The sequence below is a fragment of the Pseudomonas sp. PWP3-1b2 genome (assembly GCF_049896045.1).
Lineage (GTDB): Bacteria > Pseudomonadota > Gammaproteobacteria > Pseudomonadales > Pseudomonadaceae > Aquipseudomonas > Aquipseudomonas antarctica_B.
This window is the reverse complement of record NZ_JAFCTN010000003.1, coordinates 97546-154669: the sequence shown is the minus strand read 5'-3', so window position 1 is coordinate 154669 and position 57124 is coordinate 97546. Positions and strand designations below refer to the sequence as shown.

Annotated in this window: 49 protein-coding genes and 1 pseudogene (1 of these 50 cut by a window edge); 20 read left to right on the top strand and 30 right to left on the bottom strand. The window is 61.9% G+C overall.

Annotation, left to right across the window (positions count from 1 at the left end):
- Together ACP7A2_RS03155 and ACP7A2_RS03150 are read left to right on the top strand one after the other, a co-directional pair.
- Positions 1-198 carry the 3' portion of a type II toxin-antitoxin system RelE/ParE family toxin gene (locus tag ACP7A2_RS03155; protein ID WP_426133036.1) on the top strand. 126 nt of this gene lie to the left of the window's left edge, so 198 of the gene's 324 nt are visible here — the last part of the coding sequence; its start codon lies beyond the left edge, outside the window; it ends in the stop codon at positions 196-198.
- 4 nt (positions 199-202) lie between these two features.
- Positions 203-502 (top strand): helix-turn-helix domain-containing protein, encoded by a 300-nt coding sequence (locus tag ACP7A2_RS03150; RefSeq protein WP_426133035.1) that lies wholly within the window; start codon positions 203-205, stop codon positions 500-502.
- Between the two features lie 46 nt (positions 503-548).
- Here ACP7A2_RS03150 and ACP7A2_RS03145 read toward each other — a convergent pair whose 3' ends face one another.
- The 3 genes from ACP7A2_RS03145 to phoB all read right to left on the bottom strand — a co-directional run bounded on the left by ACP7A2_RS03145 (position 549) and on the right by phoB (position 4216).
- Entirely contained in the window at positions 549-1889 is a 1341-nt protein-coding gene (locus ACP7A2_RS03145; RefSeq protein WP_426133034.1) for a hemolysin family protein, read from the bottom strand.
- A 269-nt stretch (positions 1890-2158) separates the two neighbouring features.
- Positions 2159-3445 (bottom strand): phosphate regulon sensor histidine kinase PhoR, encoded by a 1287-nt coding sequence (gene phoR / locus ACP7A2_RS03140; protein WP_426133099.1) that lies wholly within the window; start codon positions 3443-3445, stop codon positions 2159-2161.
- Positions 3446-3526: 81 nt separating this feature from the next.
- On the bottom strand, positions 3527-4216 hold the full coding sequence (gene phoB, locus ACP7A2_RS03135) for a phosphate regulon transcriptional regulator PhoB (protein WP_003231714.1): 690 nt from the start codon (positions 4214-4216) through the stop codon (positions 3527-3529).
- 153 nt (positions 4217-4369) lie between these two features.
- Here phoB and ACP7A2_RS03130 point away from each other — a divergent pair, with 153 nt between their 5' ends.
- Positions 4370-4747 carry a COG4315 family predicted lipoprotein gene (locus ACP7A2_RS03130; RefSeq protein ID WP_426133033.1) on the top strand — a complete coding sequence of 126 codons (378 nt, stop codon included), beginning with the start codon at positions 4370-4372 and terminating at the stop codon, positions 4745-4747.
- 280 nt (positions 4748-5027) lie between these two features.
- On the opposite strand, the gene ubiA is transcribed toward ACP7A2_RS03130, so the two are convergent.
- Both ubiA and ACP7A2_RS03120 read right to left on the bottom strand, forming a co-directional pair.
- Positions 5028-5918: a 4-hydroxybenzoate octaprenyltransferase gene (gene ubiA / locus ACP7A2_RS03125; RefSeq protein WP_348055408.1), complete on the bottom strand. Its 891-nt coding sequence runs from the start codon at positions 5916-5918 to the stop codon at positions 5028-5030.
- Entirely contained in the window at positions 5918-6481 is a 564-nt protein-coding gene (locus ACP7A2_RS03120) for a chorismate--pyruvate lyase family protein (protein WP_426133032.1), read from the bottom strand. The genes ubiA and ACP7A2_RS03120 overlap by 1 nt, the downstream gene beginning before the upstream one ends.
- Before the next feature lie 195 nt (positions 6482-6676).
- Here ACP7A2_RS03120 and ACP7A2_RS03115 point away from each other — a divergent pair, with 195 nt between their 5' ends.
- The 3 genes from ACP7A2_RS03115 (at position 6677) to ACP7A2_RS03105 (ending at position 8495) form a co-directional block, all read left to right on the top strand.
- On the top strand, positions 6677-6844 hold the full coding sequence (locus ACP7A2_RS03115; RefSeq protein ID WP_003213373.1) for a rubredoxin: 168 nt from the start codon (positions 6677-6679) through the stop codon (positions 6842-6844).
- A 35-nt stretch (positions 6845-6879) separates the two neighbouring features.
- Positions 6880-8028 (top strand): NAD(P)/FAD-dependent oxidoreductase, encoded by a 1149-nt coding sequence (locus ACP7A2_RS03110; RefSeq protein WP_426133031.1) that lies wholly within the window; start codon positions 6880-6882, stop codon positions 8026-8028.
- Positions 8029-8219: 191 nt separating this feature from the next.
- Complete coding sequence (locus ACP7A2_RS03105) at positions 8220-8495, top strand: HU family DNA-binding protein (RefSeq protein WP_003213368.1); 276 nt, start codon at positions 8220-8222, stop codon at positions 8493-8495.
- Between the two features lie 121 nt (positions 8496-8616).
- On the opposite strand, the gene ACP7A2_RS03100 is transcribed toward ACP7A2_RS03105, so the two are convergent.
- From ACP7A2_RS03100 to tssA, 12 genes are all read right to left on the bottom strand, one after another.
- Positions 8617-9093, bottom strand: a complete 477-nt coding sequence (locus ACP7A2_RS03100) for a hypothetical protein (protein WP_375065619.1) — start codon at positions 9091-9093, stop codon at positions 8617-8619.
- The gene (locus tag ACP7A2_RS03095) at positions 9080-13414 is read right to left on the bottom strand and encodes an RHS repeat-associated core domain-containing protein (protein WP_426133030.1); all 4335 of its coding nucleotides are present in this window, start codon (positions 13412-13414) and stop codon (positions 9080-9082) included. The genes ACP7A2_RS03100 and ACP7A2_RS03095 overlap by 14 nt, the downstream gene beginning before the upstream one ends.
- Positions 13415-13426: 12 nt before the next feature.
- Complete coding sequence (locus tag ACP7A2_RS03090; RefSeq protein ID WP_348055419.1) at positions 13427-13861, bottom strand: DcrB-related protein; 435 nt, start codon at positions 13859-13861, stop codon at positions 13427-13429.
- A gap of 15 nt (positions 13862-13876) precedes the next feature.
- Positions 13877-15817, bottom strand: coding sequence for a type VI secretion system Vgr family protein (locus ACP7A2_RS03085; RefSeq protein ID WP_426133029.1), 1941 nt, complete (start codon positions 15815-15817; stop codon positions 13877-13879).
- A gap of 187 nt (positions 15818-16004) precedes the next feature.
- Positions 16005-18668, bottom strand: coding sequence for a type VI secretion system ATPase TssH (gene tssH, locus ACP7A2_RS03080; RefSeq protein ID WP_426133028.1), 2664 nt, complete (start codon positions 18666-18668; stop codon positions 16005-16007).
- The gene (gene tssG, locus ACP7A2_RS03075; RefSeq protein WP_426133027.1) at positions 18661-19704 is read right to left on the bottom strand and encodes a type VI secretion system baseplate subunit TssG; all 1044 of its coding nucleotides are present in this window, start codon (positions 19702-19704) and stop codon (positions 18661-18663) included. Before tssG ends, tssH begins: the two co-directional genes overlap by 8 nt.
- Complete coding sequence (gene tssF / locus ACP7A2_RS03070; protein WP_426133026.1) at positions 19668-21524, bottom strand: type VI secretion system baseplate subunit TssF; 1857 nt, start codon at positions 21522-21524, stop codon at positions 19668-19670. Before tssF ends, tssG begins: the two co-directional genes overlap by 37 nt.
- The gene (tssE, locus tag ACP7A2_RS03065; RefSeq protein ID WP_426133025.1) at positions 21521-22036 is read right to left on the bottom strand and encodes a type VI secretion system baseplate subunit TssE; all 516 of its coding nucleotides are present in this window, start codon (positions 22034-22036) and stop codon (positions 21521-21523) included. Before tssE ends, tssF begins: the two co-directional genes overlap by 4 nt.
- A gap of 78 nt (positions 22037-22114) precedes the next feature.
- A complete protein-coding gene (locus ACP7A2_RS03060; protein WP_048723567.1) occupies positions 22115-22603 on the bottom strand; it encodes an Hcp family type VI secretion system effector in 489 nt (162 codons plus the stop codon).
- A 171-nt stretch (positions 22604-22774) separates the two neighbouring features.
- Entirely contained in the window at positions 22775-24271 is a 1497-nt protein-coding gene (gene tssC, locus ACP7A2_RS03055) for a type VI secretion system contractile sheath large subunit (RefSeq protein WP_426133024.1), read from the bottom strand.
- Positions 24272-24273: 2 nt separating this feature from the next.
- Positions 24274-24780, bottom strand: a complete 507-nt coding sequence (gene tssB / locus ACP7A2_RS03050; protein WP_078739797.1) for a type VI secretion system contractile sheath small subunit — start codon at positions 24778-24780, stop codon at positions 24274-24276.
- 54 nt (positions 24781-24834) lie between these two features.
- Entirely contained in the window at positions 24835-25854 is a 1020-nt protein-coding gene (gene tssA, locus ACP7A2_RS03045) for a type VI secretion system protein TssA (protein ID WP_426133023.1), read from the bottom strand.
- A 403-nt stretch (positions 25855-26257) separates the two neighbouring features.
- On the opposite strand from tssA, the gene tagH reads away from it, so the two are divergent.
- The 13 genes from tagH (at position 26258) to ACP7A2_RS02980 (ending at position 43749) form a co-directional block, all read left to right on the top strand.
- The gene (gene tagH / locus ACP7A2_RS03040) at positions 26258-27577 is read left to right on the top strand and encodes a type VI secretion system-associated FHA domain protein TagH (protein ID WP_426133022.1); all 1320 of its coding nucleotides are present in this window, start codon (positions 26258-26260) and stop codon (positions 27575-27577) included.
- A 56-nt stretch (positions 27578-27633) separates the two neighbouring features.
- On the top strand, positions 27634-28143 hold the full coding sequence (tssJ, locus tag ACP7A2_RS03035) for a type VI secretion system lipoprotein TssJ (RefSeq protein ID WP_426133021.1): 510 nt from the start codon (positions 27634-27636) through the stop codon (positions 28141-28143).
- Between the two features lie 18 nt (positions 28144-28161).
- On the top strand, positions 28162-29496 hold the full coding sequence (gene tssK / locus ACP7A2_RS03030; RefSeq protein ID WP_426133020.1) for a type VI secretion system baseplate subunit TssK: 1335 nt from the start codon (positions 28162-28164) through the stop codon (positions 29494-29496).
- Between the two features lie 6 nt (positions 29497-29502).
- Entirely contained in the window at positions 29503-30792 is a 1290-nt protein-coding gene (locus ACP7A2_RS03025; RefSeq protein WP_348055447.1) for a DotU family type VI secretion system protein, read from the top strand.
- Positions 30789-34289, top strand: coding sequence for a type VI secretion system membrane subunit TssM (tssM, locus tag ACP7A2_RS03020; protein ID WP_426133019.1), 3501 nt, complete (start codon positions 30789-30791; stop codon positions 34287-34289). The genes ACP7A2_RS03025 and tssM overlap by 4 nt, the downstream gene beginning before the upstream one ends.
- Positions 34286-34939 (top strand): type VI secretion system-associated protein TagF, encoded by a 654-nt coding sequence (gene tagF / locus ACP7A2_RS03015; protein ID WP_426133018.1) that lies wholly within the window; start codon positions 34286-34288, stop codon positions 34937-34939. Before tssM ends, tagF begins: the two co-directional genes overlap by 4 nt.
- Positions 34940-35659, top strand: coding sequence for a PP2C family protein-serine/threonine phosphatase (locus ACP7A2_RS03010; protein ID WP_426133017.1), 720 nt, complete (start codon positions 34940-34942; stop codon positions 35657-35659).
- The gene (locus ACP7A2_RS03005; RefSeq protein WP_426133016.1) at positions 35656-38649 is read left to right on the top strand and encodes a serine/threonine-protein kinase; all 2994 of its coding nucleotides are present in this window, start codon (positions 35656-35658) and stop codon (positions 38647-38649) included. Before ACP7A2_RS03010 ends, ACP7A2_RS03005 begins: the two co-directional genes overlap by 4 nt.
- The gene (locus tag ACP7A2_RS03000) at positions 38649-39353 is read left to right on the top strand and encodes an ABC transporter ATP-binding protein (protein WP_426133015.1); all 705 of its coding nucleotides are present in this window, start codon (positions 38649-38651) and stop codon (positions 39351-39353) included. The genes ACP7A2_RS03005 and ACP7A2_RS03000 overlap by 1 nt, the downstream gene beginning before the upstream one ends.
- Positions 39353-40537: an ABC transporter permease gene (locus ACP7A2_RS02995; RefSeq protein ID WP_426133014.1), complete on the top strand. Its 1185-nt coding sequence runs from the start codon at positions 39353-39355 to the stop codon at positions 40535-40537. Before ACP7A2_RS03000 ends, ACP7A2_RS02995 begins: the two co-directional genes overlap by 1 nt.
- Entirely contained in the window at positions 40530-42242 is a 1713-nt protein-coding gene (locus ACP7A2_RS02990) for a formylglycine-generating enzyme family protein (protein WP_348055461.1), read from the top strand. The genes ACP7A2_RS02995 and ACP7A2_RS02990 overlap by 8 nt, the downstream gene beginning before the upstream one ends.
- Before the next feature lie 84 nt (positions 42243-42326).
- The gene (gene tagQ / locus ACP7A2_RS02985) at positions 42327-43250 is read left to right on the top strand and encodes a type VI secretion system-associated lipoprotein TagQ (RefSeq protein WP_348055463.1); all 924 of its coding nucleotides are present in this window, start codon (positions 42327-42329) and stop codon (positions 43248-43250) included.
- A 124-nt stretch (positions 43251-43374) separates the two neighbouring features.
- Positions 43375-43749, top strand: a complete 375-nt coding sequence (locus ACP7A2_RS02980; protein ID WP_003195530.1) for a hypothetical protein — start codon at positions 43375-43377, stop codon at positions 43747-43749.
- A 121-nt stretch (positions 43750-43870) separates the two neighbouring features.
- Here the strand turns inward: ACP7A2_RS02980 and ACP7A2_RS02975 are convergent, their stop codons facing one another.
- From ACP7A2_RS02975 to exbB, 9 genes are all read right to left on the bottom strand, one after another.
- Positions 43871-45271 carry an HDOD domain-containing protein gene (locus ACP7A2_RS02975; protein ID WP_426133013.1) on the bottom strand — a complete coding sequence of 467 codons (1401 nt, stop codon included), beginning with the start codon at positions 45269-45271 and terminating at the stop codon, positions 43871-43873.
- 77 nt (positions 45272-45348) lie between these two features.
- Positions 45349-47424: an ATP-dependent DNA helicase RecG gene (gene recG / locus ACP7A2_RS02970; protein WP_375065577.1), complete on the bottom strand. Its 2076-nt coding sequence runs from the start codon at positions 47422-47424 to the stop codon at positions 45349-45351.
- An 8-nt stretch (positions 47425-47432) separates the two neighbouring features.
- Positions 47433-48353 carry a LysR substrate-binding domain-containing protein gene (locus ACP7A2_RS02965; protein ID WP_426133012.1) on the bottom strand — a complete coding sequence of 307 codons (921 nt, stop codon included), beginning with the start codon at positions 48351-48353 and terminating at the stop codon, positions 47433-47435.
- Between the two features lie 118 nt (positions 48354-48471).
- A complete protein-coding gene (locus ACP7A2_RS02960) occupies positions 48472-49002 on the bottom strand; it encodes an iron transporter (protein WP_348055473.1) in 531 nt (176 codons plus the stop codon).
- A complete protein-coding gene (locus tag ACP7A2_RS02955; RefSeq protein ID WP_426133011.1) occupies positions 48999-49841 on the bottom strand; it encodes an FTR1 family iron permease in 843 nt (280 codons plus the stop codon). The genes ACP7A2_RS02960 and ACP7A2_RS02955 overlap by 4 nt, the downstream gene beginning before the upstream one ends.
- A 3-nt stretch (positions 49842-49844) precedes the next feature.
- On the bottom strand, positions 49845-50189 hold the full coding sequence (locus tag ACP7A2_RS02950; protein ID WP_348055476.1) for a cupredoxin domain-containing protein: 345 nt from the start codon (positions 50187-50189) through the stop codon (positions 49845-49847).
- Between the two features lie 169 nt (positions 50190-50358).
- Complete coding sequence (locus ACP7A2_RS02945) at positions 50359-51108, bottom strand: energy transducer TonB family protein (RefSeq protein WP_426133010.1); 750 nt, start codon at positions 51106-51108, stop codon at positions 50359-50361.
- Positions 51105-51530, bottom strand: coding sequence for a TonB system transport protein ExbD (gene exbD / locus ACP7A2_RS02940; RefSeq protein WP_017526806.1), 426 nt, complete (start codon positions 51528-51530; stop codon positions 51105-51107). The genes ACP7A2_RS02945 and exbD overlap by 4 nt, the downstream gene beginning before the upstream one ends.
- A gap of 6 nt (positions 51531-51536) precedes the next feature.
- Positions 51537-52517: a tonB-system energizer ExbB gene (gene exbB, locus ACP7A2_RS02935; RefSeq protein WP_426133009.1), complete on the bottom strand. Its 981-nt coding sequence runs from the start codon at positions 52515-52517 to the stop codon at positions 51537-51539.
- Between the two features lie 188 nt (positions 52518-52705).
- Here exbB and ACP7A2_RS02930 point away from each other — a divergent pair, with 188 nt between their 5' ends.
- A complete protein-coding gene (locus ACP7A2_RS02930) occupies positions 52706-53557 on the top strand; it encodes an SDR family oxidoreductase (protein ID WP_426133008.1) in 852 nt (283 codons plus the stop codon).
- Positions 53558-53681: 124 nt separating this feature from the next.
- On the opposite strand, the gene ACP7A2_RS02925 is transcribed toward ACP7A2_RS02930, so the two are convergent.
- The 4 genes and pseudogenes from ACP7A2_RS02925 to ACP7A2_RS02910 form a co-directional block, all read right to left on the bottom strand.
- On the bottom strand, positions 53682-54425 hold the full coding sequence (locus tag ACP7A2_RS02925) for a hypothetical protein (RefSeq protein ID WP_426133007.1): 744 nt from the start codon (positions 54423-54425) through the stop codon (positions 53682-53684).
- A gap of 56 nt (positions 54426-54481) precedes the next feature.
- Complete coding sequence (locus tag ACP7A2_RS02920; protein WP_339471072.1) at positions 54482-54862, bottom strand: RidA family protein; 381 nt, start codon at positions 54860-54862, stop codon at positions 54482-54484.
- A 24-nt stretch (positions 54863-54886) separates the two neighbouring features.
- Positions 54887-56992 (bottom strand): bifunctional GTP diphosphokinase/guanosine-3',5'-bis pyrophosphate 3'-pyrophosphohydrolase, encoded by a 2106-nt coding sequence (gene spoT, locus ACP7A2_RS02915; protein WP_375065564.1) that lies wholly within the window; start codon positions 56990-56992, stop codon positions 54887-54889.
- Between the two features lie 60 nt (positions 56993-57052).
- A pseudogene (locus tag ACP7A2_RS02910) lies at positions 57053-57124 on the bottom strand (DNA-directed RNA polymerase subunit omega); the annotation flags it as partial.

Genomic DNA, 57124 nt, shown 5'->3' with positions numbered 1-57124 from the left:
GATTGCAAGCCGATGAAAACTATCGGGCGGGGAGTCAGTGAGATTCGGATCACTGAGGAGTCGGGAGCGTTTCGAGTGTTCTATGTGGTCAACCGGCCGGAAGCGGTGTATGTACTGCACGCGCTGCGCAAGACCACCCGCAAAACCGAAAGCCGGGATATTGAATTGGCTCGTGCCAGATTGCAGGAGATAGGTTAAGCCCATGACAGACTCAACAATCCACACCGAACGTTTCAGCTGCGTCTGGGATGCTCTTGAGGATACTCCTGAGCAAGCCGCCAATATGCGCCTGCGTTCAAAGCTGCTGCTGGAACTGTGCAACACCATCCGCAGTTGGGAGTTGTCGCAGAAAGCGGCTGCCGAGCGGCTTAACATCAGTCAGCCTCGGCTCAATGACGCCTTGAATGGCAAGATCGGCAAATTCTCACTGGATGCATTGGTCAATTTGTCTGCTGCAGCGCATTTGAGGGTCGATATCTGCTTCTCGCCGTTGCCGGCGTAATCGACAGCGCGCAGGAGCGAGTCGCTTGCTCCTGCGCCCTTTCTGATCAATCCAGCAACAGCACCTTGGCCAGCACGATCTTCGGGCCTTTCATCTTCTTGATGATGATCCGCAAGCCATCGACTTCCAGCACTTCTTCCTCTTCCGGCACGCGTTTGAGCGTGTCGTAGATCAGGCCAGCCAGGGTTTCGGCTTCGATGTGGTCCAGGTCGACACCCAGCAGGCGTTCCACTTTGAACAACGGCGTGTCGCCGCGCACCAGCAGTTTGCCCGGCTGGTAGGCCAGGATGCCGCGCTCGGCCTTGCGGTGTTCGTCCTGGATGTCGCCGACCAGCACTTCGAGCACGTCTTCCATGGTCAGGTAGCCGATGATCTTGCCGTCGGCTTCCTCCACCAGGGCAAAGTGTGCGCCGCCTTTGCGGAACTGCTCCAGTAGCTGCGACAACGGCATGTGCCGTGAGACGCGCTCCAGCGGGCGGGTCAGCTCGGCCAGGTTGAACGACTCGGGGAGGTGGTCCAGGGCCGCCAGCTCCAGCAGCAAATCCTTGATGTGCAGCAGGCCGACGAACTCGTTGCGCACCGCGTCATACACCGGGTAACGGCTGAATTTGTGGCGGCGGAACAGCGCAAGGATTTCCTTGAGCGGGGCGTTGAAGTCCAGGGTCACCAGGTCTTCCCGGGAGTTGGCCCAGTCGACCACTTCCAGCTCGCCCATTTCCACGGCGGACGCTAGGACGCGCATGCCTTGGTCGCTCGGGTCCTGGCCACGGCTGGAGTGCAGGATCAGCTTGAGTTCTTCACGGCTGTAATGATGTTCGTGGTGCGGGCCAGGCTCGCCTTGGCCGGCGATGCGCAGGATGGCGTTGGCGCTGGCGTTAAGCAGGTAGATCGCCGGGTACATGGCCCAGTAGAACAGGTACAGCGGCACTGCCGTCCACAGCGACAGCAGCTCGGGTTTGCGAATGGCCCAGGACTTGGGCGCCAATTCACCGACCACGATGTGCAGGTAGGAGATCACGAAGAAGGCGGCAAAGAACGACACGCCCTTGATCACTTCAGGCGATTGCACGCCGACGGCGCCGAGCAGCGGCTCGAGGATGTGCGCAAACGCTGGCTCACCGACCCAGCCCAAACCCAGGGAGGCGAGGGTGATACCCAGCTGGCAGGCCGACAGGTAGGCGTCGAGCTGACTGTGCACGGTGCGCAGGATCTGCCCGCGCCAGCCGTTGGTGTGGGCGATGGCCTCGACCCGGGTCGAGCGCAGTTTGACCATGGCGAATTCCGCCGCAACGAAGAAACCGTTGAGCAGTACCAGGATCAGTGCAAAAAGAATCATGCCGAAGTCGGCGAAGAGTGTCGCGAGGGTGATGCCAGGGGAAGGGTCCATGATGGGGTTTTGCAGGTTCCGTGTGTTCAATAAGGGGTGACAGAAGGGCCTGAAAGGCAGGCGCAAGTCGGCCAATGTAGCGGCTGACGGGGCGCTTGCCTAGTGCCTGCTGCCGGGCGGGGCCTGGAAAGCATTCTTCCAAACAACACGAATCCAATGTGGGAGCTGGCTTGCCTGCGATAGCGGACTGTCAGTTGACCTATTTTCAGCTGACTCACCGCCATCGCAGGCAAGCCAGCTCCCACACTTAACTCAGCGCTGTGTTCAGGTTACTCATCATTCCCCAGCTCCTGCGAACGGGTCACCTGCGCCGGCTGGAAATGGCAGGTAAAGGTGCTGCCATGCCCCAACACACTGCTGATTTCCAGGCGGGCACGATGGCGCAGCAACACGTGTTTGACGATGGCCAAACCCAGCCCGGTGCCGCCGGTGTTGGAGTTGCGGCTGGAATCAACGCGGTAGAAGCGCTCGGTCAGGCGTGGCAAGTGCTTGGCGTCGATGCCGATACCGGAGTCTTGCACGCTCAGGTGCGCACCGTGTTCGTCGGCCCACCAGCGGATGCGGATATTGCCCTTGTCCTGGGTGTACTTCACGGCGTTGAACACCAGGTTGGAGAATGCGCTGCGCAATTCGCCTTCGCTGCCCTTGAGCAGGATCGACGGGTCGGCGTCCAGGCTGATGTGCTGCCCGCGTTCGCCGGAGAGCGCCAGGGCGTCGTTCTTGATGGTCTGCAACAAGCTTTGCACCGCCACCGGCTGGTTGTCCGACGGATAGTCCGTAGCTTCCAGCTTGGCCAGCAGCAGCAGGTCGTTGAGCAAGGTCTGCATGCGTGAGCCTTGCTGCTGCATCTGTTGCAGGGCACGGCTCCAGCGCGGGTTGATCTCGTCGACGTTGTCCAGCAGCGTCTCCAGGTAGCCGCAGATCACCGTCAGCGGCGTGCGCAGTTCGTGAGATACGTTAGCGACGAAGTCTTTGCGCATCTGTTCCAGCTGGTGAATGCGTGTGACATCGCGCACCAGCATCAAATGTTCGTTGTTGCCGTAGCGCGTCAGGTAGAGCTGGATACGCACGCGGTCATTGGTGGGCGAAGGGATTTCCAGGGCTTCTTCGTAGTTCTCCTGTTCGAAGTACTCCTTGAAGCGCGGGTGGCGCACCAGGTTGGTCACCGGCTGGCCGCTGTCCTGAGGCGTCTTCAGGCCCAGCAGGGTCTCGGCGGCGCGGTTCCACCATTCCAGGTTGCCGTCGCTGTCGAGCATGATCACCGCGTCTTTGAGCGCGGCGGTGGATTCCTGCACCCGGTCGATCACCGCTTGCAGGCGCCCGCGTACGCGCTGGTCGCGACGTTGCAGGTGGTAGATGCTGTCAAACACCTCGCCCCACAAACCATAGCCGTCGGGCGGTGCTTCGTCGGGTTTTTGCTGGCGCAGCCATTCATGCAGACGCAGCAGTTGTTTGAGCGTCCAGCCCAGGTACAGGCCGATGCCCACGGCCAACGCCCAGCCATATTGGCCAGTGACCAGGCCCACCACCAGGCAGCCGGTGATCAACAGAAGCATGTGGCGGATCAGGGTGCCATGCCAGTTTTGATTCACTTGAACACGCGTCCTTGTCAGCAGTTAAGTCAGGCAGCGACCGGTTCAGCCCTTGGTCGAAAATCGGTAGCCGGTGCCGCGCACGGTTTGTACCAGATTCTCGTAGGCATCGCCCAAGGCTTTACGCAGGCGGCGGATATGCACGTCCACGGTGCGCTCTTCCACGTACACGTTGCCGCCCCAGACCTGGTCGAGCAATTGGCCACGGGTGTAGGCACGTTCCTGGTGAGTCATGAAGAATTGCAGCAGGCGGTATTCGGTGGGGCCCATTTCAGCCGGCGTGCCGTCGATGGTCACGCGATGGCTGATCGGGTCAAGGATCAGGCCGCCCACTTCAATTGGTGCTTCGCCGTCGGTGGGGCCGGCGCGGCGCAGAACAGCTTTCAGACGGGCGACCAGTTCCCGAGGGGAAAACGGCTTGGTGATGTAGTCATCGGCGCCGACCTCAAGCCCCTGGATTTTGTTGTCCTCTTCGCCCTTGGCGGTGAGCATGATGATCGGGATATCCCCGGTCAGCTCGTCACGCTTGAGGCGGCGCGCCAACTCGATGCCGGAGGTGCCAGGCAGCATCCAGTCAAGCAGGATCAGGTCCGGCTTGCGGTCAACGATAATGGCATGGGCCTGCTGGGAGTTCTCCGCCTCCAGGCAGTCATAGCCGGCCATTTCCAACGCAACGGCGATCATCTCGCGAATGGGCGCTTCGTCGTCAACGATCAGAATGCTCCTGCCAACCATGCCTAAATCCTCTTGTCATTTAACTGTCTTGCGCCGCATTAGATAACGGAATTATTGCAGTCGTGTGACAGTAATTTAGTCGCTCGGGCAATTAACGGCACTCTGGACTACCCTTTGGGTCCGAATCCTGACAACCAAAAAAGGAAGGTTCCGATGACTTACCGCACTATTTCCTGGAAAGCCCTGCTGGTCACGGCCGCGTTGACACTGCCAACCCTGGCGTTCGCCGCAGAGCCGGCAATGACCAAAGACGGTATGTTGGTAGATCACAAGGGCCTGACCCTCTACACCTTCGATAAGGACGCCGACGGCAAATCAGTGTGCAAAGACCAGTGCGCGACCAACTGGCCGCCGCTGAAGGCTGAGTCTACCGACAAGCCTGCGGGCAAGTGGACGGTGATCACCCGTGATGACCAGACCAGTCAGTGGGCTTACAACGGCAAGCCGGTGTACACCTACAAGGACGACAAGAAGGCCGGTGACAAGACCGGTGATGGCAAGGGCGGGGCGTGGCACATCATCAAGCCCTGAGGTGATTCCTGCGATGAGCGGGTCTGCTGTGGCGAGCAGGCCCGTTGTGGCAAGCAGACCTGCTGTGGCAAACGGGCTTGTTGTGGCGAGCGGGCTTGCCCCGCGTTGGGCTGCGAAGCGGCCCTGAGGCCAGGCAACCCGGTTAATCTGAAACAGCGCGGTGGTCCTGAGAGGGGCCGCTTCGCGCCCCAACGCGGGGCAAGCCCGCTCGCCACAACAAGCCCGCTCGCCACAACAGGCCGACTAGCCAAAACAGGCCCTATTGCCACGAGAGCCTGGCTCAGCGAAACCCGTAATCCGCCACAATCCCCACAAAAATCGCCAGCCCTGCCCAGTGGTTGTGCAAAAACGCCTTGAAGCACTTCATCCGGTCCTTGTCCCGGGTGTACCAGAACTCCCAGGCAAAACACCCAGCCGCGGCCAGCAACCCCAAGTGAAACCAACCGCCCAGCTCAAACCGCAGGCCCGCCAGCCACAGGCAGACCAGCGACAAACCCTGCAGGCTCAAAATAATGATGCGGTCGGCATCGCCAAACAAAATCGCCGTAGATTTCACCCCGATCCGCAGGTCGTCATCACGGTCGGTCATCGCGTAATAGGTGTCATAACCCACTGTCCACAGCAGGTTGGCGATGTAGAGCAGCCAAGCTGCGGCAGGCAGATGCCCGGTTTCGGCGGTGAACGCCATCGGCATGCCCCACGAAAACGCCGCACCCAATACCACCTGCGGGTAATAGGTGTAGCGCTTCATGAACGGATAGCTCGCCGCCAGCGCCAAACCGCCCAGGGATAGCAGAATGGTCGTGGCATTGGTCAACAGCACCAGCAGGAAACTGATGCCCATCAGCAGCGCAAAAAACACCAGCGCCTCTTTCGAACTGATCTTGCCGCTGACCAGCGGGCGCTGCTCGGTGCGCTTCACGTGGCCGTCGACCTTGCGGTCGGCCCAGTCATTGATCACGCAGCCGCCAGCCCGGGTCAGCACCACGCCCAGCACGAAAATCACGATATTGATAAACGACGGTGAGCCCTTGCCGGCAATCCACAGCGCCCACAGCGTCGGCCACAGCAGCAGGTAAATGCCGATTGGCTTGTCCATGCGGGTCAACTGAATGAAATCCCAGGCCCGTGGGTTCAGGCGATTCAGGGATTTGAGCAAGCGTTGATACATCAGCGGTTCTCCGGATGGTCGTGCAACGCGTGCCAGAAGCTCGGCAGGAAAATTTCCGCCACGAGCACGCTCAACGCCCCGCGATCAAAGCGCGAGCGGCGCGCCCACAGTCCATCGACCTGATCTGCCGTGGGCAGCCATTGCCGAGGGTAATGGCACACCTCGATCGCCTGGCGGGTGAACGCCCGGTCGCAGAACAGCAATTCACCCAGGGAGCGGCTGCCCAACGCATCCATGTGCAAGCCGTCGCCCTGCAAGGCACTGCGCGATGCCACGCTGCGGGCAAACACCCACGGCTGACCATGCCCGCGCAAATACACCTCACGCACCCAACCGACCGTGGCCGGCGCCAGGTTCAGGGCGGCGCATTCATCATCACGCAGCGGCTGCCAGCCTTCGAACAACGGCGTCACGCTGAAACCGTCGTCTGACAGCCACGTCAGCCGCCGCGTCAGCGAACCTTCATCGAACAGCCAGTTGAAAGTCAAGGGCGCAGGCAGGGGGCTCAGAAGGCTCTGGGTCAGCCATTGGCAAGCATCGGTAGGGGCGATTGAGTGCGGCACGGTGAGTCAGTATCGGCAGCAAAAGAGGCGGCGAGCTTACCATGCTGCCCTGGAGTTTTGCCGAGCCGAACCGGCCCCATGCGTCGATCACGCTTGCATCTGGCGGCCCCGATCAGTACAAAACGCGCTGAGCCGCGCGGCAACGTGGGTCTATCGACCGCCGGCCAAGATGCCTGGACCCTGAGGAAGCAAGAAATGAAGAAGTGGCAATGTGTAGTCTGCGGCCTGATCTATGACGAAAAAGACGGCTGGCCGGATGACGGAATCGCGCCGGGCACCCTGTGGCAGGACGTCCCGGAAGACTGGCTGTGCCCGGATTGCGGCGTGGGCAAAATGGATTTCGAAATGATCGAAATCGGCTGATCTGACTTTAAGAAATGGTTTACAAGGAGAAAGGAATGAACGCACCTGTCGTGATCATCGGCACAGGATTGGCCGGCTACAACGTGGCCCGAGAGTTTCGCAAGCTCGACAGCGAGACCCCGTTGCTGCTGATCACCGCGGACGACGGGCGCTCCTACTCCAAGCCCATGCTCTCCACCGGCTTTGGCAAGAACAAGGAAGCCGATGGCCTGAGCATGGCTGAACCGGGTGCCATGGCCGAGCAGCTCAAGGCCGAAGTGCGCACCCACACGCGCATCAGCGGCATCGACCCGGGCCACAAACGCCTGTGGATCGGCGAGGAAGCGGTGGCTTACCGCGACCTTGTTCTGGCGTGGGGCGCCGAAACCGTGCGCGTGCCGGTTGAAGGCGACGCGGCGGAGCTGGTTTTTCCGATCAATGACCTTGAAGACTACGCCCGCTTTCGCGCTGCTGCTGCCGGCAAACGCCGCGTGCTGTTGCTCGGCGCTGGCCTGATCGGCTGTGAATTTGCCAACGACCTTATCCTTGGCGGCTATGAAATTGACGTGGTGGCGCCGTGCGAGCAAGTCATGCCGACCCTGCTGCACCCGGCGGCCGCCGCTGCCGTGCAAACCGGGCTGGAAGGCCTGGGCGCGCGTTTCCACCTCGGCCCGGTGCTCAACCGCCTGCAGCGCACGGCTGAAGGCCTTGAAGCGCACTTGTCGGACGGTGAAGTGATCCACTGCGACCTGGTGGTCTCGGCCATCGGCCTGCGCCCGCGCGTCGACCTCGCCGCTGCCGCCGGCCTGCAAATCAACCGTGGGATCATGGTGGACCGCCACCTCAAAACCTCCCACGCCAACATCTACGCCCTGGGCGACTGCGCCGAGGTCGACGGCCTGAACCTGCTGTACGTGATGCCGCTGATGAGCTGCGCACGCGCCCTGGCCCAAACCCTCGCCGGCAATGCCACCGCCGTCAGCTACGGGCCGATGCCGATCACCGTCAAAACGCCGATCTGCCCGCTGGTGGTTTCGCCACCGCCACGCGGCACCGAAGGCGTTTGGACCGTTGAAGGGCAGGGCGCTGACATCAAGGCCTTATGCCGCGACGCCAGCGGCCGACTGCTGGGGTATGCACTGACTGGCAGCGCCGTGATGGAAAAAATGGCCCTGAACAAAGAGCTTCCGCCGCTGCTGGCGTAAATACCGGTCGTTCTGTCGGAATCAGCGCCTTCCTACCCTCAGAAAGGTCGCCGCGAGGCTGGCGGAGCGTGCGAGGGCATGCCATCCTCACTCGCGTCTGCCGCAGAGTAGAGCCTGCGGCGCCTTGGGCGCTGCTCCGTTAGAGAGCAGCACGGACATAACAACAAAAAACCGTCAAAGAGGCTTCACTTATGCGTAAACCAGAACTCGCAGCCGCCATCGCTGAAAAAGCGGACCTCACCAAAGAACAGGCCAATCGCGTACTCAACGCCGTTCTCGAAGAAATCACCGGCGCCCTGCACCGCAAGGACAGCGTCACCCTGGTTGGCTTCGGCACCTTCCTGCAACGCCATCGCGGCGCCCGCACCGGCAAAAACCCGCAAACCGGTGAGCCGGTGAAGATCAAGGCGAGCAACACCGTTGCGTTCAAGCCGGGCAAGTCGCTCAAAGACAGCGTCAACCCGTAATAGCGATACCGTCTCGAAGGGAGGCGGGGCGGTAAAAGAAATGGGCACGCCGACTGGGTCGGGTGCCCATTTTTATTGGAAGGTGTAATTACAGCGTTAAACGCATTTTTACGCCTCAGCTTTATCCTCTAACCAACTCATCATGCTCGTCTGCCGGTTCTTTCGCCACGAGCTCTTCGTAATCCTTAGGTTCTGAATTTAAATCACTTGGAATCCATTCGCCGTTCAGCTTCTTGTAGCTCCCGGCTCTGTACGGAAATGAGCTGATGATGGCTGTAATTTCTTTTTGCAGATTTTTTTCTTCGTACCAAACACTGCCGCATTCACCACATCCCCAGAAGGGCGGGGATTGCTCATCAGTCAGATCAACCCAGCCAGCGCATTGGCTAATCGGACAACGGTAATTGGCAGCCCGCAGTGCTGTTACTAAGGGTTGCTCAGCTTTCACATATTGGGTTGAAGAGCCGCAGGAAGGGCACTCGATCATGATAAAGCGCTGGCCCTTTGCAACGAGTGGCGCAATGAATTGTTTCTGCTTCGCGTCCAGCTCAAATGTTTCTTTGCAGAGCTGGCAGCGGGCGTTATTAATTGAGTCCATACGGATTTTCCCCTTCAGGATACCAATGCAGGGCCTTGCTATTTGCTTTGTGGTAGGACTTGTCCATGAGTTCAAGGTTACTTTGGCGATTATTGCCGCCCCTGAATATTGGCTTTTTATGATGCACGTCAAATCCCTCTGGAACTTGGCCTTTTTTCATTCTATCTACCCCGGCCGGACCATATTTCAGAAGTGATTTGGGGTCTTTGGCCAATTTCTTCATGTATTTCTCTTTGGCGCCGCCTTTCTTATCGAAGTTGGCGCGAATTTTTTTGATCTCACTCTTCGTTCTCTTGTGATAACAGGTCTTCAGGCCCCATGGATCGATCCATGTTAAGGGGTTAGGCGAGTACTGGTAGAGGTTGAAACCGCCATCCAACCCAATCGGATCCGGCGTCGTAAACCGCCCCACATCCGGATCATAAAACCTGAACGTATTGAAATGCAGCCCCGTCTCCCGGTCCAGATACTGTCCCTGAAACCGCAAATTCTGCTCTTCAATGTAGTAAGGCTCACGCACCTCCTCCAGCGTGTTGCCCCACACCCGATAAGTTGCCTGCCAGACGTTGTGTCCATCGGCCTCGGTCAGCTGTTCTGGCAGCCCATTCAGATCGTTGTGGTAGTAACGAATTTTTTGCAGCGGGCCGCTGCCGTCGACACGGGCCAGAGGCTCGTAGCCGCTGTCGTCTTCATAAACATAAAGGCTGGTCTGGCTGTGTTTATGTTCTTGCAACAACCGCAGTCCGTCCCAGGTGAATCGAGCTTTTCCCAGCGGATAACCATCGTTGCCGCGCTCAGTTTTCTCGATGCGTCGACCCAGCGGGTCATAGGTCATCCTGACCACGCTGCCGTTTTCATTACGCACTTCGATCAGTCGACTTTCGGCATCGTAGGCAAAACGTTGCAACCCACGCTTGGCGCTGCGCTTTTCAATCATCCGTCCAAACGCATCGTAGCGATAACGCTTGTCCTGATAGGTCACCAGCTTGTTATGTACCACCAACCCGGCACCCGCCTGCGGGCCATCCAGCAGGTTGGCAGCGGCGTCGTAGGCGAAGGTTTCACGCTGGCCGTGCAGGCTGTCCTGGCTGGCGATGATGCGGCCGGTGGCGTCGTAATGCAGCAGTTGGCGGTGTTGCGCTGCGGGTTGCTGGTCGAGTTTGCCGATCAGGTTGTCGGCGGGGTCGTATTCGAACTGTTTTTGCGCCGCTGCGGGCATCAGCGAGGGCTGACTGTTAAGTCGGCGCTGGCGTGAGCGCAGACGGCCGCTGCGGTCGTATTCGCTGCGGGTGCTGAGCTGGCCTTGAGTGCGCAGCACTTCGCGGTGCAGGCGGTCGCGTTCGAAGTCGCTGATGACCTGGCCGTCGAGGTTGATCTGGTGCAGGTGGCCGCTGCCGTAGTACAGACGGTTGAGCCAGCGGCCGTCCGGCAGTTGGGTCTGGATCAGGTTGCCGAGTTCGTCGTAGTGGTGCTGCAGGTTGCCGGTGGCGCTTTGTTCAACGAGCAACTGGCCGAGGGCGTCGTAGGCGAAGCCCAGGGCCTGCGCATTGCCTTGCAGGTCGGTAAAGGTGACGGCGGTGAGTTGGTCCACCGCGTCGTAGCTGTACTCGGTTCGACCATCGTCGGTGGTTTTTGCAACCAGTCGGCCAACGGCATCGCGCTCCAGCCGATGAACGATGGGCGCGGGTGGCGTCTCGGGCACCACCGCCAAACCTTTGCCATAAGGCGCCGCAAGCGCAGTCACCGCCGTGATGTTGTCGAGCAAGTCGTAGTCGTAGCGCTTGGCACTGCCGTCGAGGTCTTGCTGCTCGATCAGCCGATCCCCGGCGTCCCATGCGAACCGATAGCTTTCACCGTTCTCGTTGATCAGCGCTTGCAGTCGCCCGTAGCTGTCGTAGCCAAACTGCACCTGCCGACCGTGGGCATCGGTGCGCTGGCGTACCTGGCCTCGCCGGTTGTGTTGGTAGAGCGTGGTGTGCCCGGCGGGGTCGGTGTAGCCCACCAACTGCCCGCTGGCGTCGCGCTGATACTGCTCGGTGCGCCCATCCGGTAATTGGCTGCTGAGCAAGCGGCCCTGGGCGTCGTAGCTGAATTGCGTGCGTTCACCCAGCGCATCGGTAATGGTCTGCAGATAACCGCGCTCGTCGTAGCTGAAACGCGTCGGGTAGCCCGAGCAATCGATATGCTCGACCAACTGCCCAAACGGGTTCCAGCGCAGTTGTTTGCTTTTGCCAGTGGCATCGATGATTTCTACTGGCTGGCCGTGGGCGTCATAGCGATAGCGGGTGATATAGCCCAGCGGATCGGTCTCGGCGATGCAATTACCGCGTGGGTCGTAGCGGTACTGCCAACTGTTGTCGGCAGCGTCGGTTTCCACCAGCGGCAATGCCCAATGTTCCAGCCACAAGGTCGAATCACTGCGGCCCAGCGGGTCGGTTTCGCCGATCAGGTTGCCGGCCTCGTCGTAGCTGTATTCAAAGCGCCCGCCCAGCGGGTCGATGGCGCTGAGCAACTGGCGCTCGTCGTTCCATTCGAACAGCCAGGTGTGGTCAAGGTTGTCGCTGTACCGAATGATCTGGTGTTGGGTGTTCCAATGCCGGGTACTAACGCGTTGCAAGCCGTCTGCAATACGGGTGATACCGGCCTGCAAGTCATAGTCGAACTGGTAAGCGTCGCCCTCATCGGTCCAGTGCCGGACCACGCGCCATTCCAAACCTTCAACCAAAGACCATTCGTAGAAGCAACAAAGCCCGGTCGGCAGTTGATGCTCCACCATCCTGTGACCGCTGTCGTAGGCAAAACGACGCTGAACCTGGCCCGTCGCATCGCGCACTTCAGCCAGGTTGCCCTGTGCGTCGAAGCCATAGCTGACCAGCACCTCTCGGTGCTGATCAGGGTACAGACGTTCGATGCGCGCCAACTGACCCTGATCACGGACCAACTCAACCTGCACCAAGTCGAATGTGTCGCGTAGCCGCACCATGTGCCCGGCTTCGTCATAATCGATATAGATGCGGTTGTCGTTTCGGTCGCCCAATTGAGTAAGGCGCAGCAGCGACGGGTTGGCGGAGGGTTCAAGCAAGCGATACAGGCCGTCATCGCTCTCAATCAGCAACTGCCCATTGAGGTGCCGCCGCACGGCGAGCCCTTCACCGGCGCTGAATACCGCGCCGCCCAAGGGAATCGAGCCCATGTCGATAGGGCGCCCTTGCTCGTCGGTGTAGACCAGCGTATCGCCGCCGTCGGGATGGGGCCGGACTTCGACGCAGACCTCATACGGCACGCTCCAGCCCGCGCCAAACAGACTGCCGGTGCGTTCGTCACGGCTGTTATAGAAACGTTGCCAGTCAATCGGCAAGATGCCGGGGAGCACGAAATCCAGCTCATCGATATCGCCCAAAACCTTTGCGCCCGTCGCTGCATGCACCGGATTCGACGAGCCCATGGCAGCATTCGCCATCGCCCCCATCGCACTGCTGACGGCCATCGAAGTGGCGCCGCCGATGAGCATGCACGGCAACTTGCTGAAGAACTTGCCCTTGCCGCCCTTGAGCATCAACAACGCCGTCACTGCCAGCCCGACGCCCGGCGTCTTGCCGCTGCGAATCTCGCGCACCACCACCGAGCCGCCGCCGATGGTCACGTTGGACGAAATCAAGCCGGACGACACCACGGTCGCATCACAGGTGCTGCGATCACCACTGCGCACCGCCGGCTGGCCGTTGATGGTGACCTTGTCCGAGCCCTCGGCCAGAAACTGCGGCGGCATCGGCGGGTGCTTCATGCACACCACTAGGTCCAGTGGTTTGGGCACGGCGCCGGGCGCCGGTGTCGCGACGGTCGGACGCCACATCTGCGAGAAGAAACTCTCGGCCATGTCCAAATAGCTGGCTTCGGGCGCCGGTGCAGGCTCTTCCAGCTCGGTACCGGCCGGCGCGACGTGGGAACTGATCGCCCCGGCGGCGCGGGCGGCGGGGATGTTGTTGGTGAGGGTGTCGGTGGAGCCCGTGAGAATGTTCGCCTGTACCGTGGGCGGAAAAAGGGCGTTGCTGAAGGCATCGCATAACTTCGTCAGTCCCTTGTCCGCCCCGGTCTTGCTCATGGCCAGGCCGACAATCGTGCCCACCACTGCGCCCAGCAGGAAACAGCCCAGCCCGCCGGTTGCGACGGTAATCCCGGTAGCGGCGACGACAGCGGCGGTCGCCACGGCCGTGATCGCGATATTGGCTGCCACTTCCAGCACACCGCCGAGGATGTCCGCCATCATCGAGGTGTGGGAGAGCGCATCGCCCATGCGGGCGGCCCATAAAGCGTCAGACATGCAGGCGGCTCATCAGGAAATGGCGTCGAACGACAGCGAGTTTTTGATCAAGGCCCAGTGCGCAGCCTCGGCATCCCCGAGTTTTTCCGCCTTCACGTAACTCAGCGCTAGCATCTTGCGCGTACCCGGTATCACCAGGGCCATCTGATACTGGAACACCTTGTCATTGCCCTTGTTGAACTGGCTGCGCAGTTCAATGCCTTCCACTTCCTGAGCCGCGCCTAAACGCACGCTCACGCTCGGTTGGCAGCGCAAATCCTGCACCTGTTTTTCCAGGCGCTGGAGCTGATCGTTGAAGTTGCTGTGCAAGGTTTCGCCCTCCGCGAGCAGGCTGCGGCTGACGATCAAGGAAGTACCCAATTCAGGAAACTTGAGGATATTGATCGTCGCGTCCTGCAACTCACTGGCGGGCAGTTGAAACTGGAATTCATTGATTCGGTACGTCATGGCAAACAGGTCTCGTCAGGAGCTTTTAGGCGCGGGGAACGCGGCGTTGATATTCGCATCGATACTGGCTTTCACGCCTTGGCCATCGGGTGTCGCACCGGGGCCGCCGCCGTTGTTCAGGTGCAACACGCCGCCGGTGTTGAACTCGGCATCTCCACTGGCATAGAAGCTGATTTGCACGCCGGTGAGGTTGATCTGCCCGCTGGCATTCAACTCCAGGATGCTTTCACCGCAGACCAGGCGCAGGTTCTCACCCACTTCGATGACGTAGCTCTGGCTGATGCTGTCGGTCTTCCTCTGGCCCACCGAGAGGATGTCTTCCTGTTTAACGATGCGCAGGCGGTTATTACCGATGGTCACCGTCTCGTTGTGCCCAATGCTCTTGTTACGGTCATGCCCGACGGAGTGGCTTTCATCCACCTCCACCACAATGTCCTGATTGCGCTCAGCGTGGATATACAACTGCTCCAGCCCCTTCTTGTCCTCCATGCGGATTTCATTGAAGTTGGCCGGCGTACCGCCCTTGCTTGATCGGCTTTTCATGCCGCTCTGGGTAGCGTTTTCCGGCAGGTCGTAGGGCACGGTCTGCTCGGCGTTGTACACGCGCCCGGTGATGATCGGCCGGTCGGGGTCGCCTTCCAGAAAGCTCACAATCACTTCCTGGCCGATGCGTGGAATCTGCATCGAGCCCCAGTTTTTCCCGGCCCAGGCTTGCGACACGCGAATCCAGCACGAGCTGTTTTCGTTGGATTGATCGTGACGGTCCCAATGAAAGTGCACCTTCACGCGGCCGTATTGGTCGGTCCAGATTTCCTCGCCTTTGGGGCCGACCACCAGCGCGGTTTGCGGGCCTTTGACAATGGGTCGATGGGTGTTGGCCAAGGGGCGGAAACTTTGCTGGGCATCGATGCAGGTGAGGCTGCTTTCGAACTGCGCCGAACCCGAGCCGCCGCCGCTTTCCAGGCTTTCCTGGACGATGTAGTAGCGGGTGCCGACGATCAGGTATTCGCGGTTCTGGTCCTGGCGGCTGAAACCGGTGAGGCTGAACAAATGCCCGGAGCCCAAGCCGCGTGCATTGCCGCTGAACTCGATCTGCTCATGCAGGGTTTGCAGGGCTTCGATGCGCGTGCGCGCGTAGTGTTCGCCGTCGGCACTTTGCACGTAGGTGCCGGGGTAGTCGTACAGCGGGTAGTCGCCCGCGGTGTGCGGGCGCGGCATCGCCGAGCGCACATCGATGCTGGCGCTGGGGCGCTGGAAGTCGTAGTCGTTGAGCTCCAGCGAGCCCGGCTGCACTTCCTGCGCCAGGTGCCAGTTATGCATGTGGTCGCGTTCGCGTTGTTGCTCGTCCTTGGGGTAATACGGGACCGACGCGTAGCCCGGCACCGTGGTGTGCGCGCCGTAGGCGTCGGCCAGCACCAACACATGGCGGTCCTGCTCGTGACGGAAGAAGTAGTAAATGCCTTCCTGCTCCATCAAGCGGCTGACGAATTCGAAGCTGGTCTCGCGGTACTGCACGCAGTATTCCCACTCGCGATACGGCCGGCTCAGGGCGTCTTCGAAATCGGAGAAACCGAGGTCACGAAACACCTGCTTGATGATCTGCGGGATGCTGAGGTTCTGGAAAATCCGGCAGTCGGAGGTGCGGCTCAGCAGCCATAACCACGGGCGCAACGTAACCTGGTAACTGGCGAACTGGCCCTGATCAATGTTCTGGCTACAGCGTGCGACGAGGCCGTGGAAATACCGTTCACCGCCGTCCGCCAACTGCACGGCCACGCTCATCGGTTTGCCGAGCAATTGATTGAGGTCAATGTTGGCGTCGAGCGAGGTCAGTTGCAGCTCATAGTTGAACGGCCTACCCAGCTCTTCGCCGCCGCCCATTTCATTGAGCAACAGCACATCCGGCCCGAGGGGGCTGGTGATTTTGGCCAGGCGTGAGGCTTGGTTGAATAGCATCGGTTAACCCGTAAATTGCGTAATAACTGTAGGAACCGGCTCCAAATGTGGGAGCGGGCTTGTGTGGGAGCCGGGCTTGCCCGCGATGCAGGCACCTCGGTGTGTCAGTCACACTGAGGTGATGCTATCGCAGGCAAGCCAGCTCCCACACAAGCCGGCTTCCACACTGACCGCATTCCAACAATAGTTATTCGGCGTCGCTGAAGTCGTAGTGCAATTCATTATCCCGACTGCTGATCCGCACCCCCGCCAGCGCCTTGCCTTCAAGCATGCGCGTGAGGAATTCACGGCTCATGTCCGGCAGCAGGCTGTTGGTGAGGATGGTGTCGATCATGCGCCCGCCACTTTCGGTTTCGGTGCAGCGCGAGACAATCAGATCGACCACCGCGTCGTCGTAGTCGAACTCCACTTTGTGCGTAGTCTCCACGCGCTTCTTGATGCGGCCCAGTTGCAGGCGAGTGATCGCCTTGAGCATCTCATCGCTCAGCGGGTAGTACGGAATGGTCACCAGGCGCCCCAGCAAGGCTGGCGGGAAAATCTCCAGCAGCGGCTGGCGCAGGGCCTTGGCAATTTCTTCCGGCTCGGGCACGTTCGCCGGGTCTTTGCACACGCGCGAAATCAGCTCGGTGCCGGCGTTGGTGGTCAGCAGGATCAGGGTATTTTTGAAGTCGATCACCCGGCCTTCGCCGTCTTCCATCACGCCCTTGTCGAACACCTGGAAGAAGATTTCATGCACGTCCGGGTGGGCTTTTTCCACCTCGTCCAGCAGCACCACGCTGTAGGGTTTGCGCCGCACCGCTTCGGTCAGTACGCCACCTTCGCCGTAGCCGATATAGCCCGGTGGCGCGCCCTTGAGTGTGGACACCGTGTGGGCTTCCTGGAACTCGCTCATGTTGATCGTGATGACGTTCTGCTCGCCGCCGTACATGGCTTCGGCCAGGGCCAGGGCGGTTTCGGTCTTGCCCACGCCGGAGGTGCCGGCCAGCATGAACACGCCAATTGGCTTGCTCGGGTTGTCAAGGCCAGCGCGAGAAGTCTGGATGCGCTTGGCGATCATCTGCAAGGCGTGGTCCTGGCCGATGATGCGTTTTTTCAGGTGCTGATCGAGGTTGAGCACCGTCTCCAGCTCGTTGCGCGCCATGCGGCCCACCGGAATGCCGGTCCAGTCGGCGACCACCGAGGCCACCGCCTGGTAGTCCACGGTCGGCAGGATCAGCGGGGTTTCGCCTTGCAGGGTGGTGAGGCGCTGTTGCAGGTCGACCAACTGGGCACGCAACTCATCGTTGCCGCTGTCCACCACGCCGGCTTTTTCACGCAAGGTGGCACGGGTGGCAAGCAGTTCATCCACCAGTGTTTTTTCTTCGGCCCACCGGCTTTCCAGGGTAGCCAGGCGCTCGCGCTCGGCACTCAGCAAGGCTTCGCTGTTGGTTTGGCGCGCACCAATCGCAATGCCGATGGCATGCTCGCGGGCAATAATTTGCAGCTCGGTTTCCAGGGCTTCGATGCGACGGCGGCTGTCGTCCACTTCGGCGGGCACGGCGTGCAGGCTGATGGCGACGCGGGCGCACGCGGTGTCGAGCAGGCTCACGGATTTGTCCGGCAGCTGACGCGCCGGGATGTAACGGTGCGACAGCTTCACCGAGGCTTCGAGGGCTTCGTCGAGGATCTGCACCTGATGGTGTTTTTCCATGGTAGAGGCCACGCCGCGCATCATCAGCAGCGCCTTGTCTTCGGACGGCTCGGCCACCTGTACCACCTGGAAACGACGGGTCAGGGCCGGGTCTTTCTCGATGTGCTTTTTGTACTCGGCCCAGGTGGTCGCGGCCACGGTGCGCAAAGTGCCGCGCGCCAGCGCAGGTTTGAGCAAGTTGGCGGCATCGCCAGTCCCGGCGGCGCCACCGGCACCTACCAACGTGTGGGCTTCGTCGATAAACAAAATGATCGGCTTGGGCGAGGCCTGGACGTCTTCGATCACCTGGCGCAGGCGCTGTTCGAACTCGCCTTTCATGCTCGCGCCGGCTTGCAGCAGGCCCACGTCGAGGCTGCGCAGTTCCACGTCTTTCAGCGCGGGCGGCACGTCGCCAGCAACGATGCGCAGGGCGAAACCTTCGACCACAGCGGTTTTACCCACGCCCGCTTCGCCGGTAAGGATCGGGTTGTTCTGGCGACGGCGCATGAGGATGTCCACCAGTTGGCGGATTTCTTCATCGCGGCCAACAATCGTGTCGAGCTTGCCGCTGCGTGCCTGTTCGGTGAGGTCCACGGTGAAGCGCTTGAGGGCTTCCTGCTTGCCCATCGCACTCGGCGCCATAGCGCCGCTGGCTTCACCCGGCACGGCGCCGGCATTAAAACCGTCGCTGGCGCTGAGCGCATTTTCCGGCGAATCGCCGACGTACTCGTCAAACCGTTCGCTCAAGGCTTCGGCCTTGATTTTGTCGAATTCCGACGACAGATTCAGCAGCGCGTGGCGCAGGCTTGGCGTCTTCAAAATACCCAGCACCAGGTAGCCGGTGCGCACCTGGCTTTCGCCGAACATCAGGCTGCCATACACCCAACCGCGTTCCACGGCTTCTTCCACATGGGACGACAGGTCAGTAATCGACGTCGAGCCGCGCGGCAGGCGGTCCAGCGCTTCGGTCAGGTCGCGGGCCAGGCGCGCCGGTTCCACGTTGAACTGACGGATGATGCGGTGCAGGTCCGAATCCTGCAGTTGCAGCAACTGGTGAAACCAGTGGGCCAGTTCCACGTATGGGTTGCCCCGCAGTTTGCAGAACACGGTGGCGGCTTCGATGGCTTTGTAGGCCACGCTGTTGAGTTTGCCGAACAGTGCGGCGCGACTGATTTCACCCATGCTCTGGATTCCTTGAGGTGGTGGCGTGGTCGGCGTAATGCCGGGCCAGGATTAGGTCGTTGGCGTCTCGCTCGGGCTTGCCGAGCCAGGTGTTGAAGCCCAGGCGGAAGCTGCCGTTGAGTTGCAGCGCCGGTACTTCGGGTTGTTGCAGAATCAGGTTCAGGTCCCAGTCCAGTTCATGGCCCAGGTACTCGGCTACCCACGCCACCAGCTCATTGAACGGCTGATGGCCGGGGAGCATGCCCATGTAGTCATCCAGCTTGAGCGGGCCCAGGCGGATGCGGAATTTATGCTGGCGGTCCCACACATGGCTGCCCAGGCAAAAGTCCACGCCCAGCTGGTTCGCGCTGACACTCACGCGGCTGCGCTCGGGCAGTTCCAGCCATTGGCCGACGTATTCCTCGATCTCCACCGGCAGGCCGAAGTACTCGCCGAGAATTGCTTTTAAACCGTCCGGGTAGCGGGTTTGCGCCGACAGGTGGCCGCTGTAATGCAGCTTTGCCGTGTCGGGAATCAGCCCCTGATTAAGCAAGCTCGGCATGCCCCGGCCACTCAGCGCGGCGAGGCGGGCGGACCAGTAATCATCGTCTGGTCGGTCGTGGCTGACCGTCGGCCGCGCTTCGGCCCACGCCCGGTAAAACAGGCTCAGCAGGCGGTGGTGGAACACGTCGAGGAACTGCTTGCTGGTGCTGTCGGCGTTGTTGCGCTGACGCTCGCGCACGTACTCGGTGATGTGCAGCGGCAGCGGGCCGTTGGGGCCGCCGAGGCCGAAGAAAAACTGCTCCAGGCGCGCGGGTTTGCCGTCACTGCCAGGGTCGACCGACGCCAGTGTGGCCGGGGCGAATGTGCAATCGGCCTGTTGGCCGAGGCGCAGCGGGTCGTCTGCCAGGCGCAAGGAATGGCCCAGTCGCGGCAGCGCTGGCGATTCGCACTCGATACGCCGCAGCGCCTGGAAGAAATCGTATTCCCAGGGCTCCTGGTGCATCGCATCCAGGGTACTCACAGGGTCGGACGACGTCCGGGCTTGGCTTTCCATCGCATGATCTCGCCGCGTTCGGTGGTACGGATCACCGTCTCGGTAAAACTGTTGATCGACACGTAGCGTGCCAGGAAGCGCTCCAGCACCGCACCGAGCAGGAACACGCCGGTGCCGCGAAACGCGTTTTCATCAAATTCCAGGGTGATTTCCAGGCCACGGCCAAACACAATCGGGCCGGGCATCGGCAGGCGCCGCGTCACCGCTTTGCTGCTGACGTCACGCAGGCCTTCTATTTGCAATTGCAGGGCGGCGTCGTTGGTGTCGCCGTAAAGGCGCAGCAGTTCCCGCAAGGCGGCGCCCTGGCCTTGCTCGCTCAGCGACAGGTAGTTGAGCGACAACTGGCTGATCAGGCGCCACGCCTTGGCGTCGTGGGCATGGCTGGCGCGGGGGCGGCTCGGGCCGGCGACGCAGCGCACAGACAACACCGGGGCGCTGTCGGCCAGGGTGAAATCAGTCTTGCCGTTGCCCACGCTCATGAACAGCGGCAAATCACGGTTGGTGCACAGCGCGGTGACGCCAAGTTGGCGCAAGTCATGGCCGTACGGCGCCTGCCGACTGTCCACCAGGCTGACGAAGGTTTCGCTGCCCACATAGGTGGAGCGCGGGCCGTTACGGCGCTGGTCGCTGGACAGCACGCGGGGTTCGCGGCGCACGGTGTAATACGCCTGATCGCGGCCATAGCGCGACGGGTCGCGCACGGCATAGAACGGCACGAAAGGCTGCTCCGGCCCGGTGCCGTGGCCGGTGATGCCGCTCAGCGAGTGGATCTCGAAATCCATCGGTCGGGTGCGGTCGGCGATCACGTGGTGTTCGTTGACCCGATCGGACAGGTGAATACGGTCCACCCGCTTGGGGAACAGGTTGATCGCCGGCGTGCAGAACGGCATGAACTGCGCGGCGCCGACGCTGCCTTCCAGGCTTGGCTCGTGACGGTCGAACAGCACGATCAACTCCAGCTCCTGGCCGTCGCAGCGCTTGACCGCTCGGCTCAGTTCGGCGAACTCCACGAACAAAAAGCGATGGGGCAGGGCGAAGTATTCCTGCAACAAGCGATAGCCCTGGAAGGCGCGGGCCACCACCGGCATGGCGGCGTCGACATCGTCAAAACCGCGCGAGCGCAGCGCGTCTGGCGGCAGGCGCTCAACCCAGTCGCCACCTGGCTTGCGTGCAAACACCGCGCAGGCGTTGCCGAGCAGTTGTTCGTAAAGGCGAAACGGTTGTTCATCGGCGCCGCTGAGGTACAGCGGCAGGCTGTCCAGATCGAGGCTGCTGAACGGCAATTCGGCGCCGGTGCGCAAGGTCAGGCGCAGGCCGGCCTTGGCTTTGGGTTCACTGGCGGCAAGACGGCCCAGCACGGCGGCGGGGTTGCCGAAGTACTCGGCATTGCTGACCTGCAACGGCCACAACGTCACCGGGTGCGCGGTGCGGTACTCGCAGCAGGTCTGGGTTTCGCGGCCCAGGGCGGCGCGCAACACGGTGTCGCGGGGCAGGGGGAAACCGCTGGCCAGCGAGCCTTCATCCGGGTCGGTTTGCAACTGCACCACGGTCATCGACGGCGTCGGCGCGAGGTAGTGCGGGTAGGCGATTTCCAGCAGGTTATGGGTGAAGGTCGGGTACTCGGCGTCGAGCTTGAGTTGCACGCGGGCCGTCAGGTAAGCAAAACCTTCGAGCAAACGTTCGACGTAGGGGTCGGCGCAGTCCATTCCGGACAGGGTCAGCCGACTGGCGATCTTCGGGTATTCCTTGGCGAACTCGGCGGCGCTTTCGCGCACGTGGTGCAGTTCCTGGTTATACAGCTCCAGCAGGCGCGGGTTCATGGGCGTCTCCGCTGGTCGGCGCTGACCACGCGCACATGGCCGGATTCCAGATCAAGGTCGGTTTGCAGCAGCAGGCGCAACGGTACCGGCTGCGCCCACAGGTCGCCTTCGATCTCAAAACTCAGGGCGTTGTGGTTCATTTCACCATGGCCGACGCGGGCTTTGACGCGCAGTGTGTGGCGCAGAATACGCGGCTCGAAGGTGGCGATTGCCTGGTAGATCAGGGCTTCCAGCGCCTTGATATCCACGCTGGAGATGCTGTTGCCCGCCAGCGCCGGCAGGCCGTAATTGACCACCGAGGTACCAGCCGGGGTATGCAGCGTGGCATCGGCATCCAGTAACGACGTGGTGTTGAGCAACCACGCCAGTTCGCGCAGCACCGAGGCTTTTAATTGGGTCAGGGACAGCACGCGTTTATCGGCGCTTTCCTTGGGGTTGGTTGGGTCGTCATCGGTCAACCGGTCCAGGAGGGACGGTTGCAGACGGTCGCGGGAAGCGATTTCAGTTACCACCAAAGCAGCTCCACGGACGGGTTGCGAGAAGAACAAAGTGCCTGTGGCCGTGGCGCAAAGCCACGGCCACCAGGGCTATCAGCGTTTGGTGTTGGAGCGGATGTTCCAGCCGAACTTGATCGGGCCGCCGTCTTTGGTGCCGTCGGCTTTCTGTGGCTGGTAGTCGACCATCACCTGAGCGAAGTTCAGGGTGACGTTTTCGGTCAGACGATCATCGCTGCCCGAACCGCCAGTGCTCAGCGACGTGACCAGCACTTCTTCCAGGTTGATCACCATGTATTCAACCTGGCTTTCACCACCGGCCTTGCGCACGGTCAGTTTGACCTTGTCGATGTGCTTGCCGCTGGCGCAGTGCATCATCAGGTTCGGCGAGGCCTTGTCGACGTACTTGGTCAGCGACAGGTCCTGGATATTCACCTTGCCCGCGCCGCCGCCACCGCCCACGTGCATGTTGCCGGACTGGGCCATGCCCCAGCTCCAGTTCAATACGTCGATTTCGTCCTTGTGGGCCTTGTCCATGGACTCGCCCTTGATGTCGCCGATCTTGATGAAAATATCAACAGCCATGTTTTCTCCCTGTGTGGACTCAGCCACGATATTTGTTTAAGCCCAATGGGCAGTGCTTTTCTGTGGGAGCTGGCTTGCCTGCGATTGCATCCCCGCAGTCTGACTGGCAGACCGCGTTGCCTGCATCGCGGGCAAGCCCGGCTCCCACAGAAGAGCCGGTTCAAGCGTTATTCAGGCGCTTTTCGCCGAAGGCAGCTTCGATACCAGGCGCAGCGACACGGTCAGCCCTTCGAGCTGGTAGTGCGGGCGCAGGTAGAACTTGGAGTTGTAGTAACCCGGGTTGCCTTCGACTTCTTCCACGATCACTTCGGCTGCGGCCAACGGGTGCTGGGCCTTGGTGGTTTCGGTGGAGTGGGCCGGGTCGCCGTCGACGTAGTTGAGGATCCAGTCCTGCAACCAGCGTTGCATCTCGTCCTTCTCTTTGAAGGAACCGATCTTGTCGCGCACGATGCACTTCAAGTAGTGGGCGAAACGGCAGGTGGCGAACAGGTACGGCAAGCGCGCGGCCAGGTTGGCGTTGGCGGTGGCGTCCGGGTCATCGTACTCGGCCGGTTTTTGCAGCGACTGAGCGCCGATGAACGCGGCGAAGTCGGTGTTTTTCTTGTGCAGCAGCGGCATGAAGCCGTTCTTCGCCAGTTCCGCTTCACGGCGGTCGCTGATGGCGATTTCAGTCGGGCACTTCATGTCCACGCCACCGTCATCGGTCGGGAACGTATGGGCCGGCAGGTTTTCCACTTCGCCGCCGGACTCAATGCCACGGATGCGCGAGCACCAGCCGTAGTGCTTGAACGAACGGTTGATGTTCACCGCCATCGCGTACGCGGCGTTGGCCCAGGTGTACTTGGAGCTGTCGGCGCCGTCGGTGTTTTCTTCGAAGGCGAAGGCTTCCACCGGGTCGGTCTTGGCGCCATACGGCAGGCGCGCCAGGAAGCGCGGCATGGTCAGGCCGATGTAGCGCGAGTCTTCCGATTCACGCAGCGAGCGCCAGCCGGCGTATTCCGGGGTAGTGAAGATTTTGGTCAGGTCGCGCGGGTTCGACAGTTCCTGCCACGAGCCCATGCCCATCACGGTCGGCGAGGCCGCAGCGATGAAGGGGGAGTGCATGGCGGCGCAGACTTTCGACAGCTCGCCCAGCAGTTCCACGTCGGGAGGCGACTGGTCGAAGTAGTAGTCGCCTACCAGGCAGCCGTACGGTTCGCCGCCGAACTGGCCGTATTCTTCTTCGTACATCTTCTTGAAGATCGGGCTCTGGTCCCACGCCGTGCCCTTGAATTTCTTCAGGGTCTTGTGCAGTTCCGGCTTGGAGATGTTGAGCACGCGAATCTTCAGCTGCTCATCGCTCTCGGTGTTGTTGACCAGGTAATGCAAGCCACGCCAGGCGCTTTCCAGCTGCTGGAAATCCTGATGGTGGATGATCTGGTTGACCTGAGCGGTCAGCTTGGCGTCGATGGCGGCGATGATCGATTCGATCGACTTGATCGCGTCATTCGAGACCAGGTCGGTTTGCGCCAGGGCTTGTTCGGCCAGGGTGCGCACGGCGGTCTCGACGGCTTCGCGGGCACGCTCGGTCTTGGGTTTGAACTCTTGCAGCAGCAGGTTGGCAAACTCGCTGGCTTCTTCGGTAGCGCCCAGGATCTGGGAGCCTTCGCGGGCGGTAGTGTCGGTCATGATTACTGGTTCCCTGCCGGCTTCGGCGCGCTCGCAAGGGCCTGCAGCAATGCCGGGTCCTTGATCGCTTTCATGATGATTTCTTCAGCGCCGGTCTTGCCGTCCATGTAGGTCAGCAGGTTGGCCAGTTGGGTGCGGGCTTCGAGCAGCTGGTTCAGCGAGTCGACCTTGCGGGCCACGGCGGCCGGGCTGAAGTCGTCCATGCTTTCGAAGGTGATGTCCAGGCTCAGGTTGCCTTCGCCGGTCAGTTCATTCGGCACGTGGAACGCGACGCGTGGCTGCATGGCCTTGAGGCGCGAGTCGAAATTGTCGACGTCCACTTCAAGAAACTTGCGGTCGGCCACGGCTGCGAGCGGCTCGGCAGGCTTGCCGGCGAGGTCGGCCATCACGCCCATCACGAAGGGCAGCTGGACCTTTTTTTCGGCGCCGTAAAGCTCGACGTCGTACTCGATCTGCACTCGAGGCGCGCGGTTGCGCGCAATGAATTTCTGAGAACTTTGCTTCGCCACGATGCTGCTCCTGGTCGCTTGAGCGACGGTGTTGTTACTGCACAGTCCGGCGGCTTACTCGCTGTCCGGGCCGCGCAGGTTTTCAAATTGGGACATGCCGTCGGGAATCAGATTGCGCACGATGGCCGCAAAGTCGGCGTGCACCAGATGCTTCGCCCGGTTCAACAGCACCGGCAGCGGGCTCGAAGGCTCGTGCCGGGTGTAGTACGCGAGAATCTTGTCGAGGCTGCGCAGCACGTCGTCACGGTTGGCGATGTCGCCAGCGGGGCGCGGTGCGGCGGGCGCAGCGGCGTAATCGGCCGAGGGGGCACTGTCGTCACTGACGGCCTCGGGTTCGCCACTGCTGTCGGTGCCTGGCACCGCTTGATTGAGTATGTGCAGCGCCTGCTTGAGCGGTTGCTTGAGCAGGCTGAGGTCCACGCCCTGGGCGGAACCGACTTGTTCGTTGACTTGCTGCTCGATGGCTTCGCACGCGGCACGCGCCGCGCTCAAGGCGTCGCGGGTGGCTTGCAGTTGCTCGGGGTCGCTGTCGAGGAGCGCGGCGTTGAGCTGCTGGGCGCCGAGTTGTTCGTCGGCGAAAATCTGCAGGCCGCTGGCGTTGAGCGCCGCGCGCAGGCTCACGGGCCCGAAGGTGCGCGAGCGCGTGAGGATGCTTTCGCGCAGCAAACGAATGGTGGTATCGCTTGTGAGGCCGGACAGTGCATTGACGCGCACGGTGGGGTCGTTGTCGTCGTCGGCATCCAGGCGTGGGTGCAGGTCTGCCCAGTATTCGCGCAGCAACGCGTTGATCAGAGTGAGGACTTCAGCCAGCCCGGCCGGACCCTGGAGGGCGAGGGCGCTTTGCAGCAGGAAATGGGTGATACGCAGGTCTTTGCTGCGTTGCAGCAAGTCGAGGCTTTGCTGCTGAATGCTGCGCCATTCCGGCGGTTCGGCAGGCAGGATCGAGTCGCCCATGCTGCGCTCGGGTTGGCCCTTGGCAGCACGCTCCAGGTGGAGAAAGTCCGCGTCATATTCCATGTCTTCGCCACACGGCGAGGTCGCGGAAACGGCGGTGAGCAGCAACGGCACATCCACTGAATTCGATCTCCTTATCAGCCCGATAGATGGCGGGCAATGCATGCACTGGTTGCGCGATGAACCAGGCATGTTTTCTTGGTCATGATGGAACGTTGAATTCAGGTTGATTTCAAAGCGCCATCATTGGTGTTCAAGAAGTTGTGCATTTTTGGTGTAGTAGTTGGGCCTTGTCAAGGTAAGCTATTCGCCCTCTGTGACAGATGTGCGGTGTTTAACAACCTGCACGACCGGTGAGTCTGATAGCACACCGCAATAGGATATTTGTCATGGAGCCCCGTTAAGATCAGCGATCATGCTTGCAAAAGCAGGTTGTGAGGGTCGCTTGCACGACCTGGTGGGGTTTCTCGGGAAACGTTGCTCCGGGGATCGACTGCGCGCGAAGTATCAGCAAGGAGGCAAGATGTCGCTGTGTTTGACTATCACTAGTTATCACAAGATTACCCCTGGGCAGTGCCCCGAAAAGTCCTTGAATCAGGGCTCGATGGCGATCGGCCGCAGTTCGGATAATGACTGGGTATTGCCTGACCCCGAGCGCCTGGTCTCCTCGCAACACTGTGTTATTCAATACAAAGATGGCCGTTATTATTTAACCGACACCAGCACCAACGGTGTGGAGTTGGTTAACGCCGGTATCCGGTTGCGGCGGGGTAACAGCGAGCCGTTGCAGGATGGCGAGCTGATCCGCATCGGTGATTACGAAATCCAGGCGCGCATCGACTCCAGTGTGCAAGCCATGGGCAGCCAACCGTTTGCCGGTGAGTCGCCGAACAGCTTTGAAGCGCTGATGGGCGCCGTGGTGAATTCGCCCGCGCCTGTGCCGGTGATCGCGCCGCAGTTCCAGGGCGCCTCGTCAATGGATACCCTGCCGGACCTGTTCGATTTCCTCAGCCCGACCGCCGTGCCACCGCCGACCGTGCCGGACCACGTGCCGTCCGAGCAACACGACTTCCGCCCGCCGACGCCCGTCGCGGTGCCTGTTGTCGAACAACCGGTGGTCAGCGGCTCGGTGATTCCTGATGATTGGGACCTGTTTGCCGACACGCCGCCAGCGGCCGTTGCGCCCCCGGCCGCACCGGTCATCCTTGCGCCACCGGTGGTCGAGCCTGCGCTCCCCGTGGCGGACGCCAGCCAACAACCCGATCTGCTGCAAGCGTTTCTGCGTGGCGCGGGCCTCGACCAACTGCGTCTGGACAAGGCTCAGGCTCAAGCCCAGATGGAAAGCATCGGCCGCAGCTACCGGCTGATGGTAGAAGGCCTGATCGACGTGTTGCGTGCCCGCGCCAGCCTCAAAGGCGAGTTCCGCATGCAGCAAACCATGATCCGCCCCGCCGAAAATAACCCGTTGAAATTCGCCCCGAATGCCGACGAAGCCTTGTTGCTGCTGCTTCGCCACGGCAACGCAGCGTTTATGGCGCCGGACATCGCCGTGCGCGATAGTTTCGACGACCTGCGCGCCCACCAACTGGCCGTGATGGCCGGCGTCGAAGCGGCGATCAAACACCTGCTGGCGCGCTTCGAGCCGGGCCAGTTGGAAGAGCGCATGGGCAAGCCCGGCGGGCTGTCGAGCCTTTTCAGTGGTTCGCGCCAGGCCCAGTACTGGCAGCAATTCACCGAGCTTTACAGCAACATTTCCCGCGAGGCCCAGGAAGATTTCCAGGACCTGTTCGGCCGCGAATTCAGCCGGGCCTACGAAGAACACAGCGCACGACAGCGACGCTAAAAGGCGCCGCAACCATGGATAAAACGGATAGCTAAGTACGTCATTGAGGACGCAGGATGATTCCCAGGTTTTTACTTGCAGTTGCCACCGCGTTGCTGTTGACGGCGTGTGCCAAGGAGGCTGCCAAACCCGAGGCGGCCGCCGAGGCAGAAGCGGACACCGCCGCCGTCGAGTTGCACTTCCACGCCATTGCCGGGCTTAACCCCGGCGCCAGCGGCCAGGCCGCCCCGGTGCGGGTGCGCATTTTCGAACTGAAAAACGCCGCCATCTTCGGCCGTTCCGACTACTTCGCGCTGGCTGATCGCGCGCAATCCACCCTTGGCCTGGACCTGCTCGATCAGGACGAAGTGATGGTGCAACCCGGCCAGCAACTGAGCATCAAGCGCGACCTCGACCCTTCCACACGCCAGATCGGCCTGCTGGTGGGTTACCGCGAGCTCGACCGCGCGCAATGGCGCGCGGTGATCGACGTACCGGCACGCCAATACACCGAATACCAGATCAGCCTCGATGTGCGCGCCGTGCGCGCAGCCGTCGTGGTTCCCCCTTCCAGCCCTGCCCAATAACAAGAGATCGGAGCCCCCATGTCCTGGAACAATCGCGTGGTCTGGTCGGAAGGCATGTTCATCGGAACGCAGCACTTCCAGCAGCATGACCGTTACCTGGAAAACCTGATCGACGCGCGCAGCCGCCCGCTGTCCGCCGGTGCCTGGGGCTTCTCCGAGTTGCTGATCGATCAGGGTCTGCTGGCCCAGGGCAAGTTGGCAATCGTGTCGGCGCGCGGCCTGTTGCCCGACGGCACGCCGTTCAATATCCCTCAGGACGACCTGGCGCCGAGCCCGTTGAACATTGACGATAACCTGCGCGATGGGCTGGTTTACCTGGCCCTGCCGCTCAAGCGCGCAGGCGCGCGGGACACCGTCGATGAAGGCGAAGCGCTGGAAGCGGCGCGGTACGTAAGCCAGGTGCGCGAAGTGCGCGACGACAACGCGCCGTTCGAAAACCGCGCGCCAGTGGCCGTCGGTTCCCGCGCCCTGCGCTTGCTCACCGCACAGGATGGCATCAGCGATTACGCCGCCGTGGGCCTGGTGCGCATCAAGGAAAAACGCGCCGACCGCGCGCTGGTGCTCGACGACACCTACATTCCGCCGGTGCTGGACATGGCCGCAAGCAAACCGCTGACGGCGTTTCGCAGCGAACTGCTGGGCCTGCTGCACCAACGCGGCGAAGCCCTGGCGGGCCGCGTGGTTGCCTCCGGTGCCGGTGGCGCGTCGGAAATTGCCGACTTCATGCTGCTGCAACTGGTCAACCGCGCCCAGCCATTGATCCAGCACTTGAGCCAATTGAGCCCGCTGCACCCGGAACGGTTTTTCAGCGAGCTGGTGAGCCTGGCCGGCGAATTTTCCACCTTCTCCACCGCAGGCCGCCGCCCTCAGGAATACCCGCAGTACCAGCACGACGACCTGGTGCTGAGTTTTACCCCGGTGATGCAGGCCCTGCGTGAAGCCCTGTCGATGCTGATCGACAGCAAGGCCACGCCGATCCCGATTGTGGAAAAAGCCTACGGCATCCACGTGGCGATGCTGGCCGACAAAACCCTCATCGACACCGCCAGTTTCATCTTGGTGGTGCGCGCCGATGTGCCCGGAGAAACCCTGCGCGCGCGCTTCGGCCAGCAGAGCAAAGTGGGCTCGGTGGAACACATCCGCGACCTGGTCAACCTGCAATTGCCGGGCATCAGCCTGCTGCCCTTGCCGGTGGCGCCACGCCAGATTCCTTACCACGCAGGCAGCACGTATTACGAGCTGGACCGTGGCAGCGAGCACTGGCAACAGCTGATTCATTCGGGTGGTTTCGCCTTCCATATCGCCGGGCAGTTCCCGGGCTTGAACCTGGCCTTCTGGGCGATCCGAGGATAATCCGCGATGCATCCCAATGATGATGACCGCACCCAGTTCATGCCGCGCCCGGGCGGCCGCTCGCCGGAACCTGCCCGCGCGGAACCGGCGGCGCTGTCCATGCCCGCCGCACCGATGCTCACCGGAAAAAGCCACGGCCTGAACCCGCTGGAAAGTGCCGCCGGCCCCTTGCTGGCCTTGTTGACGCGCCTGCGCAGCACCATCGCGCACCCGGCACCGGCCAGTTTGCGTGCGCAATTGCTGGCTTACCTGCGCCAGTTCGAAGAGCGCGCCGAAGCCGCCGGTGTGGCGCGCAATGAAGTGCTGCTGGCGCGTTACGCGCTGTGCACCGCGCTCGATGAAGCCGTGCTGAGTACGCCGTGGGGCAGCACCAGTGACTGGGGCAAACAAAGTTTGCTGATCACCGTGCACAACGAAGCCTGGGGCGGCGAAAAAGTCTTCCAGTTGCTCGACCATTGCCTGCAAAGCCCGCGCGAACGCCTGTACCTGCTCGAGCTGTTGTACCTGTGCATGTGCCTGGGTTTCGAAGGCCGTTACCGCGTGATGAACGACGGTCGCAGCCAGTTGGAAGCATTGCGCGAACGCACCGCCGCCGCCATTCGCAGCGCGCGTGGCGAGCATGAGCGCGAGCTGTCGCCGCACTGGCGCGGCGTGACCGTGGCGCGCGACCGCCTGGCGCAATTCATGCCGCCGTGGATCGCTGTGGCCATCGGGTTGGCGCTGCTGTTGGCGTTGCTGTTCGGGTTACGCTTGAAGCTCGCCTCGGACGCCGAGCCGGTGTTCAAGAATATCCATGCCCTGGGCGAGATCCCGGTGCAGGCCATTGACCGGCCGGTTGTGCAGCCCAAAGTGGTTGAACGCCCACGCCTGGCGGGCTTTTTGGTGGAAGACATCAAGGCCGGCCGCGTCGCCGTCGAAGACAAAGTTGATCGCTCGGTCGTGACCATTCGTGGCGATGAACTGTTCGCGTCCGCCAGCTCCAGCATCGTCGATGACTACCAGCCGCTGATGCTGCGCATCGCCGATGCCATCCGCAAGGTCAAGGGCCAGGTGCGCGTCACCGGGCACAGCGACAACCGCCCGATTGCCACGCTGCGCTTCCCGTCCAACTGGGCGTTGTCTGAAGCGCGGGCCAAGTCGGTGCTGGATATTCTAGCGGCCAAGACCGGCCAGGCGGATCGCTTCAGCGCCGAAGGCAGAAGCGACACCGAGCCGGTGGCTACCAACGCCACTGCCGAAGGCCGTGCCCGCAATCGTCGGGTTGAAATCACCGTATTGGCGGAGGGCGTCGAGTGAAGGCGTTTTTCAGTTTCATGATTCGCTGGGTGATCCCGTTGCTGGGCCTGATCGCCCTGAGCCTGATCATCTGGTTTGTCGGGCCGTTGCTCGACGTGCTGATGCCGGAAGGGCGCCGCTGGGCGCTGATCATTCTGGTATTTGCCGTGTGGATCGCCTACCGCGTGTTCCGCATTATCCAGGCCCGTCGACAGGCTGCTGAAGTGATGCGCAGCCTGGCGGCGGAAACCCCGGCTGACCCCAACTCTGTCGCGACTGCCGAAGAACTCAGCACCCTGCGCCAGCGCATGGACGAGGCCCTGACGCTGCTCAAGAAAGCCAAGCTGGGTGGCGATGAGCGGCGTAACCTCTATGAGCTGCCGTGGTACGTGATCATCGGCCCGCCGGGTTCGGGCAAGACCACGGCGCTGGTGAATTCCGGGCTGCATTTCCCGCTGGCTGCGCAGTTGGGCGCCGGTGCGGTGCGCGGCGTCGGTGGCACGCGCAACTGCGATTGGTGGTTTACCGATCAGGCGGTATTGCTCGACACCGCTGGGCGCTACACCACTCAGGACAGCAACTCCACGGTGGATAAAGCCGCGTGGCTGGGCTTCCTCGATCTGCTGAAAAAACAGCGCTCGCGCCGGCCTATCGACGGCGCGTTTATCGCCATCAGCCTGTCGGATTTGCTGCTCGGTACAGACGCTGAACGCGCGGCTCACGCTGCCGCCATCCGCCTGCGTATCCAGGAGTTGTACACCCAGCTGGGCGTGCGTTTCCCGATCTACCTGATGTTGACCAAGCTCGACCTGGTGCCGGGCTTCATGGAGTTCTTCGACAACCTGAGCAAGGAAGACCGCGCTCAGGTGTGGGGCATGACCTTTGCCCTCGACGACGGCAAGAACACCGACAGCCCGCTGGCTCACCTGCAAAGTGAATTCGCAGGCCTTGAACAGCGCCTCAACGAACGCCTGGTCGAACGCCTCCAGCAGGAGCGCGACCCGGCGCGGCGAGACCTGATCTACGGCTTCCCGCAGCAGTTCGGCGCGTTGAAAGACTGCCTGCAAAGCTTCCTTGAAGGCGTGTTCAAGCCCAATGCGTTTGAAGAGCGCGTGCTGCTGCGCGGCGTGTATTTCACCAGCGGCACTCAGGAAGGCAGCCCGATTGATCGCTTGATCGGCGCCATGGCTCAAAGCATGAACCTGGACCGCCAGCACCTGGCGCGCCAGAGCGGCACCGGGCGCAGTTACTTCATCGAAAAACTCTTCACTGCCGTGGCGTTTGCCGAGCGTGGATTGGTGGGTGTGAACCCCAAGGTCGAGCGTCGGCGCAAATGGATTGCGCGGGGTGTGCTTGCCGCCACCGTGGCCGTGGTGCTGGTGGTCAGCAGCCTGTGGTGGGTGAGTTATCGCGCCAACCAGGCGTATATCGCTCAGGTTGATCAGAAGGTCGCGCCACTCGGCCAGGCCGTGCAAACCCTCAGCCCGGCGCAGCGGGACGTGCTCGCCGTGCTGCCGCTGCTCAATGCGGTGAAGGGCCTGGCAGGCGACTCGCCGAGCTGGGCCGAAGGGCTGGGCCTGTATCAGGGCGACATGCTCGAAGCCGAATCGGGCAGCGTCTACCGCAAGCTGTTGATCGCCGTGTTCGCGCCGCGTCTGGTGACGCGCATCGAAGAACAGCTGCACGGTGGCGGCAATTCCGACTTCCTCTACGAAGGCCTCAAGGCCTACCTGATGCTGGCGGACGCCGAGCATTACGACCCGGACTTCATCAAGGCATGGATCGCGCTGGATTGGGACCGCAACCTGCCGCGCGACCTGCCGGCCGATCAGCGTCAGGCGTTAACCACCCATTTGCAGGCCTTGTTTGAACGCCATCCACCCAATGCGCGCCTCGACCCACGGCTGATCGACGACCTGCGTCGGCAACTGCAACAACTGCCGGTGGCCCAGCGCGTGTATGACCGGATCAAGCGTCAGAAACTGCCCGACGGCATTCCGGACTTTCGTATCAACGAAGCCGCCGGCCGTGACGCCGCGCTGGTGTTCAGCCGCAAAAGTGGCAAGCCGCTGGGCGAGCCGTTGAGTGGGTTTTTCACCGCCAAGGGCTATCGCCAGGCCTTCCTGCTGAGCAGTCTGAACCAGACCGGCACCCTCGCCGAAGAGCAATGGGTGCTCGGTCATGAACAGGCCGATCAGCAAAATGTGGTCAGCCTGGCCGGTGATGTACGGCGCCTGTATTTTCAGGACTACCAGCGCCAGTGGGATGCGTTGCTCGCCGACATCGACTTTGTGCCGATCACCAGCGTGGCCCAGGCCGCCGACGTGCTGCGGGTGATTTCCGGCCCGACCTCGCCGCTTAAAAAGCTGCTGGTGGCCGTGGCCAGGGAAACCGATCTGCAAGCCGAGGAACGCCAGTTGGCCGCCAAAGGCGTGCCGGTAGAAGGCGGCGTCGACAAGCTCAAGGAGCGCCTCGGCAGCCTGCTTGGGCAGGAGCAACAAACGGCGAGCACGCCCGACGCAGCGGACGACCCGGTGACCGCGCACTTTGCCGAACTCAACAGTATCGTCAGCAAAAACGAAGGCGAGCCGGCGGCCATCGACGGCCTGTTGGCAGATATGAATGCGCTGTACGTGCAGGTCAGCGCCATGGTCGGTGCCAGTGGCGACGCGTTGCTCGGCGAGGCGAAGAATCAGGCGGCGGCAGCTGCCACGCGGGTCAGCCTCAATGCCGAGCGCCAGCCGCCGTTAGTGCAGGGCATGGTCAAGTCGGTGGTCAATTCCACCACCAACAGCATGATGGGCGGGGTGCGTAATCAGCTGAACGCGGCCTGGGTCAGCGAAGTGGTGAATGTGTATCGCCAGTCCCTGGCCGGGCGTTACCCGATGTCGCCGAGCAGTGCACGCGATGCGACCCTGGACGACTTCGGCCAGTTCTTCGGCGTGGGCGGCGTGATGGATAACTACTTCCGCAAATACCTGCAGCCGTACGTGGACACGTCAACCCAGACCTGGCGCTGGCAGCCGGGCGCGGCGCAAAAACTTGGGATCGCGCCGGGCGTGCTGCAAACCTTCCAGCGCGCCGCGACGATTCGTGACGCGTTTTTCCGCGCCGGCGGCACCCAGCCGATTGTGCGTTTCGAACTCAAGCCAGTCTCGATGGACCCGACCATTACCCAGTTCCTGCTTGACCTTGATGGCCAGCAATTGAGCTACGACCACGGCCCCAGCCGCCCGGTCGCGATGCAATGGCCAAACCCCGGCAGCATTGGCGTGGTGCGTATTTCGATCATGCCGCCGTCGGCCAGCGGGCGCTCGGGCGTGACGTTGGAGGGGCCGTGGGCCTGGTTCCGCCTGCTGGAGCAGTCGGACCTGACCGCTGGCAATTCGCCAGACCGCTTCAACCTGCGCCTGCGGGTCGATGGCGCGAGTATCGCGTATGAGTTGCGCGCGAACAGCGCCTTCAACCCGTTCAAGAGCCGCGTGCTCAGCGGCTTCAGCCTGCCGGAGCGGCTATGACGACGCCCGGTTTTTACGGCAAGTTGGCCAGCCGTGGGGACTTTGTCAGCCGCGCCTTGCCCCAGAGTTTTATCGGCCCGTGGGACAGTTGGCTGGCGGCGGGTTTGCTCGCCAGCCAGAACCGCCTCGGCAGCGACTGGCTCAACGTGTACCTGGTCAGCCCGTTGTGGCGTTTTGTGTTGGCGCCGGGCGTGTGCGGGCCGGATGCGGTGGCGGGCGTGGTGATGCCGAGCATTGATCGGGTCGGGCGCTATTTTCCGCTGGCAGTGGTCGCGCTGCTTGATCACGACACCAACCCTGCCTCTCTCGTTGGCGGCCCCGACACTTGGTTCGAGCAGGCCGAAGAGCTGTTGCTCAGCACCCTGGACACCGGCGCCACCTTCGAAGGTTTCAGCGAGGGCGTCGACAACCTTGGCGCTCCAGCCCGTGAACTGCGTGCGGCGGACAGCCGTTTCGCCGGGCTGCAACGGGTAGCGGCCACCCTGCCTCATAGCCGAATGACCGCCCTCGCAGAATTTGCCTGCGAAGGCGCAAGCCTGTGGTGGGGCCGAGGTTCAGAACGTATTTCCCCCGGTTTATTGCGGTGCCAGGGCCTGCCTGCCGCCGGCGATTTTGCGCAGTTTTTGCTCGGACAAGAAGGTGTGGTGTAGATGGGCTCGACGTTCAAATCCGCAAGCAAAACCCATGTGGGCATGGTCCGCCAGGTCAACGAAGACGCGTGCCTGGACCTGTTGGAAAACCGCCTGTGGGTAGTGGCCGACGGTATGGGCGGGCATGCGGCGGGCGACTACGTCAGCAGCTTGATTATCGACAGCCTGCGCAATGTGCCGATGGGCCGTTCGCTGGATGAGTACTCGGCGGCGCTGCGCAATGACCTGATTCGTATCAACGCCACCGTGCGCGAAGAAACCGCCAACCGTGGCGTGACCATGATGGGCAGCACTGTGGTGGTGTTTGCCGCGCGCGGTTTGCGTGGCGTGTGTTTGTGGGCTGGCGACAGTCGCCTGTACCGCCTGCGTGACGGCGTGCTGGACAGCATCTCCCGCGACCACAGTTACGTGCAGGACCTGCAAGACAGTGGGTTGCTCAGCGAAGCCGACGCCCGTGTGCACCCGCGCGCCAATATCGTCACCCGCGCGGTGGGCGTGGAAGCCCAGTTGGAACTGGCGGTGGTCGACCTGTTGATCGCGCCCGGCGACAGCTACCTGCTGTGCAGCGATGGCCTGAACAAGACCGTTGAAGACCATGAAATTCGCGACGTCCTCGGTCATGACGCACCGGACGAAATCGTGCGCAGCCTGGTGCACCTGGGGCTTAACCGGGGCGCGCCAGACAACATCACCGCCATTGTCGTGAAGGTTTCGCCATGAACATCGTGATTCCGGGTTATGACATCGACGGCGAAATTGGCGAAGGCGCCATGGCCAACGTGTACCTGGCGACCCAGCGCTCACTGGAGCGCAAAGTCGCGCTGAAGGTGATGGCGGCGGCGCTGGCGGCCGACCCGAGTTTTTGCGAGCGCTTCCTGCGTGAGGGCAAGACCCTGGCGCGGTTGTCGCACCCGCACACAGTGACCATCCATGACATCGGCAATGTCGGTGAGCTGTATTACATGGCGATGGAATACCTGCCAAACGGCACGCTCAAAGAGCGGATCGCCGCCGGGCTGACGCCGGAACAGGGCCTTACGTATATTCGCCAGATTGCCTCGGCGTTGGGTTACGCCCACGCCCAGGGGTTGGTGCACCGCGACGTCAAACCCGCAAACATTCTGTTCCGCGCCGACGGTACGGCCGTGTTGTCGGACTTCGGTATCGCCAAGTCCCTGGACGATCGCACCCAGTTCACCCAGGCCGGTTTCGCCGTCGGCACACCGAGCTACATGAGCCCGGAACAGGCGCGGGGCCAGGAGATTGATGGCCGTGCCGACCTGTATGCGTTGGGCGTGGTGCTGTATGAAATTTTGGTCGGCAAGCTGCCTTACAACGGCACCGATGCGCTCTCCACGGCGCTGGCGCACCTGACCGAACCTTTGCCGGAATTGCCGGTGCACCACGGCCGTTATCAGGACATCTTGCGCAAGCTGCTGGCCAAGGATCCGGCCGAGCGTTTTCCGGATGCAGCGGCGCTGCTGCGGGCATTGGACCAGCTGCCGACGGAGTCACTGGAAGCCACGCTGGTGCGGCCGCTGCCGATTCCGCTGAATTTTGATCTGGCCGGCATTACGCCCGAGTCCATCGAGATACCCACCGACACGCCACAGCCCCAAGCGGTGCGCCAACCCGTGGTGACGCCGACGCAGCAGCGTGCCGTGTCCGAGCAACGGCGTGGGCCGGTGTTGGCGTTGGCCGCTGTGGCTATCGCGGTGGCGCTGGCCATTGGCGGCGCCAGTTATTGGTGGTTGAGCGCCAGCAATGCGCCGGCCAAACCGCCTGCCGCTGTGATCCCGAAAACGCCGCCCGCGGTGCCACCGCCTGCACTGAAACCGGTGGTGGCCGACGTGGACGGTGGCCAGCGACCGTTGTTGATGGCCGGCAAAAAAACCCTGTTCCAGCGCGTCCTCAGCAAGCCCGGCGCGAAACTCTCCCATGACGCCGGCGCCGCATCAGGCGAAGGGCTGCCGGCGTTTTCGGTGCTGTACGTTTACCAGCGCAAGGACGTCGATGGCAGCCCTTGGGTACGCGTCGGCACGGCCACGGATGGGCGCAGCGACGGTTGGCTGCCTGCCTCGCAAGTCAGCGACTGGAAGCAGAGCCTGGTGCTCAAATTCACCGAGCGCTCGGGAAGGGCACCGGTGATGTTCCTGCGCCAACCCGGCGAAGTAGAGAAACTGCTGGCGGACCCCGCCACCGCCAAAAACGTGCTGGCGGCGGCGCAGAAAAACGGCGACGACAATACCCAAGTGCTCGCGCTGGAGCCGACCGCCAGTGCAGTGCCACAGAACCAGTTCTACCTGTTGCCAATCTTCGACTCCAAAGAGAGCTTCGACGAAAACGGCCAGCCGGTGCAGTTGCTCAACGTGGCCTCCATCGACCCGGGCAGCGTGGCGGCCAAGCCTGCCACGCGGGCGGCCAACACCAACGCCGACGCTTTCCGCACGGCCGTGGTGCTGGTGGTAGACACAACCGTGTCGATGCAGCCCTACATCGATCAGGTCCGCGACGTGGTGCATGAGTTGCAAACCCGTATCGCCGAACGCGGCGAACTCGACAGTGTGAGCTTCGGCCTGGTGGGTTTTCGCAACAGCATCAAGAAAACTCCGGGCCTGGAATACGTCGCCAAAACCCTGATCACCCTTGATCAGGGCCGCGACCCGCAACGCTTTCTCGACATGGCGCGCCAGGTCAAGGCGTCCACCGTGTCCAGCCATTCGTTCAACGAAGACGCGTTTGCCGGGGTGATGCAGGCGGTGGATGGCATGGATTGGTCCGGCTACGGCGGGCGCATTATCCTGCTGGTCACCGACGCCGGTGCCCTGCGCAAGAACGACCCGTTTGCCACCACCCAGATGAACGAAGCCGAAGTGCGCCAGGCCGCACTGGGCAAGCAGATCAAGATTTACGCCCTGCACCTGCGCACCGAGGCCGGCAAGAAAACCCATGCCGGTGCCGAGAGCCAGTACCGCATCCTTACGGCCGACGCCAACCCGCAGATCGGCGACCTCTATACGCCGGTGCCGGGTGGCGATGTGCATAAGTTGGGTGAGCGTGTCGACGAGATCGGCAGCGTGTTTGCCAACCTCGTCCATCAGGTGCGCAGCAACACGCCGCAGCTGGCGCCGTTGCTGAGTGCGGCGCCGAGCCTGGCCGACAAGTCCGCTGCCGTGGGCTATGCGATGCACATGGACTTCCTCGGTCGCAAGGCCGCAAGCCAGGCGCCGCAGCTGGTCAGCGCCTGGACCGCCGACCGCGACCTCACCAACCCGGCGCTGCCAGCGTTTCAGGTGTGCGTGATGCTGACCAAACTGCAGCTCAATGACTTGCAGCAGTCGCTGAAACTCATCGTCGATGCGGCGCGCAAAACCCAGACCTCACCCAAGGATTTCTTCCAGGAAATCGCCAGCGCCTCGGCCTACATGAGCCGTGACCCGCAAGCCCTGCGCAAGGGCGGCAACCTGGCCAGTGGCGGCATTCTCGGTGAATACCTGGAAGGCCTGCCGTACCGCAGCAAGTCGCTGAACATGACCCAGGATTTGTGGTTGTCATTGAGCGTGGCCGAGCAGGAAGATTTTATCGACGAGCTGGATTCGAAAATCCGCCTCTACGAAACCTTCCACAACGACGTGGCCAACTGGGTCCGTTTCGGCGATGCCGAGCCGGGCGATGCGCTGTACCGCGTTCCGCTGTCGACGCTGCCGTAATGCTGAACTTGAGGGCGGTGCACAAGAGCCGGGGCGTCGGTAGCCAGCGCTATAGCCTGGTGATTCCGGCGTTGACGCTGGCTGCGGGTGAGCAGTTGGCGATTGTCGGGCCCAGTGGCTGTGGCAAAAGTACTTTGCTGGATGTGTTGGCGCTGGTGCTGGCGCCGGATCAGGTCGGCAGTTTCGAATTTCATCAGCAGGACATCGGCGGGCTGTGGCGCGCCGACCGGCAGTCCACTTTGGCCGCGTTGCGCAGCCAACACCTGGGCTATGTGCTGCAAACCGGCGGGCTGTTGGGCTTTCTCGATGTGCGCGGCAATATCGCGTTGTCTCGACAATTATTGGGGTTGAAGGACGACGGCAGCGTGGCGCGTCTGGCTGAACAGTTGGAGATCAGCGACCAGTTGGCCAAGAAGCCGTCTGCGTTGTCGGTGGGCCAGCGCCAACGCGTCAGTTGTGCTCGCGCCCTGGCCCATGCGCCGCAATTGGTGCTGGCCGATGAGCCGACCGCGTCCCTCGACCCGCTGAACGCCGAGCGCGTGATGCAGGCACTGCTCGCCCAGGCCCGCGAACACCGCGCGGCGTGTGTGATCGCCACCCATGACGAACCCCTGGCCCGTGCCAGCGGCTTGCAGGTGCGGCGCATCAGTTGCCGTCGCGACACCGATGGCGGCGTCACGGCCACCCTCGGGGAGGCGTGCTGATGCGCATCGGTTTGGTGGCGTCTCTGGCCTGGCAGGATTACCGCAACGACGCGTGGCTGTCAGCCTGCTCGGTGCTGGCGTTGGTCGCGGTCATCGCGCCGTTACTGGTGTTATTTGGCCTGAAATTTGGACTGGTTAGCAGTTTGACCGAACGCTTGGAGACCGACCCCGCCACCCGTGAAATTATTCCGTTGGGCGGTGGTCGATTCAGCCATGCACTGGTCGATCAGCTCGGCCAGCGCAGTGATGTGGCCTTTGCCATCCCGCGCACGCGGCAGATTGCGGCGACGGCGCAGGTCGGCACGCTGACGCTGGAAATGCTGCCGACCGCGCCGGGGGATCCGCTGCTCGCTGATTTGCCGATGCCCAAAGGGCTGGACCAGATCGTGCTCAGCCACACCGCCGCTGAAAAGCTTGCGGCGCGGCCCGGCGATTGGCTGGAAACAAGTTTTGCGCGTCAGGTAGCAGGCCGCGTCGAGGCCCAGCGCACGCGGTTGCGGGTACTCGCGGTGTTGCCGCTGGCAGCCTTCGCCCGGGACGGTTTGTTTGCTGATTTAACCTTGCTGGAGGCCGCGGAAGATTACCGCGATGGCCGTGCGGTGCCGGCGTTGGGTTGGGAAGGTGAAGCTGTCGGCGCGGGCGAGCAGCGGGTGTATCCGGCGTTCCGTCTGTACGCGCGCAACCTCACCGATGTGGAGCCGCTGCGGGTGTTTTTTGCCGGGCAGAACCTGCTGGTGTCGACCCAGGCGGCCACCATCGCACAGGTGCAGTCGTTGAGCCGCAACCTGTCGATCGTGTTCTGGATCATCGCCGGGCTGGCGTTGGCGGGGGCGTTTGCGGCGATCTTTGCCGGCGCCCTGGCGGCGGTGGCGCGCAAGCGTCGGGAGTTGTCGGTGCTGCGCCTGTTGGGGTTTTCCACCGGCGGTTTGTTGATGTTTGTGGTGGTGCAGGCGCTGTACAGCGCAGGCTTTGCCGCCGTGTTGAGTGCCGGGCTGTATGGCCTGGCCGAGGCCGCGTTGAATAAGCTGTTTGTGCAGGTGCCGGGCGAGTACGCCAGCCACCTGTTGGCACGTCATTACGGCCTGGCCCTGGCTGCTGTTTTCGGCGTCAGCGCCGTCGCGGCGGCGTGTGGTGGTTGGCGGGTGGCGCGTATCCAGGCTTCTGAAGGAATCAGAGATGTATAAGTTATTGGGCGCCGCCGTGGCGCTGAGCCTGGCCTCGATGGCTTGGGCGGATGAGGCGAGCGACAAACTCGACAACCCCAAACCGTTGCCCGACGACGTGAGCCTGCCGCTGCCGTGCGAGGGCAACATGGTGTTTCGCTACGCCTACGTGCTGGCCCAAGGCACGCTGGATGACCGCGAGATCAGCCTCGGCTACCCCTTTGCCGAAGGCGAGGCGGGCTATCAGCAGTCGTTTATTTCCGGTTACCGCCGCGACTTCATCAATGGCCAGTTCACCCTCAAGGACCTGCCCAAAGACTGGAACAAGGTCATTGCGCCGTTGATGCCTAAGACCGACGCCAAAACCCCGCTCAAGCCGATGCTGTACTTCATCGGCAAGTACGAAGTCACCGCGCGTCAATACGCTCAGGTGATGTCCCAGGCGCAGTCGTTGGCCAGCGGTGAACCGGCGCCCGAGTGTGAGGCGCCCACTGGCATGGCCGCGCGTTTGCCCAAGGTGAAACTGTCGCGCTTTGAAGCCGAGCGCTTCTCGGCGGTGTACAGCGCCTGGCTGATGAAATACCACCGTGAGTTGCTGCCGGTGAGTGGTCGCGGTTCTTCGGCCGAAGACGGCGGCCTGGGTTTTGTACGCCTGCCGACTGAAGTGGAATGGGAGTTTGCCGCGCGCGGTGGCCAGGCGGTGAGCCGTCAGGACCTCGAAGGGCGGCTGTTTCCTCGGCGTGTTGAAGGCAGTGAAAGCGACGGCCCGCTGGGGGATTACGCGGTGTTCAACCAGGTCGCTGGCGGCACCGGTCAAGCCGCGCGGCTGATGCCGATTGGCACCAAGTTGCCCAACCCCATTGGCATGTTTGACGTGATCGGTAACGCCGCAGAAATGGTTCAGGAATCGTTCCAGCTGGTCCACGCCGGTCGCCGCCAGGGCACTTACGGCGGCTTTGTGGTCAAGGGCGGTAACTACCTGGAAGGCGAGGGCACGCTGTTTACCGGCATGCGCCGTGAGTACCCGTTGTTCGCCGCTGACGGTACCGAACAAAGCAACGAAACCACCGGTTTTCGCGTGGCGATTGGCGCGCTGTCAGCGCCACGTTCGCGCTACAAGGAACTGTTTGAGCAGTGGCAGAAAGAAGGTCGTCTGGCCTCGCTGACCGATGCCATCGACGACGCTCAAGACCCGACCAAGCGCCTGGACAGCATCATCGCCAGCAGCGTCGACCCCAAGCTGCAAGCCGAGCTGGGGCTGGTCAATGAAGAGCTCAAGCGCAACGTTTCGCTGATCGCTCAGCAGCGTGAAGAGGCGGCGGGCAACTTGATTCAGTCCGCCGCACTGGTGGCCGAGACCATCAGCAACTACAACATCCGGCTGGCCAACCTGCAGAAGAGTCGCCAGCAGGCCAAAGACAACAAGGACGAGGCCAGCGCGCAGTTGTTCGACATGGCCATCACCAATGGTCGCAGTGCGCTTGACGGCGCAGTGGCGATTTATATCGACAACCTGGCGACCGGCACGCGCTACACCGATGCGGTGATCCAGGCGCAGTTTCAAAGGATCAAGGAAGAGTTGGATCGCAAGCCAGTGCTCGGCAAGAGCCTGGTGACGCGCGCGACACTGTTCGTTCGCCATGTCGGCAACTACCGCAAACAACAGCGGGCCGACCCGGCAACGATTTTGAAGGAATTGCTCGCAGCAAGCGGTCAGCGGTCTTGACCGATGGCTGTATAGCGAGCTTGGAAGGGACTCAGGCGGCGGTGGGCCGTGCTGGGCAAGTCAAACTTAAAAGAGAACACACCTATGCTTTTTTCACGTAAGGCGGTTTCCAAGCGTCACCTGCTGCTGATCGCAGCCGGTTTCAGCACCGTATTGACCGGTTGCGCCACGTCGCCAGCCTCCAAGGTGGCGTCGAGCACCAAGGTTGAGTACTACCCGAACTGCTACGAGCCGGTGCAACACCTGCGCGCAACGGATTCGAACATGACCAAGTCGGTCGTGACCGGTGCCGCCATCGGCGCAGCCGGCGGTGCACTGCTGGGCGCCCTGACCGGCGACTCCGAAAAACGCGGCCGTAACGCGGCCATCGGTGCAGCGGGCGGCGCCCTGGCTGGCGGCGCAGCCGGTTACTACACCGAGCGTCAGAAGCAGATCACCGATGACAACCAGCGCATCGCGTCGTACTCCACCGACTTCAACAAAAGTGCGTCCGACATCGACCGCAGCACCGCGTACGCCAAAGCGTCCCAGCAGTGCTACCAGAGCGCATTCACCAAGCTGGTGAATGATCGCAAGGCCAAGACCGTCAACGACACCGAAGGCCGCAAGCGCCTGGCGGAAATCGTGTCGGGCCTGAAAGAGTCGAATGACCTGATCGTTGCGGTCAACGGCAAAGCCAGCGAAGACCTCAACAACTACACCCAGGCCTACGAGAAAGACCTGCAACAAGTAGGCGTGCAGCGTACCGACGTGGTCACCGTGGCCACCGCCGACACCACGCCTGCAGTGGCCCCGACCAAAGGCAAAAAAGCCGTGAAACCGGCGAAAAAAGCCAAGCTGCCAACAGTGCCGAAAGAAGCGGTGACTACCGAGAAGAGCATCCAGACCGTGCAGGCCAAGCAGGCTGAAAGCAAGCAGGTCGCCACTGCCGGTAAAGCGCAGATTGAAGGCACTTGCCGTGATCCAAACCTCGCCGATTGGGCGCCGGTGCCATGCCCTAACGTTTAAGTAACATGTTGCTATAAGCGTTAAACGCCAGCCGATCTCCTGCTAAAGCGCGAGATCGGTGGCGTTCCTCCGGCAAATCGTTACACTGCTGCGGCCACTCCATAATTACACCGAGGCCGTGTGCATGAAATTTCGTCTTTTGTTGTGGGTGCTGGGCCTGATGATGGGCAAAGCCAGCCGCACCAATCCCGCCTTCCAGCAACAGTTGGGTGACAAAGACCTGGCGTTCCAGTTGCAGACCCTCGACGGCAAGGTTGCCCGTCACTTCATCGTCAAAGACCAGCGCATCACCAGCCGCTCAGGTGTTCATCCTGCGCCGGCATTTGCCATCGCGTTCAAGGATGCCGCCTACGGCTTCGCCACGATGCAGGCGAAGAACAAGCAACTGGCGTTCATGACGGGAATTCAAGACAAGTCAATTCAGATCAAGGGCAACCCGGCGCTGGTGATCTGGTTTCAGGGGCTGACGAAGTATTTGAAGCCGAAGAAAAAGAAGTAGGGTTTTCAGATAGACCGCGGTGGATTCATCGCAGGCAAGCCAGCTCCCACATTTGACGGTGTTCGCAAATCAAAATGTGGGAGCTGGCTTGCCTGCGATGGCGGTCTGTCAGGTGACAAATTCAGCCCTGGGTGAACTGGGAAGCCAACTCGCGCAGCAACACTTCGGCATCCAGCACCTTACCCACCACGCTTTCCGCCTTGTCCCGGCTCAACCCCAGGCGCTCAAGCAGCGCATCCGGAATCGCTTCGTCCGGCCCGGAGCCAATCCCTCGGCTGCGCAGCAGACGCACTGCCAGGCATACCAGGTTCGGGTACTCGGCGTATTGGCCGTCATAGCTTGGGTCGTGCTGGAAACGCAGCGCAGTGGACAGTTCGTCCGGCATGTCCCAGTAGCGCATCAGCCAGGCGCCGATTTGCTCGCGGCTGATGCCCAGCAAATGCTGCTCGACATAGCTGTGGCACAGGTGCGGGTTGACCTCCAGATGACGGCAGATCAGCGAGAAGTGCGGCGGGAACACGTGAGCCAGCAGCAGGTAGCCGAAGTTGTGCAGCAAGCCGGCCAGGTACGTCAGGCCAGCTTCCGGGCGCTGCGCGCGCGGCATGGCGCGGGTCAGGCCTTCGATCACGGCGGCCGTGTAGATCGACTGGTGCCAGTACGGCGTGGACTGGTGCGGGTGGTCCTTGGGCAGGCTCAGGGTTTTACCGAGGGCCAGGCCCAGCGCCAGGTTGATCACCAGGTCAAAGCCCAGTACGCGAACAATGGCGTCTTCAACCGAGCGAATTTTGCCGGGCGAGGCGTAGTACGGCGACGCGGCCCAACTCACCACTTGGGCAGCCAGTGCCGGGTCGGTTTCCACCACGCCGGTGATGTCATCAATGGTGGCGTTGGGGTCGACACGCAGCTTGATGATCTTCTGGGCGGTGTCGGCCAGCGGCGGAATTTCGAGGGTCGCTTCCAGGCGTTGCTGGATACGGCGGGCGGTGAACGCCTGCATGGCCTGGGTGATTTCCTCGCGGTCGTCATTCGGGCGGTCGAGGTTGGGCCGGATGTTGCTCAGCGGTTCGCCGAAGTGCCCGGCGCTGGCCTTGGTGAGCATGGTCTTGAAGTCATCGCTGGCGATTTCCAGCAACAGGCCAGCTTCACCCGAATGCACCAGCAAACTCGGCTCGGCAAGCAGGCTGCCTTCATACAGGCACGGCGAGGTGGTCAAGGCGGGCAGGCCCGGCAACAGGCTCAGTTCATGCTTGCCGAGCAGGCGCTCGACGCGATCCGGGGACACCGCAGTGAGGCGGCGACCGGTAAGTTCGGCCAAGCGGTTGAGGTCGAGCAACTGGTTTTGCGGGAACAGCACCATGAGTACGCCGACGGCATCTTCCAGCAGCACCGCCTGAACCTTTCGTGCGGGATTCAGGCCAGCGTGTTCAGCGACTTCCGTGTAAGGGATAGCGAGCTTTGCGAGCAGAGCCCGAATGACCGGCGGTGCGGTCAGTGGGGCTGTGGCGAGGGCGACTTCTGACATGGCCTGATCCAAATTCGTACAGTCTTCGAAGTATAACCAGCTTGATACAACTGTAGGTTGGATAAGTGAGTGAGGCGTCACACTTGGCCGTATTGCTGCCCATGCCGTAGCCAGCGATCGAGCAATGGGCTGACGTGATCCGGCCAGCGCTCCAACAGCGCTTGCGCCGCATCGCGCACGGCGGGCAGCAGATCAGCATCGCGCATCAGGTCGGCGACCTTGAATTGCAGCAGGCCGGTTTGGCGGGTGCCGAGCATTTCGCCGGGGCCGCGCAGCTCGAGGTCTTTTTCGGCGATGACAAAACCGTCGTTGGTTTCGCGCATGATGCCCAGGCGCTGACGGCCGATCTGCGACAGCGGCGGATGATAGAGCAACACGCAGTGGCTGGCGGCGCTGCCCCGGCCAACGCGCCCGCGCAATTGGTGCAATTGCGCAAGGCCCAGGCGCTCTGGGTTTTCAATGATCATCAGGCTGGCGTTGGGCACGTCCACACCGACTTCGATCACCGTAGTGGCTACGAGCAATTGCAGGTTACCGGCTTTGAATTCGGCCATCACCGCGGCTTTTTCGGCGGGTTTCATGCGGCCGTGAATCAGGCCGACCTTCAGTTCACCCAGCGCGCTGGTGAGGTCTTCAAAGGTGGTTTCGGCGGCTTGGCAGGTCAGCTCTTCGGATTCTTCGATCAGTGTGCACACCCAGTAGGCCTGACGGCCTTCGGCGCAGGCGCCGCGTACCCGTTCGATCACTTCGACTCGCCGGGTGTCGGTGACCAGCACCGTGTTTACCGGGGTTCGACCGGGCGGCAGTTCGTCGAGGATCGAGGTGTCGAGGTCGGCGTAAGCGCTCATCGCCAGGGTGCGCGGGATGGGCGTGGCGGTCATGATCAACTGGTGTGGGTTCATCCGGCCGCCCACGCCTTTCTGGCGCAGGGCCAGGCGCTGCTGCACACCGAAACGGTGCTGCTCGTCGATGATCACCAGCGCGAGGTTTTTGAACTTCACTTCATCCTGAAACAGCGCGTGGGTGCCCACCACCATCGGTGCGCCCTCGGCGATCCGCTCCAGGGCAGCGGCGCGGACTTTGCCCTTGAGCTTGCCGGCCAGCCACGCCACTTCCAGACCCAAAGGCTCGAGCCAGCGCTTGAAGGTGATGAAGTGCTGCTCGGCGAGAATTTCGGTGGGCGCCATGAGCGCCACCTGGTAACCGGCTTCGAGTGCCTGCAAAGCGGCGAGAGCTGCGACTACGGTCTTGCCTGCGCCCACGTCGCCCTGGATCAACCGCAGCATGGGTTCGTGCTGGCTGAGGTCGTAGGCGATTTCATTGCCCACGCGGTGTTGGGCGCCGGTGGGTGCGAAACCCAGGTTGGCCAGGTATTGCGCGGGCAGGCGCGTAGCTTTCGGCATCGCCGGTGCGCGCAGGGAACGCATGCTTTCGCGCAGGCGCTGCTGAGACAGTTGGTGGGTCAGCAATTCTTCAAAAGCCAGACGGTGCTGGGCCCAGTGATGACCCAGGGCGAGTTCGTCGACATCGGCGTCGGCCGGCGGGTGATGCAGGTAGCGAATCGCATCGTCCAGCGGCGCCAGTTGATAGTCGCGTGCCAGCTCAACGGGCAGCCAGTCGGGCAGGCTTTTCGGGCCGAGCATGGTCAGCGTCTGCATGCACAGTTGGCGCAAGCGTTGCTGAGTCAGGCCTTCGGTGAGCGGGTAGATTGGCGTGAGGGTGGTGTCTACCGGCGGCGGCTCGTCGCCCGTGATGGCGCGGTATTCCGGGTGGTAGATCTCCAGGCCCGAGGCGCCGGGACGGGCTTCGCCGTAGCAGCGCACGCGGGTGCCACGCTTGAGTCCTTCTTTTTGTGCATTGCTGAAGTGGTAGAAGCGCAAGCTCAGGCCGCCGGTACCGTCCTGCAGGCGCACCACCAGGCTGCGGCGCTTGCCCATCACCACATCGGCGCCGCTGACGGTGCCTTCGACGACGGCATCCTGCCCGGGGCGCAAGTGGCCGATGGGCACGACGCGGGTGCGGTCCTGATAACGCAGGGGTAAGTGGAACAGCACGTCCTGGAGGTTTTCCAGGCCGACCTTGGCCAACTTCTCGGCCATGGCCTCACCGACACCTTTAAGTGCGGTCACCGACACCTGCGACAGCTCAGTCATACCGTTGCTTAGCTCGCCGTTGACGGTTTGGCAACCGAGCACAAGCGGACCGAGTCGGCGAGGATCTCAATGGCTTTCGGGCGCGGGAAGCTTGCGCGCCAGGCGATCGCCACGGTACGGAACGGCACCGGCGGCGTGAGTGGGCGCACTGCGATGACGCCGGGGGCGTAGTGGTGGCTGTCCACTGCCGACAGCGGCAGGATCGAAATGCCCAGGCCGGACGCGACCATGTGGCGAATGGTTTCCAGGGAGCTGGATTCCACGGTGGTGTGCTTGGCGCCGTCATTGCCCTTGGTCAAGGTTGGGCAAGCTTCCAATACCTGATCGCGGAAGCAGTGGCCTTCGCCGAGCAGCAACAGGCTCTTGTCGTTGAGCAGGCCGGCGTCGATGGTGTCTTTTTTCGTCCACGGGTGCGAGGCCGGCATCAGCACGTAGAACGGCTCGTCGTAGAGCGGCAACGTCAGCACGTCCGCTTCATTGAAGGGCAGGGCGATGATGATCGCGTCCAGCTCACCGTTGCGCAATTTGTCGCGCAGTACGTGGGTGAAGTTTTCTTCGATATACAGCGGCATCTGCGGCGCAACGCGGTGCAGTTGCGGAATCAGGTGCGGAAACAGGTACGGACCGACGGTGTAGATGGCGCCGACTTTAAGCGGTGCCGTCAGCTGGTTCTTGCCGGCCTGGGCCAGTTCGCGAATGCTTTGCGCTTGTTCCAGCACCTTCTGGGCCTGGGCAACGATGCCTTCGCCGACCGGGGTCAGGCGCACGGCGCTCTTGCTGCGCTCGAAAATCAGCACACCGAGTTCGTCTTCAAGCTTTTTCACACCCACCGACAGCGTCGGCTGGCTGACATGGCAACGCTCGGCCGCGTGGCCGAAATGCTGCTCTTGGGCGAGGGTCACGATGTAGCGTAATTCTGTAAGGGTCATAGCGAGCGTCCATGAGGTTGCGGGCCAAGCATACCGGCTGCAATCGATAGACGCACGTTATCAGACGCCTTTGGGTTTACGACACCGCTAATCGGATGTCGCACGCCCTTTCAAGCACTCAGTTCTGCGGATATTTGAACGTGAAGGTCTCGGTGAACGGGCCCCACCATTCAGGTACGCCGGTTTCCTTGTCGACGTGGTGGAAAAAGCCGTTGATTTGCGGGCTCTCATAACGCAGCACCACGGTGTAGGTGCCCGGCCCGTCCATCTTCACGTTGTTGGCGTAGTGGGCGCCGTCTTTGGCCACCATCGGTAGCAGCGTGCCGATTTCCTTGTAGTTCGGCGAGCCCTGTTTGACCAGCGAGTAACTGATGCTCAGGTAGGGTATCCACTCACCGTTGGCGAAGCCGTATTTGTTGTCGGCGGTGGCGTGCACGTCGGTCTCGAGGTGGACCGAGTCTTTGTCCATCACCATGCCTGGCGGCATGGGGGCCATTTCGATGCCGGTCAGGTAGGACGAGGCGATTTCCATGTCATGGGCCTGCACGGGCCCGCCAATCGGATACTCACGCGCTTGGCTGTACGCGGAGAACGCCAGGGTGGTGGCGAGTGCCAGTGCTGCGGCGACGGGTTTGCACAGGTGCTTCATGGGTGACGCTCCAGGGTGGGTGATCGGGGTTTGGGTGGGCGCGAATGAATCAGGCGGCTGCCGAGTACGAGGACGGCGAGGGTGAGCAGCCAGGCAAACAGCTGCACGCCCAAGGGGCGATCGGTGTAGCCGGTCATGGCTTGCAGGGCACGGCCGCCGAGGCTGGCGTCGGAGACCAGCCACGAGGTGTCCCAGAGCTGATAGCCCCAGGCCGGAATCAGGTTGATGCCCGCCAGAATGGCGGCGGCGCGACCGGCCATGCCGGCGGCGAGCACCGCGATCATCCACGTGGTGACCGAGAACAGGCGCTTGAGGCTGATCACCAGCAAACCGCGATACAGCAGCCAGGACAGCGCACCGCCGGCGGCAATGCCGAGCAGGCCGCCGATGAGCATGGTCAGGGGCTCGGTGTGGGTGGAGGCGGCGATGCCATAGAGAAACAGAACAATCTCCGAACCTTCGCGCAGCACCGCCACGGTGATGACCACCGCCAGGGCCAGCAAGGATTTGTCGCCCTTCTGCACGGCCAGGCCGGTGCTGCGCAGTTCGTTCGCCAGCTCCCGGCCATGGCTGGCCATCCACAGGTTGTGCCAGCCCAGCATGACCACGGCGACGATCAGAATGGCCGCGTTGAAAATCTCCTGGCCGAAGCCATCCAGCGCCTGCGTGATAGCGCCTGTGAACAGCGCCAGGAGGCCGGCGCCGCATACGCCTGCGAAAATCCCGCCAGCGATGAACAGCCCGCGTCTGGCCAGCCCCTGAGTGGCGGCCATGACAATGCCGATGACGATCCCGGCTTCCAGTACTTCTCGAAACACGATCAACAGGCAAGCGAGCATGGCTTACTCCTTGGCTTCAACGGCAGTGACGGTGCCTTTGGCCTGGTCCGGGTGGTAATCATCAAAAAAACTGTAGGTGCCAGGGTGCATCGGCCCGGCGAACACGGTGATGGTGTTGCCCGGTACGACGATTTTTTCGAACTTCATGTCGTAGCTTTCAAACTCGTCGACGCTGTCGTCGTTATTGGTGAGCTGGATGCGAAAGCGTTCGCCAGCCGGCACCGTGAAACTCGGGGGCGAAAAGGTATGGTTCTGGACGGTCAAGGTGACCAACTGATCGGCATGGGCTGCGCAAGACGCGCCAGCGAGCGCGAGCAGTAAGGCGGGTATGCGCAGAAAGCGGAGCATCGCGAAAACCTCTCAAATGAGAACTGTTCGCGCATGCTTGGCTTTGTATTGGAATGTTACAAGTGAAGACGCATGACATCAGTCATGCATTCAGCTGCGGTTCAGCAGCCGGCGGGCGAGGAGATAAAAGAGGGGCAATGGGCACCTGCGGGTGCCCATTGGAAGTGGCTTAGCGACGACGCTTCTCGATGTTGTAAACGAACGGTGCGACGATCTCGACGCTGCCGCCTTTCAACATGTCGGCCGGTGGCTTGGGCAGCGGCTGGGCACGACGGATCATGTCCAGGGTTGCACGGTCCAGATCGGCGTTGCCGGAGCGGCCTACCAATTCATAGGACAGCACGTTGCCTTCGGCATCGACCACAAAGCGCAAACGGTTCAAGCCTTCCTTGCCACGTTGCTGGGCGCCCGGCGGGTACTTCTTGTACTTCTGCAAATGCGCCAGCAGCGCGCCTTCCCAGGAGGCTTTGGCAGCAACCTGTTGCGGCGATGGGCCAGGCGCTGGCTGGGCGGATTTTTCCGCAGGCGTGTTGGTCGGCGGGGATTCGCTCGGCGGCTCTTCGGAAGGTTTCTCCTTGGGCGGCTCGGGCTTTTTCTCCACAGGCTTGGGCGGCGCTGGCTTGGGCTTGGGTTTGACCGGCTTGGGCACCTGGATTGTTGGTTTGGGTGCCTCGGCCAGTTTCGGCAGAGGCAGTTCTTCCACCGGTGCAGGCGGTTGCGGCGGCGTGATCACCTTGGGCGGGGCAGGCGGCGGCGGTGCAGGCATCGGTGCCAGGTCGATGACCATGGCCGCCGGTGGCAACTGCACCGGATGCGGCGCGGACCATTGAAGCGCGATGATGATCGCGACGGCATGCACGCCCAGCACGACGGCGAGGCTGGTGCCATAACGCGTCAGTTTGTGGCGCGTCGTGATCATTTCTTGGCTGCCGTCTCAAGTCCGACCAGGCCTACCTTGAGGTAGCCGGCTGCCCGCAGGGCATCCATCACGCTCATCAGGTCGCCGTAGTCCACGCCTTTGTCGGCCTGGAAGAAGATCGTCGTGTCTTTCTTGCCTTGGGTCTTGGCATCGAGCACCGGGCCCAGGGTTTCAGTTTTGACTTCTTCTTCGCCCAGGAACAGGCGTTGGTCCGCCTTGACGCTGAGGAAAATCGGCTTCTCCGGCCGCGGCGCAGGCTTGGCGCTGGACGCGGGCAGGTCGACCTTGATGTCCACGGTGGCCAACGGTGCCGCCACCATGAAGATGATCAGCAGCACCAGCATCACGTCGATAAACGGCGTGACGTTGATTTCGTGGTTCTCGACGAGCTCGTCGTCGCCTTGATTCAAATGCAGGCCCATGGCCGATTACCCCACTTTCACCATGTGCGGTTGCGAGCTGCGCTCGGTAGGCAGGTGATCGAGGTCGCGGCTGACCAGCAGCAGAACTTCTGCCGACGCGTCCGATACCTGAGCCTTGTAGCCGGCAATCGAACGGGCGAAGACGTTGTAGATCACTACCGCAGGAATCGCGGCAACCAGGCCCAGGGCTGTTGCCAGCAGGGCTTCGGCGATGCCGGGGGCAACGACGGCGAGGTTGGTGGTCTGGGTTTTGGCGATGCCGATGAAGCTGTTCATGATGCCCCACACAGTACCGAACAGGCCCACGAACGGCGCGGTGGAACCGATGGTCGCAAGTACGCCGGTGCCGCTGCTCATGTTACGGCCACAGGCTGCAACCAGACGCTCGAGGCGGAACGCTACACGCTCCTTGATGCCTTCTTTTTCCCGGGTGTTGGCCGACAGGCGCATTTCTTCGAGCGCGTCGTGTACCAATAGGTTGGCCAGCGTGCCCTGCTTGGTCGCAGTGCTGCTGGCTTCCTTGAGGGTGGTGGCTTTTTTCAGGTGGACGATCTCGGCACGCAGACGACGCTTGGCGCCCAGCAGCTCGAAGCCTTTGGAGATCCAGATGGTCCAGGTAATGATCGAGGCGATGGCCAGGCCGATCATCACGGCTTTTACCACCACGTCAGCGTTCTGGTACATGCCCCAAGGGGACAGGTCGTGGGCCATGCCCAACGTGTTGTCTTCTTCCAGCACTACACCGGTTTCGTCGGCGACGGCTGGGGTTGCAGCCTGAGCCGGAGCGGTGGCGGCCGGTGCTGCGGCAGGAGCCGCCGGGGTCGCCGCGTTTTGCTCGGCAGCGGCCGGAGCCGCTGGGGCGGTGGCGTCAGCGAAGGCAACGGTCGGTGCCAGCAGAACGCTGAACAGCATCGCGGCAATCGCACGCCAGGCGCGGGATGGGCTGTGAGGCTTGGTTGGCGAAGCGGGGTTTGTATTACGTGTCATGCTGGCCGGACCTGAGAGAAAAAATGGGTGATCGTCCTTCCAGACCCGCTGGGGTCGAGGACAAATGGGGGGTTATTATTGCAAGTAATTCTTGTTAACAGAAGTAATACAGTTACTTTATTTGTCCTTTTGCTGGCCGCTGGTCACATCCGGAGGCTAATCTGCGCCTTTAAGAATGGAGTTTTGTGATGTCTGCGCCTTCTGTTGTGATTGCCGGTTGCGGCGATGTGGGTAGTCGGCTGGCTAGCCAATTGCTGGCCTCGGAATGGGAGGTTCACGGCCTGCGCCGTGATATTTCGAAGCTTCCCGATGGGGTGATCGGCATCGCCGGCGACCTGTTCAAAAAAGACTGCCCTGACACCTGGCCGATCGGCGGGGTGGATTATCTGGTGTACTGCGCTGCGGCCACCGACCACGACGAAGCCGGCTATCGCGCGGCTTACGTGCAAGGGTTGCAGCACGTGCTGGAGTGGCTCGGCGACTACGGTCAGGAGCCGAAACACCTGTTGTTTGTTTCCAGTAGCAGTGTGTATGGGCAGCAGAATGGGGAGTGGGTCGACGAAACGTCCGACACTAAGGCGCAGGGTTATTCCGGCAACGTGATGCTTGAAGCCGAGCAAGTGGCACTCAATAGCGGTATTCCGGCGAGCATCGTGCGCTTGACCGGCATCTACGGCCCGGGCCGTGAGTGGCTGTTGACCCAAGTGCGCAAGGGCTATCGCGTAGCGACCGACCCACCTCTATATGGCAACCGGATTCACGCGGATGACGCGGCAGGCTTGCTGGCATTTTTGTTGCGGCATGTGGAGCAGGGCGGTGCGTTGGACAAGGTCTATATCGGCGTGGATGATGCGCCCGCGCCGTTGGCGGAAGTGGTGGGCTGGTTGCGTGAGTATCTGGGTGTGACCGAGTGGGCAGACGACGCCAGTGTGCGGCGGGCCGGGAGCAAGCGGTGCCGTAATGCGCGGGTGAAGGCGTTGGGCTGGAAGCCGACGTATCCGACTTACCGGGAAGGGTATGCCGCGATTCTCAAGGGCTGAGGCGCGGTCAAAAATGTGGGAGCTGGCTTGCCTGCGATAGCGGTGTGTCAGTCACATTTGAATTGGATGTGACACCGTCATCGCAGGCAAGCCAGCTCCCACATTTGGATTCAGGTGATGCTGGTTATTGCTTTTCCAGCAACCACTGACGAGGGCCGGGGGTGAACTGAGGCACTTCATCCGCCTGCGCCGTATTCACCGCCTGGAAGATTTCCAGCTTCTTGCCCTTGCGCACGAAGATCCACGGGTTGCCCTGGCCGTTCAACTGCAGCCAGATGCTGTCGTAGCCGCCGCTCATGGAGGCGCAGTCGCCTGCCAGGCACATCGAATATTGATCAACGCCAGGCAGGCCGGCAACTTTGCCGTTAGCCTGGAACTGCACAATGGCGCCGTCGCCGTTGCCGTCTTTAATCTTCCAGTCGCCGCCCAGGTAAGCCGCATACAACGCGCGCTCGAAGTTGGCACCCAATGGCGCACCTTCCGGGGCCGGGTCCTTGGCGCGGGCGAACAGCTGCTCTGGCTCGTTATCGTTGGCCACTTGCAGCAGTTGTTTGCCTTTACGCTTGAGTTCGGTGGCAGAGCTGCCGTAGAACTCGACGCTCCAGGCGCCGGATTTCTCACCGAGCAACTTGCCTTCAGCTACTTCAAAACCGTTGTAGTAGCGAGCCTGTGACGCCTTCGGGTTGACCTCCCATTCGAGGTTCGGGCCAAAGGTTTGCAGGGCTTCACGCAAAGGGCCGCCCTTGGCTGCCGCATCGATGGCGGCCTGGTTGACCCAGGTGCCGCTCACATCCAGGTCGGCGGGGTTGCTGGCGCAGCCGCCGAGGAACAGGGCAAGCGTTGATAAGGCTACAAGCGCTTTGCGCATTACGAAATCCTTCTAAAACGAAGTCGGCGCAACCTGCAAAGGCTGCGCCGGGTGTTTTACTCGATGACCAGAATCGCGTCCATCTCAACCTGCGCGCCCTTTGGCAGGGCGGCAACGCCGATAGCAGCGCGGGCTGGGTACGGTTGTTCGAAGTACTTGCCCATGATCTCGTTAACCTTGGCGAAGTGGCTCAGGTCGGTGAGGAAGATGTTCAGCTTGACGATGTCTTTGAACGAACCACCGGCAGCTTCTGCAACCGACTTGAGGTTTTCGAAGACCTGTACGGTCTGTGCTTCAAAACCTTCAACCAGTTCCATGGTTTTTGGGTCCAGCGGGATCTGGCCGGACATGTAGACGGTGTTACCCGCCTTGATCGCCTGGGAGTAAGTACCGATGGCGGCCGGGGCTTTTTCGCTGGTGATAACTGTCTTGGTCATGTGTGACTCCTTGTAAGAGGTTTATTAGGCACGCATACGGGTGATGCGGATGACCCCGGTCAAGGCGCGCAGTTTCTTGATCACGCGGGCCAGGTGCACGCGGTCGTGTACGCTGACCACCAGTTGGACCACGCTGATGCGACCATCGCGTTCGTCCATGCTGATTTTCTCGATATTGCCGTCGGCCGCGTTGACGCTGCTGGCCAGCAGGGCGATCAGGCCGCGCTGATGCTCCAGCTCCACCCGCAGCTCGACGTTGAATTCGCCGGTGACATCCTTGGCCCACGAGAGCTGGATGCATTTTTCCGGGTTGTGACGGATTTCGGTGATATTGCGGCAGTTGTCCAGGTGCACGACCATGCCTTTGCCCGCCGAGAGGTGGCCGACAATCGGGTCGCCCGGGATCGGCGTGCAGCACTTGGCATAGCTGAGCACCAGGCCTTCGGTGCCGCGAATCGCCAGCGGGCCTTCGGGGCTTGGCAATTGTTCGCCTTCGCCAAGCAGGCGGCGGGCGACGACATAGGCCATGCGGTTGCCCAGGCCGATGTCTTCCAGCAGGTCTTCAACGGTTTCCTGGCGATACTCGTGGAGCATCGCTTGCACGCGCTCGGCCGGGACCTTGTCCAGAGAGCTGTCGAAGCCGTTAAGCACCTTGTTCAGCAGGCGTTCGCCCAGGCTGATGGATTCGGAGCGGCGCTGCAGTTTCAGGGCGTGACGGATGTGCGTGCGCGCCTTGCCCGTGACCACAAAGTTAAGCCACGCCGGGTTCGGACGCGCGCCTGGTGCGCTGACGATCTCCACCGTGGAGCCGCTTTGCAGCGGTTCCGACAGCGGGGCCAGTCGACGGTTGATCCGACAGGCTATGCAGCTATTACCCACGTCGGTATGCACCGCGTAAGCAAAGTCGACCGCCGTGGAGCCTTTGGGCAGCTCCATGATCCGGCCTTTAGGCGTGAACACGTAGACCTCGTCCGGAAACAGGTCAATCTTCACGCTTTCGATGAATTCCAGGGAGTTGCCGGCACGTTGCTGCATTTCCAGCACGCCTTTGACCCACTGGCGGGCGCGGGCATGGGTGCCTTTTGGCTGTTCGTCGCCGCTGGATTTGTACAGCCAGTGTGCGGCGATGCCGTTGTTGGCCATCTCTTCCATTTCGCGGGTGCGGATCTGGATCTCGATCGGCACCCCGTGCATACCAAACAGCGTGGTATGCAGCGACTGATAGCCGTTGGCCTTGGGAATGGCGATGTAATCCTTGAAACGCCCCGGCAGGGGTTTGTACAAATTATGCACAGCGCCGAGCACGCGGTAGCAGGTGTCGACCTTGTCGACGATGATCCGGAACGCATACACGTCCATGATCTCGTTGAAGGCCCGGCGCTTGCCGCGCATCTTCTTGTAGATGCCGTAGATGTGCTTCTGCCGGCCGCTGACTTCGCCTTCAATCTCGTCGATCGCCAAGCAATGGCTCAGGGACTCTTCGATCTTGTTGACGATTTCCTTGCGGTTGCCCCGGGCGCGTTTGACCGCCTGGTAGATGCGCGCCGAACGCATCGGGTGCATGGCCTTGAAGCCGAGGTCTTCGAATTCGATACGAATGGCGTGCATGCCCAGCCGGTTGGCGATGGGTGCGTAGATTTCCAGGGTTTCCTTGGCGATGCGCCGGCGCTTTTCGCCGGACAGCACTTCCAGCGTGCGCATGTTGTGCAGCCGGTCGGCCAGCTTGACCAGAATCACCCTAATGTCACGGGCCATGGCCATGGCCATTTTCTGGAAGTTTTCTGCCTGGGCTTCGGCTTTGGTCTCGAAGTTCATCTGGGTCAGTTTGCTGACCCCATCGACCAGTTCAGCCACGGTTTCGCCAAATTGCGCGCTGAGCGCTTCCTTGGCGATGCCGGTGTCTTCGATCACGTCATGCAGCATCGCGGCCATCAGGCTTTGATGGTCCATGTGCATGTCGGCCAGAATATTTGCCACCGCAAGAGGATGCGTGACATACGCCTCACCGCTACGTCGGCGTTGGCCGTCGTGGGCTTGTTCGGCGTAGAAATACGCTCGGCGGACTAGGTTGACCTGGTCTGGGCCGAGGTAGGCCGATAAGCGATCGGCGAGGGCGTCTATGCTCGGCAAAGTGTGAACTCCTGCCGTTGGCTGTGACCCCGCGCCGTGCTACGTCGACCAGGCATAGGCTTAGACGGCCTCGTTGGACTCGTCCTCGAACGCTGCAAACAGCGGTTCGTCTTCAACGATTTCGGCGTTGGC

Excerpts from the sequence above, each read along its gene's own strand:
- ACP7A2_RS03150 (WP_426133035.1), top strand. The coding sequence starts at position 203 with ATGACAGACTCAACAATCCACACCGAACGTTTCAGCTGCGTCTGGGAT.
- ACP7A2_RS03145 (WP_426133034.1), bottom strand. The coding sequence starts at position 1,889 with ATGGACCCTTCCCCTGGCATCACCCTCGCGACACTCTTCGCCGACTTC.
- phoR (WP_426133099.1), bottom strand. The coding sequence starts at position 3,445 with ATGCTTCTGTTGATCACCGGCTGCCTGGTGGTGGGCCTGGTCACTGGC.
- phoB (WP_003231714.1), bottom strand. The coding sequence starts at position 4,216 with ATGGTTGGCAGGAGCATTCTGATCGTTGACGACGAAGCGCCCATTCGC.
- ACP7A2_RS03130 (WP_426133033.1), top strand. The coding sequence starts at position 4,370 with ATGACTTACCGCACTATTTCCTGGAAAGCCCTGCTGGTCACGGCCGCG.
- ubiA (WP_348055408.1), bottom strand. The coding sequence starts at position 5,918 with ATGTATCAACGCTTGCTCAAATCCCTGAATCGCCTGAACCCACGGGCC.
- ACP7A2_RS03115 (WP_003213373.1), top strand. The coding sequence starts at position 6,677 with ATGAAGAAGTGGCAATGTGTAGTCTGCGGCCTGATCTATGACGAAAAA.
- ACP7A2_RS03110 (WP_426133031.1), top strand. The coding sequence starts at position 6,880 with ATGAACGCACCTGTCGTGATCATCGGCACAGGATTGGCCGGCTACAAC.
- ACP7A2_RS03105 (WP_003213368.1), top strand. The coding sequence starts at position 8,220 with ATGCGTAAACCAGAACTCGCAGCCGCCATCGCTGAAAAAGCGGACCTC.
- ACP7A2_RS03100 (WP_375065619.1), bottom strand. The coding sequence starts at position 9,093 with ATGGACTCAATTAATAACGCCCGCTGCCAGCTCTGCAAAGAAACATTT.
- ACP7A2_RS03095 (WP_426133030.1), bottom strand. The coding sequence starts at position 13,414 with ATGTCTGACGCTTTATGGGCCGCCCGCATGGGCGATGCGCTCTCCCAC.
- ACP7A2_RS03090 (WP_348055419.1), bottom strand. The coding sequence starts at position 13,861 with ATGACGTACCGAATCAATGAATTCCAGTTTCAACTGCCCGCCAGTGAG.
- ACP7A2_RS03085 (WP_426133029.1), bottom strand. The coding sequence starts at position 15,817 with ATGCTATTCAACCAAGCCTCACGCCTGGCCAAAATCACCAGCCCCCTC.
- tssH (WP_426133028.1), bottom strand. The coding sequence starts at position 18,668 with ATGGGTGAAATCAGTCGCGCCGCACTGTTCGGCAAACTCAACAGCGTG.
- tssG (WP_426133027.1), bottom strand. The coding sequence starts at position 19,704 with ATGGAAAGCCAAGCCCGGACGTCGTCCGACCCTGTGAGTACCCTGGAT.
- tssF (WP_426133026.1), bottom strand. The coding sequence starts at position 21,524 with ATGAACCCGCGCCTGCTGGAGCTGTATAACCAGGAACTGCACCACGTG.
- ACP7A2_RS03060 (WP_048723567.1), bottom strand. The coding sequence starts at position 22,603 with ATGGCTGTTGATATTTTCATCAAGATCGGCGACATCAAGGGCGAGTCC.
- tssC (WP_426133024.1), bottom strand. The coding sequence starts at position 24,271 with ATGACCGACACTACCGCCCGCGAAGGCTCCCAGATCCTGGGCGCTACC.
- tagH (WP_426133022.1), top strand. The coding sequence starts at position 26,258 with ATGTCGCTGTGTTTGACTATCACTAGTTATCACAAGATTACCCCTGGG.
- tssJ (WP_426133021.1), top strand. The coding sequence starts at position 27,634 with ATGATTCCCAGGTTTTTACTTGCAGTTGCCACCGCGTTGCTGTTGACG.
- tssK (WP_426133020.1), top strand. The coding sequence starts at position 28,162 with ATGTCCTGGAACAATCGCGTGGTCTGGTCGGAAGGCATGTTCATCGGA.
- ACP7A2_RS03025 (WP_348055447.1), top strand. The coding sequence starts at position 29,503 with ATGCATCCCAATGATGATGACCGCACCCAGTTCATGCCGCGCCCGGGC.
- tagF (WP_426133018.1), top strand. The coding sequence starts at position 34,286 with ATGACGACGCCCGGTTTTTACGGCAAGTTGGCCAGCCGTGGGGACTTT.
- ACP7A2_RS03010 (WP_426133017.1), top strand. The coding sequence starts at position 34,940 with ATGGGCTCGACGTTCAAATCCGCAAGCAAAACCCATGTGGGCATGGTC.
- ACP7A2_RS03005 (WP_426133016.1), top strand. The coding sequence starts at position 35,656 with ATGAACATCGTGATTCCGGGTTATGACATCGACGGCGAAATTGGCGAA.
- ACP7A2_RS03000 (WP_426133015.1), top strand. The coding sequence starts at position 38,649 with ATGCTGAACTTGAGGGCGGTGCACAAGAGCCGGGGCGTCGGTAGCCAG.
- ACP7A2_RS02995 (WP_426133014.1), top strand. The coding sequence starts at position 39,353 with ATGCGCATCGGTTTGGTGGCGTCTCTGGCCTGGCAGGATTACCGCAAC.
- ACP7A2_RS02990 (WP_348055461.1), top strand. The coding sequence starts at position 40,530 with ATGTATAAGTTATTGGGCGCCGCCGTGGCGCTGAGCCTGGCCTCGATG.
- tagQ (WP_348055463.1), top strand. The coding sequence starts at position 42,327 with ATGCTTTTTTCACGTAAGGCGGTTTCCAAGCGTCACCTGCTGCTGATC.
- ACP7A2_RS02980 (WP_003195530.1), top strand. The coding sequence starts at position 43,375 with ATGAAATTTCGTCTTTTGTTGTGGGTGCTGGGCCTGATGATGGGCAAA.
- ACP7A2_RS02975 (WP_426133013.1), bottom strand. The coding sequence starts at position 45,271 with ATGTCAGAAGTCGCCCTCGCCACAGCCCCACTGACCGCACCGCCGGTC.
- recG (WP_375065577.1), bottom strand. The coding sequence starts at position 47,424 with ATGACTGAGCTGTCGCAGGTGTCGGTGACCGCACTTAAAGGTGTCGGT.
- ACP7A2_RS02965 (WP_426133012.1), bottom strand. The coding sequence starts at position 48,353 with ATGACCCTTACAGAATTACGCTACATCGTGACCCTCGCCCAAGAGCAG.
- ACP7A2_RS02960 (WP_348055473.1), bottom strand. The coding sequence starts at position 49,002 with ATGAAGCACCTGTGCAAACCCGTCGCCGCAGCACTGGCACTCGCCACC.
- ACP7A2_RS02955 (WP_426133011.1), bottom strand. The coding sequence starts at position 49,841 with ATGCTCGCTTGCCTGTTGATCGTGTTTCGAGAAGTACTGGAAGCCGGG.
- ACP7A2_RS02950 (WP_348055476.1), bottom strand. The coding sequence starts at position 50,189 with ATGCTCCGCTTTCTGCGCATACCCGCCTTACTGCTCGCGCTCGCTGGC.
- ACP7A2_RS02945 (WP_426133010.1), bottom strand. The coding sequence starts at position 51,108 with ATGATCACGACGCGCCACAAACTGACGCGTTATGGCACCAGCCTCGCC.
- exbD (WP_017526806.1), bottom strand. The coding sequence starts at position 51,530 with ATGGGCCTGCATTTGAATCAAGGCGACGACGAGCTCGTCGAGAACCAC.
- exbB (WP_426133009.1), bottom strand. The coding sequence starts at position 52,517 with ATGACACGTAATACAAACCCCGCTTCGCCAACCAAGCCTCACAGCCCA.
- ACP7A2_RS02930 (WP_426133008.1), top strand. The coding sequence starts at position 52,706 with ATGTCTGCGCCTTCTGTTGTGATTGCCGGTTGCGGCGATGTGGGTAGT.
- ACP7A2_RS02925 (WP_426133007.1), bottom strand. The coding sequence starts at position 54,425 with ATGCGCAAAGCGCTTGTAGCCTTATCAACGCTTGCCCTGTTCCTCGGC.
- ACP7A2_RS02920 (WP_339471072.1), bottom strand. The coding sequence starts at position 54,862 with ATGACCAAGACAGTTATCACCAGCGAAAAAGCCCCGGCCGCCATCGGT.